43 protein-coding genes and 1 tRNA gene (1 of these 44 running past the window's edge) are annotated in these 57,671 nt (G+C 54.2%); 16 read left to right on the top strand and 28 right to left on the bottom strand.

Annotation, left to right across the window (positions count from 1 at the left end; genetic code table 11):
- Positions 1-204: 204 nt before the first annotated feature.
- Complete coding sequence (locus tag FOA19_RS02330; protein WP_149089188.1) at positions 205-909, bottom strand: endonuclease III domain-containing protein; 705 nt, start codon at positions 907-909, stop codon at positions 205-207.
- Between the two features lie 102 nt (positions 910-1,011).
- Between FOA19_RS02330 and FOA19_RS02335 the strand changes: the two genes are divergently transcribed.
- Entirely contained in the window at positions 1,012-1,731 is a 720-nt protein-coding gene (locus tag FOA19_RS02335) for an MBL fold metallo-hydrolase (protein WP_149089189.1), read from the top strand.
- Between the two features lie 101 nt (positions 1,732-1,832).
- Positions 1,833-2,471: a DUF2238 domain-containing protein gene (locus tag FOA19_RS02340; protein ID WP_149089190.1), complete on the top strand. Its 639-nt coding sequence runs from the start codon at positions 1,833-1,835 to the stop codon at positions 2,469-2,471.
- Positions 2,472-2,549: 78 nt separating this feature from the next.
- Here FOA19_RS02340 and FOA19_RS02345 read toward each other — a convergent pair whose 3' ends face one another.
- From FOA19_RS02345 to accD, 3 genes are all read right to left on the bottom strand, one after another.
- Positions 2,550-3,182 carry a hypothetical protein gene (locus FOA19_RS02345; protein ID WP_149089191.1) on the bottom strand — a complete coding sequence of 211 codons (633 nt, stop codon included), beginning with the start codon at positions 3,180-3,182 and terminating at the stop codon, positions 2,550-2,552.
- Positions 3,183-3,490: 308 nt separating this feature from the next.
- Positions 3,491-4,210: an OmpA family protein gene (locus tag FOA19_RS02350; protein ID WP_223808691.1), complete on the bottom strand. Its 720-nt coding sequence runs from the start codon at positions 4,208-4,210 to the stop codon at positions 3,491-3,493.
- 193 nt (positions 4,211-4,403) lie between these two features.
- Positions 4,404-5,300 (bottom strand): acetyl-CoA carboxylase, carboxyltransferase subunit beta, encoded by an 897-nt coding sequence (gene accD, locus FOA19_RS02355; protein ID WP_149089192.1) that lies wholly within the window; start codon positions 5,298-5,300, stop codon positions 4,404-4,406.
- Positions 5,301-5,891: 591 nt separating this feature from the next.
- Here accD and FOA19_RS02360 point away from each other — a divergent pair.
- The 7 genes from FOA19_RS02360 to namA all read left to right on the top strand — a co-directional run bounded on the left by FOA19_RS02360 (position 5,892) and on the right by namA (position 13,290).
- Entirely contained in the window at positions 5,892-6,602 is a 711-nt protein-coding gene (locus FOA19_RS02360) for an OmpA/MotB family protein (RefSeq protein WP_149089193.1), read from the top strand.
- Positions 6,603-6,888: 286 nt separating this feature from the next.
- Complete coding sequence (locus FOA19_RS02365; protein WP_149089194.1) at positions 6,889-7,884, top strand: OmpA family protein; 996 nt, start codon at positions 6,889-6,891, stop codon at positions 7,882-7,884.
- Between the two features lie 258 nt (positions 7,885-8,142).
- Positions 8,143-8,607 carry a MaoC family dehydratase gene (locus tag FOA19_RS02370; RefSeq protein WP_149089195.1) on the top strand — a complete coding sequence of 155 codons (465 nt, stop codon included), beginning with the start codon at positions 8,143-8,145 and terminating at the stop codon, positions 8,605-8,607.
- 804 nt (positions 8,608-9,411) lie between these two features.
- The gene (locus tag FOA19_RS02375) at positions 9,412-10,818 is read left to right on the top strand and encodes an RtcB family protein (protein WP_149089196.1); all 1,407 of its coding nucleotides are present in this window, start codon (positions 9,412-9,414) and stop codon (positions 10,816-10,818) included.
- A 3-nt stretch (positions 10,819-10,821) separates the two neighbouring features.
- Entirely contained in the window at positions 10,822-11,442 is a 621-nt protein-coding gene (gene prfH / locus FOA19_RS02380) for a peptide chain release factor H (protein WP_223808692.1), read from the top strand.
- Between the two features lie 114 nt (positions 11,443-11,556).
- Complete coding sequence (locus tag FOA19_RS02385; RefSeq protein WP_149089197.1) at positions 11,557-12,051, top strand: hypothetical protein; 495 nt, start codon at positions 11,557-11,559, stop codon at positions 12,049-12,051.
- A 171-nt stretch (positions 12,052-12,222) separates the two neighbouring features.
- Positions 12,223-13,290, top strand: a complete 1,068-nt coding sequence (gene namA / locus FOA19_RS02390; RefSeq protein WP_149089198.1) for an NADPH dehydrogenase NamA — start codon at positions 12,223-12,225, stop codon at positions 13,288-13,290.
- A 122-nt stretch (positions 13,291-13,412) separates the two neighbouring features.
- Here the strand turns inward: namA and FOA19_RS02395 are convergent, their stop codons facing one another.
- Entirely contained in the window at positions 13,413-16,316 is a 2,904-nt protein-coding gene (locus tag FOA19_RS02395) for a ligand-binding sensor domain-containing protein (RefSeq protein ID WP_149089199.1), read from the bottom strand.
- A 253-nt stretch (positions 16,317-16,569) separates the two neighbouring features.
- Here FOA19_RS02395 and FOA19_RS02400 point away from each other — a divergent pair, with 253 nt between their 5' ends.
- The 4 genes from FOA19_RS02400 (at position 16,570) to FOA19_RS02415 (ending at position 23,806) form a co-directional block, all read left to right on the top strand.
- Complete coding sequence (locus tag FOA19_RS02400) at positions 16,570-19,653, top strand: SusC/RagA family TonB-linked outer membrane protein (protein WP_149089200.1); 3,084 nt, start codon at positions 16,570-16,572, stop codon at positions 19,651-19,653.
- An 11-nt stretch (positions 19,654-19,664) separates the two neighbouring features.
- On the top strand, positions 19,665-21,248 hold the full coding sequence (locus FOA19_RS02405; RefSeq protein ID WP_190300257.1) for a RagB/SusD family nutrient uptake outer membrane protein: 1,584 nt from the start codon (positions 19,665-19,667) through the stop codon (positions 21,246-21,248).
- A gap of 27 nt (positions 21,249-21,275) precedes the next feature.
- The gene (locus tag FOA19_RS02410; protein ID WP_149089202.1) at positions 21,276-22,661 is read left to right on the top strand and encodes a PKD domain-containing protein; all 1,386 of its coding nucleotides are present in this window, start codon (positions 21,276-21,278) and stop codon (positions 22,659-22,661) included.
- 65 nt (positions 22,662-22,726) lie between these two features.
- Positions 22,727-23,806: a family 16 glycosylhydrolase gene (locus FOA19_RS02415; RefSeq protein WP_149089203.1), complete on the top strand. Its 1,080-nt coding sequence runs from the start codon at positions 22,727-22,729 to the stop codon at positions 23,804-23,806.
- A gap of 129 nt (positions 23,807-23,935) precedes the next feature.
- On the opposite strand, the gene FOA19_RS02420 is transcribed toward FOA19_RS02415, so the two are convergent.
- Entirely contained in the window at positions 23,936-24,379 is a 444-nt protein-coding gene (locus FOA19_RS02420; protein ID WP_223808693.1) for a nuclear transport factor 2 family protein, read from the bottom strand.
- 173 nt (positions 24,380-24,552) lie between these two features.
- Here FOA19_RS02420 and FOA19_RS02425 point away from each other — a divergent pair, with 173 nt between their 5' ends.
- Complete coding sequence (locus FOA19_RS02425) at positions 24,553-25,296, top strand: SIMPL domain-containing protein (protein ID WP_149089204.1); 744 nt, start codon at positions 24,553-24,555, stop codon at positions 25,294-25,296.
- 117 nt (positions 25,297-25,413) lie between these two features.
- On the opposite strand, the gene FOA19_RS02430 is transcribed toward FOA19_RS02425, so the two are convergent.
- A complete protein-coding gene (locus FOA19_RS02430; protein WP_149089205.1) occupies positions 25,414-26,100 on the bottom strand; it encodes a hypothetical protein in 687 nt (228 codons plus the stop codon).
- A 727-nt stretch (positions 26,101-26,827) separates the two neighbouring features.
- On the bottom strand, positions 26,828-27,967 hold the full coding sequence (locus FOA19_RS02435) for a cystathionine gamma-synthase (protein ID WP_149089206.1): 1,140 nt from the start codon (positions 27,965-27,967) through the stop codon (positions 26,828-26,830).
- A 123-nt stretch (positions 27,968-28,090) separates the two neighbouring features.
- Here FOA19_RS02435 and FOA19_RS02440 point away from each other — a divergent pair, with 123 nt between their 5' ends.
- Together FOA19_RS02440 and FOA19_RS02445 are read left to right on the top strand one after the other, a co-directional pair.
- Positions 28,091-28,786 (top strand): TVP38/TMEM64 family protein, encoded by a 696-nt coding sequence (locus FOA19_RS02440; protein ID WP_149089207.1) that lies wholly within the window; start codon positions 28,091-28,093, stop codon positions 28,784-28,786.
- A gap of 81 nt (positions 28,787-28,867) precedes the next feature.
- Positions 28,868-28,941: transfer RNA gene (locus tag FOA19_RS02445), tRNA-Arg, on the top strand.
- Between the two features lie 107 nt (positions 28,942-29,048).
- Here FOA19_RS02445 and FOA19_RS02450 read toward each other — a convergent pair.
- From FOA19_RS02450 to FOA19_RS02545, 20 genes are all read right to left on the bottom strand, one after another.
- On the bottom strand, positions 29,049-32,006 hold the full coding sequence (locus tag FOA19_RS02450; RefSeq protein WP_149089208.1) for a phage tail tape measure protein: 2,958 nt from the start codon (positions 32,004-32,006) through the stop codon (positions 29,049-29,051).
- Position 32,007: 1 nt separating this feature from the next.
- Entirely contained in the window at positions 32,008-32,451 is a 444-nt protein-coding gene (locus FOA19_RS02455; protein WP_149089209.1) for a hypothetical protein, read from the bottom strand.
- Positions 32,452-33,921 carry a hypothetical protein gene (locus tag FOA19_RS02460; RefSeq protein ID WP_149089210.1) on the bottom strand — a complete coding sequence of 490 codons (1,470 nt, stop codon included), beginning with the start codon at positions 33,919-33,921 and terminating at the stop codon, positions 32,452-32,454.
- Positions 33,918-35,978, bottom strand: coding sequence for a SprB repeat-containing protein (locus FOA19_RS02465; protein ID WP_149089211.1), 2,061 nt, complete (start codon positions 35,976-35,978; stop codon positions 33,918-33,920). Before FOA19_RS02465 ends, FOA19_RS02460 begins: the two co-directional genes overlap by 4 nt.
- Entirely contained in the window at positions 35,971-36,501 is a 531-nt protein-coding gene (locus FOA19_RS02470; RefSeq protein WP_149089212.1) for a hypothetical protein, read from the bottom strand. Before FOA19_RS02470 ends, FOA19_RS02465 begins: the two co-directional genes overlap by 8 nt.
- On the bottom strand, positions 36,491-37,333 hold the full coding sequence (locus tag FOA19_RS02475; RefSeq protein ID WP_149089213.1) for a hypothetical protein: 843 nt from the start codon (positions 37,331-37,333) through the stop codon (positions 36,491-36,493). The genes FOA19_RS02470 and FOA19_RS02475 overlap by 11 nt, the downstream gene beginning before the upstream one ends.
- A gap of 235 nt (positions 37,334-37,568) precedes the next feature.
- A complete protein-coding gene (locus FOA19_RS02480) occupies positions 37,569-38,021 on the bottom strand; it encodes a hypothetical protein (RefSeq protein WP_149089214.1) in 453 nt (150 codons plus the stop codon).
- 8 nt (positions 38,022-38,029) lie between these two features.
- Positions 38,030-38,860 carry a GTPase domain-containing protein gene (locus FOA19_RS02485; RefSeq protein ID WP_149089215.1) on the bottom strand — a complete coding sequence of 277 codons (831 nt, stop codon included), beginning with the start codon at positions 38,858-38,860 and terminating at the stop codon, positions 38,030-38,032.
- 187 nt (positions 38,861-39,047) lie between these two features.
- Entirely contained in the window at positions 39,048-39,308 is a 261-nt protein-coding gene (locus FOA19_RS02490) for a hypothetical protein (protein ID WP_149089216.1), read from the bottom strand.
- A 308-nt stretch (positions 39,309-39,616) separates the two neighbouring features.
- On the bottom strand, positions 39,617-40,978 hold the full coding sequence (locus FOA19_RS02495; RefSeq protein ID WP_149089217.1) for an alpha-amylase family glycosyl hydrolase: 1,362 nt from the start codon (positions 40,976-40,978) through the stop codon (positions 39,617-39,619).
- A 464-nt stretch (positions 40,979-41,442) separates the two neighbouring features.
- Positions 41,443-43,659 (bottom strand): family 43 glycosylhydrolase, encoded by a 2,217-nt coding sequence (locus FOA19_RS02500; protein ID WP_223808694.1) that lies wholly within the window; start codon positions 43,657-43,659, stop codon positions 41,443-41,445.
- Positions 43,660-43,815: 156 nt separating this feature from the next.
- The gene (locus FOA19_RS02505) at positions 43,816-46,140 is read right to left on the bottom strand and encodes a beta-galactosidase (RefSeq protein ID WP_223808695.1); all 2,325 of its coding nucleotides are present in this window, start codon (positions 46,138-46,140) and stop codon (positions 43,816-43,818) included.
- A 265-nt stretch (positions 46,141-46,405) separates the two neighbouring features.
- Complete coding sequence (locus tag FOA19_RS02510; RefSeq protein ID WP_223808696.1) at positions 46,406-47,227, bottom strand: 3-keto-disaccharide hydrolase; 822 nt, start codon at positions 47,225-47,227, stop codon at positions 46,406-46,408.
- A gap of 63 nt (positions 47,228-47,290) precedes the next feature.
- Positions 47,291-48,163: a glycoside hydrolase family 16 protein gene (locus FOA19_RS02515; RefSeq protein ID WP_149089219.1), complete on the bottom strand. Its 873-nt coding sequence runs from the start codon at positions 48,161-48,163 to the stop codon at positions 47,291-47,293.
- Between the two features lie 22 nt (positions 48,164-48,185).
- Positions 48,186-49,226 (bottom strand): UDP-glucose--hexose-1-phosphate uridylyltransferase, encoded by a 1,041-nt coding sequence (locus FOA19_RS02520; RefSeq protein WP_149089220.1) that lies wholly within the window; start codon positions 49,224-49,226, stop codon positions 48,186-48,188.
- A 48-nt stretch (positions 49,227-49,274) separates the two neighbouring features.
- The gene (gene galK / locus FOA19_RS02525; RefSeq protein WP_149089221.1) at positions 49,275-50,468 is read right to left on the bottom strand and encodes a galactokinase; all 1,194 of its coding nucleotides are present in this window, start codon (positions 50,466-50,468) and stop codon (positions 49,275-49,277) included.
- A gap of 59 nt (positions 50,469-50,527) precedes the next feature.
- Positions 50,528-52,594, bottom strand: a complete 2,067-nt coding sequence (locus FOA19_RS02530) for a DUF2264 domain-containing protein (RefSeq protein ID WP_223808697.1) — start codon at positions 52,592-52,594, stop codon at positions 50,528-50,530.
- Between the two features lie 93 nt (positions 52,595-52,687).
- Positions 52,688-53,836, bottom strand: a complete 1,149-nt coding sequence (locus FOA19_RS02535; protein WP_149089222.1) for a glycoside hydrolase family 88/105 protein — start codon at positions 53,834-53,836, stop codon at positions 52,688-52,690.
- A gap of 67 nt (positions 53,837-53,903) precedes the next feature.
- Positions 53,904-55,265 carry a BNR repeat-containing protein gene (locus FOA19_RS02540; RefSeq protein WP_149089223.1) on the bottom strand — a complete coding sequence of 454 codons (1,362 nt, stop codon included), beginning with the start codon at positions 55,263-55,265 and terminating at the stop codon, positions 53,904-53,906.
- 142 nt (positions 55,266-55,407) lie between these two features.
- Positions 55,408-57,671, bottom strand: the 3' portion of a protein-coding gene (locus FOA19_RS02545; protein ID WP_149089224.1) for a glycoside hydrolase family 2 TIM barrel-domain containing protein. 892 nt of this gene lie beyond the right edge of the window; 2,264 of the gene's 3,156 nt are visible here — the last part of the coding sequence; the start codon falls outside the window, past its right edge; the stop codon is at positions 55,408-55,410.

The raw sequence follows: 57,671 nt of genomic DNA on the forward strand, positions 1-57,671 counted from the left end.
GTGGAGGGAGAGTGGTTTTAGAAGGCAAACCAAAACGCTGGGTAAATGTTTGCACCGGGTTTACAGGCTAAAAATAGCAGAGCACACTTCTGCAATCCTTTTTACCTTCTTTTCAAAAATCAGCCTTTAAATCCATTAGACCCCAAAGAAGCAGATTCAGCCACCTCCGTCTTTTCCTGCCCTGAAGACAGACACAAGACCTCCTCACCCAAGCCCTTTCAGGCGCACCTCATGATAGTAGTTGCAGAAGTCTCGTAGCACGCATACCTCGCATTTGGGCGCGCGCCAGGTACAGATTTTCTGCCCGTGCTTGAGCATGTGCCGATGCAGGTTGTAGAGCACCAGCGCATCTTTGGGCAGCAGGTCCAGCAAAATCTGGTGAGCTTTGTCATGGGTGACCTTGGCGCCAATGAGCCCTACCCGCTGGCTGATGCGGTGCACGTGCGTGTCTACCGGAAACACCGGCTTATGGAAATTAAACAAAAGCACCAGGGTGGCGGTTTTAAGCCCGACCCCAGGTAAGGACATCAGCCAGGCCATGGCCTCGGGCACGTCCAGGTCATGGAGAAAGTCAAGGGAAAAATCTGGGTGGTCCTGTTGGATGAGGCGCAGGGCTTTCTGGATGTTCACCGCTTTGGCCCCCGGGAACTCAGAAGGGGCCAGGGCCTGGGTGAGTTCCTCTACCGGCGCGTCTATCACCTGCTGCCAGGAAGGGAATTTCTCCAGCATCTGAGCATAGGCCTTCTCTTCGTTAGCATGGGTAGTGCGGTGCGAAAGCATGGTGGAAATGAGCTCCCGCATGGGATCGCGGCGCGGATGCCCGGAAAGATGACCGAAAACTTCATTCAGCCGTATATGAACTTGCCATATCTTTTCAGCAGGAGAAAGTTGCTGATATGCTTCAGCCATAGTCTTTTATTTTCTCCTCTAAACGGTCCCCCGGTGGTAAGGTTTGCGTGCATTACTCCTACCAATCTGAGTACAAATGCGTTTTTTTGAAGACAAACGACTATGAAATTCACCTTCTTAGGGACAGGCGGAGCTTTTGACGTGGCCTACGGCAACTCTGCGGCAATTGTGGAATTCAAGGGGCACTCCATTCTGCTGGACTGCGGCTTTACCGTTTACCCCACCCTGCGGCAGCACCAGCTCACCCGCAGCATGGAATACATTCTGCTCACGCACCTGCACAATGACCATACGGGTAGCCTGGCCAACATTCTGCTGCACTGCCACTACTTCAACGCCAACTGCCGGCCCTCTATCCTCTACCCCGATGATGATTTCCGGGATGAGATCTATGAGTTCTTGCGCCTCCAGGTGCAGAAGCCAGAGCTGTACGTAGACTTTATCCCAGTCTCTGAGCTGCCAGGAATCACTGCCCTGGACACCTATGGCCTGCACGCCGAGAAGCTGCAATCGTACGCCTACATTTTTGAGGAAAACGGGGAACGGATGGTGTATTCCGGAGACCTAGGCCAACCCGAGTCACTGTTTGCTTTTCTGCGGGGCTTGGTACCCAAGGCCACCACGGTTTTCCATGACGTTACTTTCTCAGAGGAGAACACCGCCCATACCCATTACAAAAAACTGATTCAGTATACCCAGGATTACCACATCTACGGCTACCACTGTGACCCCACCCAGAACCCGGAAGACAACCCGCTGCCCCTGGTGTACAACCGGCCGGAGCTGCTGCTGTCTTCCCGCCTGGAGGAAGCGGTGAATTAACCCTTTGACCACAAACCCATCACCCAGCAGAATCTCCGGAGGCGCGCCCTTGGTATTTCGCCGCTTCTGAAACTTTGTACTGAAATAAGACCTCCTTCGGCATGGCCTTCACCTTCGCGACAGATCAGCAACATACTTCTTTCCTTAAAAACCCGCTCCTTATACTATATGCCGTGCTCTTCACGGTTTTCTGGACCTATACCGGCTTCAATACCCCAGACCTGAAGAATTGGTGGCTGGAGAACACGCTCACGCTGAGTGCGGTCATCTTTCTGGTGGCGTACTACAAATACTTCCAGTTCTCAGATTTCAGCTACACCTGCATGTTCCTGTTCATGATGCTGCACGTCTACGGAAGCCAGTACACCTACGCCGAGAACCCCTTCGGATACTGGGTCAAAGACCAGTTGCACCTGGACCGCAACCACTATGACCGCCTGGTGCACTTCGGGTTCGGGTTCTTCCTGTCTTATCCCATGCACGAGATCTTCAAGAACAGGACCAAGGTGAATGCTTTCTACAGCTACCTCCTGCCCATTGAACTCACCATTAGCCTGGGCGCCATTTACGAACTGATTGAGTGGGCCGTGGCCGATATCTTTTTCCCTACCCGCGGTATGGCCTACCTGGGCACGCAAGGCGATGTCTGGGATGCTCAGAAAGACATTGCCATTGCGTTATTAGGTGCCGCCATTACCATGTCTGCCGTGCGGTTCTCCCGCAAAAAAGAAAGCCGCTGAATTGTTCTGCGCCTGTTTTCATAAAAACAGCCCCAAAATAACTCAGCAGCGCAGAAAGCCTGCTGCCTTCAACGTGGCTTAATCGTACTTGACCTTGATATCGTTGCCCTCGATCTTCACTTTCCCACGTGGGGTTTCAATCTTGGTTTCCTCGGTAGAAATCTTGATTTTGGTATCGCCGGCCACGTACTTCACGTCTTTGGAGGCGCGCCGGTAATAGTGCTGTCGGCGGAGCCAGTAGTTTTTGAGTTGGGGCAGGTCCATCTGGTTTGACCGACGGGCATCTGCCGCTAGGGCCTGCTGCAATTGCCGACGGGTGGGTCTTACGTATTTTCTTTTGGTGGTGCTTGGTTTGCTGGTGGTGGCCTTCGGGGTAGACGCCGCGGTTACGGTGGAACTTCTCCCTTCACTTCCTGCCGATGCCGGGGAAGAACTTGCCCCGTCAGCAGTAGCATTCCCATTGTTAACCGCAGCCCCAGAAGCCGTTTCCTCCGCCTCATACTCCTCGTAATCGCCTGCGGCGGCATATTCATCTGTTTCCGTTTGGGTTAAAACGGTGTCCATCTCCAGTGTATCTGGGGTGAGGACCAGCGTGTCATCGGTGGAGGTTTTGGGCAGTTCGGCTACCGTTTCCTTGTCTTTGACCCGGTCGCAGGCCCCTGCTACAGAAAGAAAAAGCACCAGAAAAAGCCCGCTTGTTAGTTTTCCCATTCTCTTCGCTTCGTTGGTTTCCTCCCCTAAACGCGGAAAAAAGAGGGAGGTTAGCTCCGCCATTCTTGGCTACCAAACCGTTTCAGGGTTGTTTTAGGGAAAATCGGCTTAAAATGGGTTAGGGATGATGGATACGGCTTAGCCCGATAATCTTGGAATGGATAGACCCACCCCTACCCCTCCAAGGAGGGGAATTGACCTGTTCGAGTTATTGATGCTTAATCCGCCTGAGAGGCTTGTTTAAACGAGGCAAAAAGAAAAAGGCTAGCCGTTTGGCTAGCCTTTTTTATAAAGAGAGATCTGTTTCCTTATTTGATCTCGCCACGCTCAGCGGCTTTCTTCAGTTCTTCGCTGGCGAAGATGGCAACTTCCACACGACGGTTCTGCTGACGGCCAGCGGCAGTTGTGTTATCGGCAACTGGTTGGGTTGAACCGTATCCGCGGGTCTGCAGGCGGTTAGACTCTACCCCCAAAGAAGTGGCGTAGTTGGCAACGGCCTGGGCTCTGCGCTCAGACAATGGCTGGTTGATGGCATCGGTACCGGTGTTATCGGCGTGACCTTCAATAAGCACGTTGGTACCTGGGTATTTTTTCAGGGTCTCGGCCAGTTTCTGGATGTCTAATTTAGAAGAAGACTGCAGCTCTGCAGAGTTGGTGGCGAAAAGAAGGCCAGCATCGAAGGTCACTTTAATACCTTCCCCTACGCGCTCTACCTGGGCATTCTTCATCTCGCGCTCAAGTTCCTCGGCTTGCTTGTCCATGCGGCGTCCGATCACGGCACCAGTGGCACCTCCTACGGCAGCCCCAATGATGGCTCCACGGGCAGTGTTGCCGGTGGCTTTCCCAATGATACCTCCTAAGATGGCACCGCCACCAGCTCCAATGATACCGCCCTTGGCTGTTTTGTTCATGCCTCTTTTCTGGGTAGTGGTGGTGGTATCGGTGCTGGCCCTCTGGCTAGATTTGCAGGAAGAGAAAAGCAAGCTTCCTACTAACATGGCGGTGAATGTTCCTTTCAAAAGTTTCATAGTCTTTGTTTTTTGGTTGTAAACGTACGCTTAAAGTTGGTTAGTATCGCAGATACATACTCATTTCTTAATAAAATGTTCAATGTACCTTCCTTGTAATTGGGAGTGCAATAATAATCGTGCCAGAGCTAAAATAAAAAGACCCGCCTCTTCTGGAGACAGGTCTTTTCTGATTTTTTAGGCTTAAAAAGGCTTATTTCACGGTTACCGCTTTCTTTTCTTTCTCTACCGGCACCGGGATTTCCTCGGGTCTGAGCAGGGTTAAAAGGCTGGAGATACGGTCTTTAAGTTCTTTGCGGTGCACAATGAAGTCCAGGAACCCATGCTCCAGCACAAACTCGGCGCTCTGGAAGCCTTTGGGCAAATCTTTTCCTATGGTTTCTTTGATCACGCGCGGCCCGGCGAACCCAATAAGGGCACCTGGCTCAGAGATGTTGAAGTCTCCCAGCATGGCGAAAGAGGCAGTCACCCCTCCGGTGGTGGGGTCAGTGAGCAGGGAAATGTAGGGTACCTTCTCCTCAGAAAGCAGGGCCAGTTTGGCCGAGGTCTTAGCCATCTGCATGAGCGAGTAACCGGCTTCCATCATCCGGGCACCGCCCGATTTGGAGATCATCAGGAACGGGATCTTGTTCTCGCGGCTGTAGTCAATGGCGCGGGCGATCTTCTCGCCTACCACCGAGCCCATAGACCCACCGATGAAGTTGAAGTCCATACAGGCTACCACCAAGTCAAGGCCGTTGATGGTACCGTGGGCGGTACGAACGGCGTCTTTGAGGTTGGTTTTGCGCTGGGTGGCCTTGATACGGTCTGGGTAAGGTTTGGTGTCCACGAAGTGCAGCGGGTCTGAAGAACTCAGGTTCTCATCCAGCTCCTGGAACTCGTTCTCGTCAAACAGCACCTCAAAGTACTCATGGGAGTTGATGCGGTCATGGTAATCGCACTTGGCACACGTATACAGCTGTTGCCGGTGCTCGGCGGTGCTGATGACGGTCTTACACTCGGGGCATTTGTGCCACAGACCGTCTGGGGTTTCTTTTTTCTGCTCCGTTGGGGTGACGATCCCTTTTTCTACTCTTTTAAACCAAGCCATATGATGCTCTAAAGGTTTTTATCAACAATGAAGCCTCCAGTGGGGAAACCGCAAGCAGTTACAATACGCGTGCAAAGATAAAAAAGAAAAGATAGCTCCCTAGTTTACCATCCAAAACCAACTCTTTCTCTGCGCAGAGAAGTTGTACCCGATTTCCTTCCTAATTGTTTTCCGATGCGCCAGAAGAAATAAGCTTTTCGCAGCCAAAGTTTTCCCCGGTCACCGCCAAGCCTCGCTCTCCCCCGCTCCGGCGCTGTTTTGAGGCTGCTTTCTGGAAATCGACCTCAAAACAGATTGGGTATTTTCTCGGTTTGGTCAAGCCGTTTAGCTTAGATACTTGCCCATCAAGGAAAGCTTCCCTTTGAGTCAGGTTTTGCCAATCACCTTAAGGCCTCCACGGCAGCTCAAATCGGCGCATTTCATAAACCACACTTGCTTAGTACTTTACAACGTACATAAAGTAAATTAGAATACTTAAGGCAATTATTATTTATTTGCGTCCGTTTCAAAGCCGGGTCTCTGGGAGAAGCAAACTTGCCGCCGCCGGGCACCTACCATCGTCACCAAACCATCAGTATAAAATAAGCACCTATGAAGAAAACACGTTTCGCCTCATCCGCCGCCGCCTTGGTTTTAGGAGTAGCTGTCCTGGGTTCCTGTATCTCTACAAAGAAATACAAGGAGCTGGAAGCAAGTAAAAATGCGCTGGAAAACGAGAAAACCGCTGCTCAGCGCAGCCTGGAACAAGCCAACGCCGATCTGCGTGACCGTGACGCCAAACTGGCGCAGTACCAACAGCAAATTGCCCAGAAGGAGAGAATCCTCAACGAGCTGCGCGAATCTGTGAACGAGGCGCTAGCTGGGTTCAAAGAACAAGGCTTGACAGTAGCCATCCGCGAGGGGAAAGTGTACGTGACCATGCCAGAGAAACTGCTCTTCGCCTCGGGCAGCACCAAAGTGAACCCCAACGGACAGAGTGCGCTGGGGAAACTGGCCAACGCCATCCGGTCGCAGCGCGATACCGAGATCCTGATTGAGGGCCACACCGATGACGTGGCCGTGGCCGCCGACAACGTGACCTACAAAGACAACTGGGACCTGAGCGTGCTGCGCGCCACTGAGATCACCCGCCTGCTCATCAACAACGGGGTGCCGCCCCAGATGGTAGTGCCCGCCGGCCGTGGCCAGTACACCCCGGTAGCCATGACCCGCACCCCGGAGGCCCGCCAAAGCAACCGCCGCACCGAGATCATCCTGGCGCCTAACTTTGACAAAATCCTGAAACTGATCCAGAACAACTAAGTTTCCAGCCATAGTCCTATCCTTCTGCTGGAAGGCGGGCGCTGACCTATAAAACAGCATTAATCAAAGAAGCCGGGCTCCATGTCCGGCTTCTTGCGTTTTAGGGCTGATTTCAGGAAAATAGGTTAAAAACGGCGCCCTGGTTTTTGGCTAACGTCCCAACCTGCTTATCTTTGGGCATCTGCCGGCCCTGGCCCGCCCGTGCACCTTTTCATGGCGCCAGCCTGCCCGGCACAAACCTACCACAACCCTTGAATTTGCATTTTTAACTTTACAAAGCCCAGTCATGTTTCACCAACCCTTGCTCCGCTACGCCGGGGTAGCCCTCCTGAGCACGTTCCTTTTAGGCTCGTGTACCACCACCAAGAAATACAACGCCGTGCTGGCCCAGAAAGTAAAGCTGGAGCGCGAAAAAGCCGATTGCCAGAGTGCCCTCTCCAAATCAAAGAAGGAAAGCGCTGACCTCTCCAAGCAGGTAGCCGACCTTACCGAGTACCGCTCCCAACTGGCCGCCGACACCACCCTATTGGGCAGCACCCTCAGAAAAACCCAAAGCCTCTACGCCGACCTGAGCAGCACCTATGACAAGCTCATCAAAAACCATGACCGCCTCATGGCCAACAGCGCACTGGAGTCTAGTAAACTCTCTAAAGACTTGTCGCGCCGCGATGAGGAACTGAACAAACTGAACGAGACCCTCAGCAAGAACCGCTCGCAGCTGGACCAGCTGAGCAAAGACCTCAAAACCCGCGAAGACCGCCTCAATGAACTGGAGCGCATCCTGGCAGAGAAAGACAAAGCGGTGAACGCCCTGCGCACCAAGGTAAGCAACGCCCTCCTGGGCTTTAACAGCAAAGACTTGTCGGTGAACGTGCGCAACGGCAAAGTGTACGTGTCGCTTTCTGAGCAACTGCTGTTCAAATCTGGGAGTACCAAAGTAGACGTGAAAGGACAAGATGCCCTGCGTAAACTGGCCACCGCCCTCAAAGACCAGCAAGACGTGAACGTGGTGGTAGAAGGCCACACCGATGACGTGCCTGTGTCACGAGGCACCGCCGGCATGCAGGACAACTGGGACCTGAGCGTGCTGCGCGCCACCGAGATCACCCGCATCCTGACCAACGCCGGTCTGGCCGGAACCAAGATCACGCCCTCGGGCCGCGCCGAGAACGTGCCTCTGGATGTAGCCAAAACCGCCGATGCCCGCCAGAAAAACCGCCGTACCGAGATCATCCTCACGCCTAAGTTAGACGAGCTCTTCCAGATATTGGAGGCGAACTAGTTTCATCCTACCGTAAAGGACTCATCTTCTGCTAAGTTCCTTTTTAGGGGTATTTTCATGAAAACAGAGCAAAAACGCCGGCTACTTAAGCCGGCGTTTTTGCTCTGCACAGGATGGGAAGACTAGTAGTAAATGACACTTTCATGTCCTTCTAAAGCGCGTTTCTTAGGGCCTTTCCTGCAGGCGCTTTTACAAATACATAAAAGAGGTTACCTTTAGCCCTTCATCCCCGCAAATTCCAGTAAGAAAAGAGATTCCATGAGCAAGATTACCATCCGCAGTTTCCAGGACTTGCAACAGTACGAAGGAACGGAAATAGGTGTGTCTGATTACCACACCATTACCCAGGAGCAGATCAATCTCTTCGCCGACGCCACGTTAGACCACCAATGGATTCACCTGGATGCTGAGCGGGCGAAGACCGAATCGCCGTTCAAAAGCACCATTGCGCACGGCTACCTGACGGTGTCGCTGCTGCCTTACCTGTGGGGCCAGATCATCTCCATTGAGAACCTCAAGATGCAGGTGAACTATGAGATTGAAAGCCTGCGCTTTAACCAAGCCGTGGCCGTAGACAGCGCCCTGCGCCTGCGCGTGAAACTGCTCTCCACCAAAGACCTCAGGGGCGTCATCAAAGCCCGCCTGGAAGTAACCATGGAGATTGAAGGCAGCAAAAAACCGGCTTTCAACGGGATCATCACCTTCCTGTACCATTTCAATTAAGCAATCCCCTTTTACAGGCAAGCTCAAATAGCACATAGTGCGTAGCGGTGGTTACGCACTATTTTTTTGCGCATTACTGTTTCATTAGAAGGCAACCTTGCCCGTTTCGTCGTCCTTTGTGCTGGCAGCTGGTTAAATAAAATCGGCAATTACTTGCCAGTATTAATTTGTAAGTATAGATTTGCGCTCCTATTCATCCTCTTTTAAGTACAACCCTTAAAGCTACAGGAGGAAAAACCATGCTAGAAGCACGCCACATATCGCCCCTCCAGCTCACTGCTTAGTAAGAGCAAAGCAGCCCTTTTATACCTATAAACTTCCAGATCTTCTCTGTTAGGTTCATAGCCTTAGGCCCTTTGCTGTCTGCTTTCCCGGCTACAAACTGTTATTGACTTAGATTTCTTGAAAGACGGGATTACTGTGTCCTTTCCTTGAGAAAAAGATTAATTCGTCAAGCGTTCTGCCCGGGTTGCGATTTCTACTTTACGCATCCTTAGAGCTGTTATTTCTCCTGATCTCTGCTACTGGCAAAGTTCTGGCTATCGCACTTTTATGCTTTGGCTACACACGTCTTTGAGGTGCCTGCCGGTGCTGTCATCAGGAGTTTGGTCTTGTACATGCTCCTTACCAAGGATCTGTATTTACTTACTATTTCATCCTATAACCTACTACCGCTATGTTGGTCATTTCTCAAATATCGACAGACCTGATTTCAGAAATCGGTCTGTTTTCTCTAAAACAGCCGCGAAACGCAAGGGCTGTACTTTCAATAGATACAGATAAAAGAAGAATCAAACATCGCCTATGGGCAAATATTCCATCAAGTCGAAGGACTTAAGTAAAATCGGGTACCGCGATGATGTGGCAAGAGGACTGGCTATGAACCTGGCCACTCGTCATTTCAAGCATACCCCCAAAGAAGAAGTACTACAGGTGCTGCAGGAGATGCTGCTGCAGCCCGAGGCCTACCTGGAGCATTCGTTCTTGGCCCCGCTGGCCTTGAAACTGGCTCCGCGGCAGAAAGAGAAAGCCTTTACAGCACACACGCTACTGCCCACCGCCGGACCTGTGAAAATCTACGGGAGCCAGGGCATTGAAAACTCGGCCAGAAAGCAAATGGAACTGGCCATGCGCTTACCCGTGGCGGTACAGGGCGCCCTCATGCCCGATGCGCACGCCGGGTTCGGGCTGCCTATTGGCGGGGTACTGGCCGTGGAGAATGCGGTGCTGCCGTATGCGGTGGGGCTCGACATTGGCTGCCGCATGGCACTTTCTATCTTCGAACTGCCAGAGAAGTACCTTCAGACCAACACCTATCAGTTGAAACAAGCCCTGAAGGAATTCACCCACTTCGGGATCACCGGCGGGCTGGAGTTCGCCCAGGAACATGAGGTGCTGGACCGAAAGGAATTCCAGCAAACCGAGCTGCTCCGGAAACTGCACGGCAAAGCAGTGAAACAGTTGGGCTCCTCCGGTGGGGGCAATCACTTTGTGGAGTTCGGGCTTATGGAGATGGCTCCCCACAACAGCCTGGACTTACCGGCGCAGACCTACGTGGCGCTACTGTCGCATTCCGGTTCCCGGGGCTTTGGCGCCGCCGTGGCCAAGCATTACACCAACCTGGCCATGGAGACCTGCAAACTTCCCCGCGAGGCGCAGCAACTGGCCTGGCTCTCGCTGGACAGCGAGGCCGGCCAGGAGTACTGGCTCAGCATGAACCTGGCCGGCGATTACGCCCGCGCCTGCCATGACCGCATCCACCTGAACCTGGCCAAAGCGCTGGGCGAGAAACCGCTGGTACGGGTAGAGAACCACCACAACTTCGCTTGGGAAGACACGCTCCCCGACGGCCGCAAGGTAATCATCCACCGCAAGGGAGCCACGCCGGCCCATGCGGGCGAGTTGGGCATCATCCCCGGCAGCATGACCACGGCGGGCTACTTGGTAAGCGGCAAGGGCTGCGCCGAGGCGCTGTATTCCTCATCGCACGGCGCGGGCCGCAGATTATCCAGGGGCCGCGCCAAGGAGAGCTTTACCGTGTCGGCCATGAAGAAGGAAGTGACGAATGCGGGGGTCACGCGCATCGGCGGCAGCCCCGAGGAATTCCCGCTGGCTTACAAAGACATTGAGGCTGTGATGCAGGCGCAGACGCAGTTGGTAGACATTCAGGGCAGGTTTTTGCCCAAGGTGGTACGCATGAACAAAGAATAGCCCATGAAAAAGATGGAAACGATCATGCAAATCACCGCGGGCCGAGGGCCTGAAGAATGCTGGCGGGTGGTGGCCCGAGTGCAGGAGATCCTGTTCAAGGAGGCCCGCGCGCGAGGGCTGCAGGTGCAGGTGCTGGAATCGGTGGCGGGCCACCTGCCCAATACGCTGCTGTCTTCCCTTATACTGGTGAAAGGCCAAGGCACAGCCGAGTTTCTGGAGCAGTGGCAGGGAACGGTACAGTGGATAGCACCCAGCCCATTTAGGAAGTACCACAAGCGCAAGAACTGGTTTGTTGGCCTTCAGGCCATTGACAACACCCAAGCAATCACCTGGCAAGAGCAGGATGTGGTGTATGAAAGCATGCGCGCCTCCGGTCCGGGTGGTCAGCACGTGAACAAGACCGAGTCTGCGGTGCGGGCCAGACACCTGCCGTCGAGCCTTACGGTGGTGGCTTCTGAAAGGCGTTCGCAGCACCAGAACAAATCCGAGGCCCGCGAGCGCCTGCAGGAAAAGCTCCGGGTCTGGCATCTGCAGCAAGCGGCTCAGCTAGTGCGCGACCAATGGGAACAACACCATTCCCTGGAAAGAGGAAACGCCGTCAGGACCTTTACCGATAGGCTGTAACAACATTGCCGGCAGAGCGAGCCTGTGGTCTCCTTTGCCGGCAATTTTTCTTCAAAAGGCAGTCATCTGTCTCTTCTATTTTGTATTTTCCCACCTCTACTAAACCTAACCCAAATGAAAAAACTTCTTCTCCTGTTGGTGCTAAGCTTTAGCACTCTGTCTGTGTTTGCCCAGGAAGTGCCCAACTATTCCGCTGTCTCGCTGGCAGCCAAAGAGGATTACGCCAAAGCCGAAGGCACCGTCCTGAAAGCAGCCGACTACCTCATTTCTACGCCTTTTGACAAAAAGAACCCAGACCGGCTCCGGGCCATGCAGTTTATCTTGAAGTGGATGGAAGGCACCCCAGATTTCACCTTCCAAATTGACGAAACGCCGGTCAAAATCTCTGACGGCAACTCTGATTTGCTGGGATTATACCTGGCCTGTGCCACCAAGTACTGCATTGAGAACCGCAGCATGGCCAAAGACGCCAAAGCCGTAAAGTTGAATACGCTCAAAACTCTGGTGACCTACAGCACTAACCCCACCTATAAGGTAAAGCAAACCGGTGAGCTGAAGAAAGTCATCAAGGCTTCTGAAAAAGGCGAACTGGAGCAATACGTAGGCTAATCCTGCCCAGACATTTAAGTGCCAAATCCGTTTTAGGGTCGTTTTCCAGGAAATGACCCTAAAACGGATTTCCTTTTTCAGGCCCCAACAAACCGTTTTATATGCACATGCTGCCCTCAAACTCGTAAGCACTGGGAAAAGAAACAAACCTTGCCAATTGTAAAGAAACCTATGAGCACCCTCTTCACGCCCCTGCAGATAAAAAGCGTTCAACTCAAAAACCGCATTGTGGTCTCGCCCATGTGCCAGTACTCCAGCCAGGACGGCTTTGCCAATGACTGGCATTTGGTGCACCTGGGCAGCCGCGCCGTGGGCGGCGCCGGCCTGATCATTCTGGAAGCCACGGGCGTCTCGCCGGAAGCCCGCATCACCCCAGACGACCTGGGTATCTGGAAAGACGAGCACGTGCCGGGGCTCCAGCGGATTGTCTCTTTCCTGGAGGCAAACGGCTCGGTGGCCGGCATCCAGTTGGCGCACGCCGGCAGAAAAGCCAGCCACCGCTCGCCCTGGAAAGGCGGCTCTGCGCTGCACCCCGGCGAGGAAGGTGCCTGGACCACCGTGGCGCCCAGTGCCATCCCGTTCCAGGAAGGCGGCATCACCCCCGAGGCAATGGACCAACAAGGCATCCAGAAAGTGATAACAGACTTCAGAAACGCAGCGGCGCGGGCGCTGGAAGCGGGTTTCAAGGTGGTGGAGATCCACGGGGCGCATGGGTACCTTTTGCACCAGTTCTTCTCCCCGTTGAGCAACCACCGCACCGATGACTACGGCGGGTCTTTTGAGAACCGCATCCGGCTGTTGCTGGAAGTGGTAGCCAGCGTGCAGGAAGTCTGGCCGGCAGACTATCCCCTGTTTGTCCGCATTTCCGCCACCGATTGGGTAGAGGATGGCTGGAACGAAGAAGATTCTGTAAAACTGGCCCAAATTCTCAAAGACAAAGGAGTAGACCTGATTGACACCTCCACCGGTGGCAACGTGCCTAAAGTGCGCATCCCGGTAGGGCCAGGTTACCAGGTGAAGTTCTCGGAGAAAATCAGGAAGGAGGCCGGCATCATGACGGGCGCGGTGGGCATGATCACCACCCCGCAGGAAGCGGAAGACATTGTGGCCAGCGGTCAGGCCGATGTGGTGCTGCTGGCGCGCCAGTTGCTCAGAGATCCCTATTTCCCGCTCAGGGCCGCTAAGCAATTGGGCGTGGACCTGGAATGGCCAGTGCAATACCAAAGAGCCAGAGACTAATCATCGGCACAAAGGCTTCGCCTTTTATTCCAAAAAGAATCGCCCCTTCGTTTCAGGCCTGTTTTATAGAAAACAGGCCTGAAACGAAGGGGCGATTGCCTAAGGGGAAATCTGAGATCAGTTTAGAACTTCAACATGAAATCGGTGAGGTTCTCGCTGCGGTCCAGGCAAAGGCGTTTCCTTAGCCGGTAACGGCTTATTTCCACGCCCCGCACCGAGATGTTGAGCAGCTGCGCGATGTCTTTGGTGGTGAGATTCAGGCGCAGGTACGTGCTGAGCTTGATTTCCATGGGCGTGAGGCTGGGGAACTGATCCTGCAGGCGGTGGATGAAATCGCCGTGCACGTGGTTGAAGTGCAGCTCAAACTGTTTCCAGTCTACCTCGCTGGTGATGTTCTGGTCAATGCTCCGGATGATCTTCTTCAGTTCTTCCTGCGGAGCGGTGGATCCGCCGTTGGTCAGGATTTCCTGTAGTTCCAGCTTCACATTGCTGAGCAACTCGTTTTTGTTGATGAGGTGGATGGTGGAATACGTCAGCTCGCGGTTTTTGTGGTCCAGCTCGGCCTGGAACTTCTCGTTGCGCAAGCGGTCAATCTCCTGCTCGCTCTGGTTGGTGATGTGCCTGATCTCAATTTCCTTCTGGCCCAGCTTCCGCTCCTTGTCCAGCAGAATGCGGCGCTTCTCATTTTTGAACCGCTTGTCTAACTGGTAGAAAGCCGCCCCCAGCAGCAGCAGCCCCACAATGGTGTACACCAGGTAGGCCCAGGTGGTGCGGTAGAAAGGCGGGTTCACCACAAACGTGAAGCTTTTGGCCTGGCTCACAGTGCCGTAGATGTTGCGGGCCCGCACCTGGAACACGTACGTCCCCTCGGGCAGGTTGGTGTACTCTTTCTCGGTCTTGGTGGTCCACTCAGACCAGCCGGTGTCAAAGTTCTGCAGGAAATACTGGAACTGCGTTTGCTGGGGCTTTTCGTAAAAAGAGGCCGCATACACAAACCGCAAAGAATTAAGGGCGTAGGGCAGTTCCGGGTCAGCGGCATTGTCCAGAAGTCGGCCCGAGAGCAGCAAGGAATCTGCCTCGTTTGAAATGGTGTACACCCGCGCCAACCGCGTATGGAACGGCACCAGGTGCTTGCTTTTGGCCGCGTTGTAGTGGATGAATCCTTCCTTCGCCCCGAACAGTACATTGTTGATATCCAGTACCTGAATGGAGCTCAGGTCGTCATTGAGTTGCTCGCGCAGGTTTTTGAACAGTTGGTCCTGCAGGGTGGGTTTCCCGAACTTGTCAAACGTGATTTTCCCTACGCGCTGGTTAGAGATGAAATAGATGTTGCCCTGCACGTCCTGCTCCATCTCAATCACGTGCTCGTTGGGGGCAAACAGGCTGGAGTACTGCTTGTCTATCACAAACCGGTCTTTGGCCTTGTCGAACCGGTACACGCCGTAAAGTGCGGGAAAGATGAGCTCATTACCGATCTTCTCCATGTTGACCAACTGGTCTGAGGGCAAGCCGTTTCTGGAATTATAGAACCTGACGGAGGTGATTCGCTCCTGTTTCTGGTCCAGCCTGATTCTGAAGATGCCTTTGTAGCCGTGGGCCATCCAGAGCTCGCCGTCCTTGTCAAACGCCAGTACGCGGGAAGACTCATCCAACCCCGGCAGGTTCTTCAGGAAACTGACACCCTGTTCGGTGGCTGAAAGCAATCCTATGCCATTATAGCCGCCCATTACCACTTTGTCTGGTTCATTGGGCATAGGTAGAAACTCCCACGCGCCAGTACCGGCACCCGAATTCAAGAGCGTCGCCTGGCCCTCTTTGATAAGGTAAGGACCGTTGTGGTGACCCATGAGCACCTGGCTTCCTACCTGGTCCAGGTGGTACACCTGCCCGGTGCTGTTGGGCACCAAAGAGAACCTCCTTTTATTGGGCAACACCTCTGAGACGTACAAGCCGCTGTTGGTGCCTACATACAGCGCATTGCCTTTCTGCAGGGCCGCATACCCCGTGCCAGACAAGCCCGTGGTTCCGTCCAACCGACTGAAGGGCGAACTCAGCTCTACCATGGCTATGCCGTTGTTCATGCCCAGCCACAGGTTTTCCTGGGTGTCTTGGTACACGGTGTGGATGGTATTGTCCAGTAGTCCTTCCTGCATCGTGGTGTTCAGCAGCATCTGGCCCTGGTTGTTCATCAGCACCAATCCCTTGTTCTGGGTTGCCAAGGCAAAATTCCCGTCCTTCAGCAACAAGGCTTGGTTGATAATCAGCCCGGCCTGGGCCAGATCCGGCGCCATCTGAAACGGGGTCACAGAACGGCCATCGTAGAGGAAAACCCCATCCCTGATGGTAAAGATGATAAGCTGATTTTTGGCGAAGGGCAGAATGGACGCAACAGGCTTGTCCGCGAAAAAGCCCGTGCCAGGCAGCAGACGCAATCTGTTGTTCTCCAAAACGGAAAGGCCCTTCCCCAGCTCCAGGGAATAGATTTCTTTGTTTACTTGGTAAGAGAAACTCAAAGGATTGCCTGGGGCAATTACCTGCAGCTTTTTGCCGGGCGTATAGACATAAATGTTTTTAAAGGTGAAAAAGTAAATACGCCCATCCTGCTCATAGATGCGCCAGACCTCATCAAAGTTGCGGTACTTCTGGGGCAGGCTATCGGCGAGGGAATGATACTGGAGAACGCCTTGTTTGTTTGGTTTGTAGAACCCAAAATTGGCCTGGCTGCCTACGTAGATGCGGTCGTCCTTCCCCACATACACAGAGCGCATTTTGCTTCCGCTAATAGAGGAGTACAGGTGCCAGGTGGCCCCGTCAAACTCCAGTAAACCAAAGTTATTGGCGATGTAGAGCAGCTCTCTGTCGTCCTGCACGATACCCCAGCTCTGGATACCTCCTTTGAACTCCTCGGGCTTGTAATTGCGGATGACCGGGTTACCAAAGAAGTAATGCTGGGCCTGGGCTGTAGGGATAACAGCCAGTAACAGAAAGACCAAAACCCACCATAATAGACCTCTCTTGCTTAGCATTACAAATGCGACTTTAGTATATTAGCTTATAAATGTAATGATGTATTTGCGAAAAGTTAATTGCAAAGATAATATTTTTGAAAAAAGCGCACAAAAACGCTAAAAATGCCTTTTCACCCTGCTTGATGTAGTTCTGAAGTAGTGGTATAACTACCATTGATGTAGTAATGATGTACCTTCTTTTTAGGACAGGACTACTACACTCACCTACATTTATGCCAGCTTAATTGCTATACTTTTAACCCCAATACACATGAAGAAAAAGCTACTAGTAATCTTGCTGTTCCACCTGTGTGGAATAGCATTTGCTCAGACCTCTATTACCGGACGCGTCACTTCGGCCAGGACCGGGGAAGCGCTGCCAGGCGTAAGCGTGGTGGTAAAGGGCACAACCGCCGGCTCCTCTACTGATATAGATGGACGGTTCCAGGTACAGACACCTGCGGCTGGTACTACCCTTGTTTTCTCCTATATAGGTTTCCTTTCTAAAGAAGAGCCCATCAATGGCAGAGCTACCGTAAATGTTACCCTGCAAGAAGACCAGAGAGCCCTGGAAGAAGTAGTGGTGGTAGGGTATGGTACCCAGCTCCGGAGAGAAGTATCCACAGCCATTTCTTCAGTGACTTCTGAAGAAATCACCCAAACCCCGGTCACCCGTATTGAGCAGGCCCTGCAAGGACGGGTAGCAGGTGTGCAGGTGACCAACGTTTCTGGCCAACCCGGCGACGCGCCTACGGTACGCATCCGCGGTATTGGCTCAACCGGTAACTCCAACCCTATTTACATTGTGGATGGTTTTCCGGTGGGTGGGATCGATTACCTGAACCCCGGCGACATTGAATCCATTGACGTGTTGAAAGACGCGGCCTCAGCGGCTATCTATGGAGCCAGAGGTGGTAACGGGGTGGTGATCATCACCACTAAGCAAGGTAGAAGAGACGGCACTATGAATGTCTCTTATGACGGATACATGGGCGTGCAGAACCCTTGGCGCCAACTGAAACTGCTTAACGCCCGGGAGTACGCCACCCTGATGAACGAAGGTGCCGCCAACGCGGGCATGACCCCTCCTTTTGCAGATCCAACCCAATTTACCGGCGGCACTGACTGGCAGGATGCCATTTTTGAGAAAAACGCCCCCATCCAAAACCATCAGGTAACGGTAACCGGCGGCACAGAGAAATCTGCGTACTCCGCAGCCCTCTCCTACTTTGACCAAGACGGTATTGTGGGTGGAGACAAATCCAACTTCCAGCGCTACACCGCCCGGGTAAACGCCGATAACCAGGTGAAAAGCTGGTTGAAGTTTGGCACCAACCTGGCGTACACGCACATCAAAAGAAGAGCCTTTGACCCGAACCAGGAATTTGGCGGCATTCTGAACAACGCCTTGAACATAGACCCATTAACTCCGGTTTATGAGACAGATCCTGCAAAATTGGGCCAATCTACCTACACCCTTAACCCGGTGGTGAAAGACAACGAAGGCCGCACATTTGCTATTTCTCCTTACGTGTCACAGGAGGTGGTAAACCCATTGGCCCGTTTGCAGGTGATGAACGGCCTCACCAACGTAGACAAGTTTGTAGGCAATATCTATGGCGAAGTAAAACTTTTGGAAGGGCTTACGTTCCGGTCAACCCTGGGCATTGACCTGGCCTATGTGGTGGGCACCAACTACAATCCGGTGTACTTCCTCAACGCTGCCCAGCAAAATGGTACTGCCTTGGTGTCAAGAGGCACAGACCGTTATTACACTTGGCAGACTGAGAACTACTTCAACTACAACAAAACCTTCGGAGACCATACTTTGGGCTTAACGGCTGGTACTTCGGCCATCAAATCCAGAAGCGAGGGCCTGTATGGTTCTAACACTGGCTTAGTGACCTCTGACCCTAACATGGCTTATCTGAATCTGGCCGTTGGGGCTGGAACAGCCATTGCCACGGGTGGCGCAAGTGAAGGAGCCATCCTTTCTCTGTTTGGTAGAGCCAACTACAGTTACCAAGGCAAATACCTGTTAACCGCCACGGTCAGAAGAGACGGTTCCTCCAGATTTGGCCGCAACAACCAGTTCGCTACGTTTCCTTCCTTCTCCGCGGGGTGGGTGCTTTCAGAAGAATCTTTCTTCCCGCAAAGCAACCCCATCAGCTTGGCTAAAATCAGGGCTTCCTGGGGACAGAACGGTAACGAACAGATTGGTGGCGCTTATCCATGGGCTGCCCAGATTGGGGTAGGCAGAGGCTATACCTTCTTCCGCGCGGACGGTTCTAAAGGATACACCAGTGGCGCCGCCGCTATTGATGCACCTAACCCTGAGTTGAAATGGGAAACCTCTGAGCAGACAGATATTGGGGTAGATCTGGCCTTCTTCAACAACGCACTTTCCGTTACCGCAGATTACTACATCAAAACCACCAAAGGTTTACTGGTAAGACCACCCATCTTGGCCAGCACCGGTTACAACGCCCCGTTTGTGAACGGCGGTTCGGTAAGAAACTCCGGTTTTGAATTCGCAGTGACTTACCAGGGCGAGGTTAGCAGATTAGGCTACAACATCGGCCTGAACGGAAGCTTTAACAAAAACGAGGTAACCGAAATCAACAACGCTGAAGGTATTTTAACCGGAGCCAACTTCATTACTTACGGTCTGGCTTCCCAAAGCAAAGTAGGTTTCCCGATTGGCTATTTCTATGGTTACAAAACGGCCGGCATCTTCCAGAACCAAGCCGAGGTGGAAGCCCAAACCTTGCAGCCTAATGCCGTTCCCGGCGATGTTCGGTTTGTAGACGTGAACAATGATGGCGCCCTGAATAGCACTGACCGAACCATGATCGGGAACCCGACGCCTAAAACCGTGCTTGGCTTAAACCTGGGCTTTGATTTTAAAGGCTTTGACGTGAGCGCCTTCTTCAACAGCGCTTTCGGGCACCAAATCTTCAATGCTACCCGCCGTTATGACATCGTGCGCGCGAACCAGCAGTCCAGATTCCTGAACCGCTGGACCGGCGAAGGCAGCACAAATGAATTCCCAAGATTCACCTTCAACGACACCAACGGAAACTACACCCGGGTATCTGACCTGTTCATTGAAGACGGGGACTATGTACGCCTCAAGACGCTTCAATTAGGCTATAGCCTTCCGGCCGGAGTGCTTTCTAAACTCCACGTGCAGAAGTTACGCCTCTATGTGTCTGCCGACAACCTGCTCACCCTCACCGATTACTCAGGATTTGATCCGGAGATTGGCGCCAGAGGCAGTTTAGACATAGGATTTGACCGCGGCGTGTACCCGCAATCCAAAACCTTCAGACTTGGAGTTAACGCCACTTTCTAATGACCTTACAAATGAAAAATATAGTTAAAAAGACTTCCACCCTTTTGCTGGCCGGGTTCCTGATGGGTGCGGCCACGGGCTGCGATGATTTCCTGGACCTCAACCCCAAAGACACCAGAACCGAGGACAACTTCTATAAAACCCAGGCCGATGCCACCGAGGCTCTCATTGGGGTGTATGACGTGTTGCAGTGGAACACTGTGAACGGTTTCCACCCCACCCCCATGGTGCTGGATATCCTTTCAGACGATGCCTATTCGGCCGGTCAGCCCAGCTCTGAGCCCAACCTGCTGCAGATGGACCGTCACCAGATCCTGACCACCAACGGGGAGGTAGCCGGTCTTTGGCGCAAGCACTTCATCGGGATTTCCAGGGCCAATACCCTCTTGAGCCGCATCCAAGGCATTGACGCCCCGGATGATTTCAAAAAGAGAGCCATTGCCGAGGCGAAGTTCCTGCGGGCCCACTTCTACCTGGACCTGGTACGCTTGTTTGAGAACGTTCCTTTGATCCTTGCGCCGCAATCGCCAAGTGAATACAACCAGCCGCAGGCTACGCCAAAGGCCGTGTATGACCAGATCGCCCTGGATTTGATGGAAGCCATGCCAGACCTGCCCGCCTCTGACCTGCGCGCCAGCATGGGCCGGGCCACCAGATGGGCGGCCAAAGGCTTATTGGCCAAAACCTACCTGTTCTACAAAGGCGTATATGGCCAGGATCTGCAGGCGGGAACCACTGCCATCACCGCGCCTGTGGCCCTGCAACACCTCAATGACATCATAACCTCCAGTGGCCATACGCTTCTGCCCAATTACGCAGATAACTTCAAAAGAGCGAATGAGTTCAGCGTGGAGGCCGTGTGGGAAATCTCTTACTCAGATGAGAACCCTTGGTGGGACTGGGGCTATGTACAAGGCGGGGAAGGCAACATGCAACCCCAGCAGCAAGGCCCTAGGATCAAAAACACTGCTATTGAGAATTATCTGGCCGGCTGGAGCACCGGCATTCCTACCCAGGAGCTGTACGATGCCTTTGAAGCCAATGACCCGCGCCGCGATGCCACCATTCTGGCTGAGACAGAACTGGTGGGCGGCAAAGACAACCTGAACATAGGCTACCAGCACACCGGATATTTCAGCCAGAAATACACTACTGCCAAAGAATACGCGCCTTCGGCCGGGCAATTGGAACTGAACTGGGGAAACAACTACCGTGCTATCCGTTTTTCTGATGTGCTCCTCATGGCTTCTGAACTGATGGTGATGACCGGTACCGGCGATGCCAAGGCTCCTTTGACCCGGGTGAGAGCCAGGGTTGGTCTGGCTCCGGTAGACGCCACGCTGGACAATATCTACAGAGAGCGCCGCGTAGAACTTGCCCTGGAAGGCCACCGTTACTGGGATCTGCTGCGCCGCGGAACTGCCGCTGCCGCTGCTGCCATCACCGTGAACCGCACGACGCTTCCGGCTAACTATGAAGGCAACCTAGGTGACTTCAACCTGCAGTTCAACTCCGCCAGAAGAGGGTTTCTGCCTATTCCGCAAAGCGAGCTAGACCTTTCGGCGGGCGTGCTCAAACCAAATCCTGGGTATTAATTTTCAACTTTTTTCAGCATCATGACCATGAAGAAATATATCTCTTATATCACGCTTCTGTTTCTGGCCGCTTTTGTCTGGACCGGCTGCGAAGTGGAAGACCCAGAGTTGGCCTCACCGCCTACCGCTGAGCAAGTCACCTTTACCCACACCTATGACGCTGCCAACCCCAACATCGTGCATTTCAAAAGCACGGCACCCGGGTTCAAAGCCCTGTGGGATTTCGGCAACGGAACCACAGCCGAGGGCATGGAAGTAGACGGCGCTTTCCCGCTGCAGGGAGACTACACCGTGAAACTGACCATCTACACCGCTGGCGGCTCTGCCACCAACAGCAAGAGCATCAACATCGCGCAAACCAACCCCGTGATGCTCAACCGCGAGGACTACAACTTCCTGACGGGCGGTGCAAGCCAACTGGAAGGTAAGACCTGGGTATTCAGCCCGGTTGGTCCTATGAACTTCGGGGGGGAGCCCGCAGCGGGCGGCAACAACTGGTGGAGCCAGACCCTCAATGAGCAGAATGACTGTATGAAGGATGATGAGTACACTTTCTCCCTGGCCGGTTTCAAGTTTGAGAACAAGAGCAAAGGCGCCATGTGGGGCATTGACAACGGGGCAGAGAACCAATGCGTTCCGCAACCCGCCACCCCGGTAGCCAGCACCTGGAACCTGTACGAGGAAGACGGCAAAACCATGCTTTCTTTGAGCAACGGCGAGACCATTGCCTGGGATGACAACGAAGGCGTGTACCAGGTGATGGAACTGTCTGAGAACCGCCTGGTGATCAGAAAGGTATGCTGCGGCGGAGCCGGGGTGCGGAACTACGCCCTTGTGCCCAAAGGTTATAACCCGCCAATAGTGCAGAAACCTTACAAAGTGCTAGACCTCAACGACAACTTTGACGAGGCCGGTAACTTCACTTGGTCTAAAGACAGAGCCCTCTTCAACGAAAACTTTGACAACCCGGCGCAGTTGGGCATCAACACCTCAGACAAGGTGGCCCGCTACATCAAACCAGCCGGTCAGGCCGATGAGTTTGCCAACATCTTCATTGACCTGGGGTACCGTATAGACCTGTCTACCCGCAACATCATCAAGCTGAAGGTGTTCATGCCTTCCTTCAACGACTACACCACCATGGGTGGGGCCGAGGACTGGTCGCCGGTGAAAACCCTGCAGAAACAGGTGTCTGTGAAACTCCAGAACTCCCTGCTGGCCGGAAACGCCTGGACCACCCAGGCCGAAGTTATCCAGAAGGTAACGCAGACCGACCAGTGGGTGGAGCTCACCTTTGACTTCAGCGCCCAGGCTGCCAGAACAGACTTTGACAAGATTGTGGTGCAGATTGGCGGCGAGGCCCACTTCAACCCGGGCATCTTCTACCTGGACGATTTCCGCCTTATGCCTTAATGTTTCACAAGGAGATAGCCCCAGAACCCTGCGTTTTGGGGCTATTTTTCTGAATCTACCTAAAAATGCAGAAAACATACTATCTGGCACTTCTCCTCTGCCTCACCCTAGGGTTTAAGGCAGTGGCCCAGACCCCTACGTTCAATGAATTGATCTGGAGCGATGAATTTGAGGGCGAAGGAGCCCCTAATTCCACTTGGTGGGGATATGACCTGGGCAACGGCCACGACGGCTGGGGCAACCGCGAGTTACAGCATTACACAAACCAACTGGCCAATGTGCGGCAATCTGGTGGCAACCTGGTGATAGAGGCCGTCAAAAAGGACGGCACCTGGACCTCGGCGCGGGTGAAATCTCAGGGCAAGCTCAAGTTCACCCACGGCCGGGTGGAATTCAGAGCCAAGCTGGCGCCAGGCGTGGGCACCTGGCCCGCGCTGTGGATGCTGGGCGAAAGCGTGACTACCAAAGGCTGGCCGGCCTGCGGCGAGATTGACGTGATGGAGTACATTGACAAAAGACCGGGCATTGTGCAGACCGCCTTGCACTCTCCTTCCAGTTTCGGGAACACCCAGAACCTGGCCTTTACGCAAGTACCAGACGCCACCACCGCGTTCCACGTGTACGCCCTGGAATGGACCGAGAACGACCTCAAGGTTTTTGTGGACAGCACCCTCTACTACACCTACGCCCCCGCCGTGAAGGACGCCAAAACCTGGCCCTTCAACGAAGACTTCTTCCTGATCATGAACATCGCCGTAGGCGGAAACCTGGGCAGCGAGCCCACCCTGGAAACCAACGGCCTGAAGAACGGGATTGACCCTACCCTAACCAGCACGCGCATGGAGGTGGATTACGTGCGGGTGTATCAGCAGTTCAAAGACCTGGCCCTCACCGGCCCGGCCGAAGTGGCACCCGCCGCCCAGAGTGTCACGTTCAAAGCCAGCCGCCTGGCCAACGCCACCTACAACTGGAAACTGCCCTCAGGCGCTACCCTCGTGAGCGGACAAAACTCTCCGGAAGTGGTCATCAACTGGGGTAAAAAACCAGGTAAGGTGCGGGTGAAAGTCCAGCACAAAGGCGAGACCTACTCCAAAGCCATGACGGTGAAAACCAAATCAGCTTCTGGCAACGTCTCCTCCCTGTAAGCAAACCTGACTCCACGTTTAAGGGCCAATTACCAGCAGTTCGGTTTTAGGCTATTTTCAAGTCATAAAAGCAAAAACGCCAGCTATTGGAGCTGGCGTTTTTGCTTTTATGACTTGATCAAATTCAGTTTACAACTTGTAGGATTGCCGGGCCAGCAGTTTCCAGGCGCTGCCTTGCTTTTGCCACACCAGCATTACGCCCAACTTCACACTTCCGGGAGTGCCGCTGTCGTTCGTCTGGCCTGCGAGTTTGTGCCGCACGATGGCGGTTTTGCCAGTCACCTGAATGGTTTGCTCCGTGAGGTCCATGGTCACGAAATCAGACTTACCGCTCACGATGGCTTCCACGAAGGCCGCTTTGTCTTCTACTTTTCCGCTGGAGTGCCCGTAGCTCAGGGCATCCGCCACCATCGCTTCCAGGGCCGGGCGTTCGCCCGCAATCATGGCCTTTTTCAGCTGCTCCACGGCAGCCGCCACTCCCTTTTCAGCTTTAGACTGGGCGTGGGCGGTGGCCAAAAAGCCCATCAGGAAAATACTCAGCAGGGGCAGCCATTTGCTTATGCGACCGTTCATTGACTCGGGGTTTTGTTGTACCTAAATGTAGCCATTCTTCTGGTTGCCCCATTCCCCTGGCTTGAAATTTACTTTGGCGCGTGGCGCCTCCAAACATTTTTTGCTCATTTTTATGGAAAACCATCCAAACCATCATCGTGCTATCTGACGCAAACCCTCTACTTTTCAGCTATATGAAAAAAGCCCTTCTCTGTCCACTTGCCTCGCTCCCGCTGTGGTCTCTTCTTCTTTTCGCTCTCCTGACCGCTTGCAATCCGCAGGCGGCGGCTCCGCCCCGGCACGTAAAAGTACTGGGCTTCGGGAGCCTGACCTCTTACCCAGATCTGGCCGAAATCACCGTGGAATCTTCCTTTACCAGACCCCGCATGCGGGACGCCGTGCAGGAGATGAAGGTAGTGACCGAGGAGGTGCTGACACTATCCAGGCAATTCACTTCCCAGCCGGAGGACATCAGAATCAGCAGCGTCTCGGCGAACAAAGAGTACCAATACCTGCAGAATAGCCAGAAATTCATCGGTTACAACACCTCGCAGTCCATCACCATCAAACTCACCAACCTCAAGCAACTGGAGTCTTTTATGGAAGGCCTGCTGAAAACCCGAATCAACCGCATCCAACACATCCGATACTCCCACACCCAAGCCGACAGTCTGCAGCGCGAGGCTGATTTGCTGGCGCTCAAAGAAGCCTCCAAAACCGCCGATCAACTATGCCGCACCTCAAACGTGAGCAAGGGCAAACTGCTGGAAATGGCCAATTACAACTCAAGGGGCAGCTCTATTCTAGCTGATGCAGTCATGACCCAGGAAACCAATATGCGCCTGGAGGCCAAAGGCATTGGGACGGCAGGCCTGCGCATGACCCCAGACCTGATCACTTTTGGCAGCACGTGCCACGCCACCTACCAGATAGACTAGCGAACTTGACTGCCCTTCTAAGTGATGGTTTGCGGCAATCCTGCCAACCTGTTTTAGGCCAGTTTTGCCTAAAAGGGCCCTAAAACGGGTTCGGTAAGAGGTTGCGGTGATTCTTTCCTACAAAGTAAAAGGTGGTTTGTCTTTGCTTTTCCAGATGGTTTGCGCCAGCTCATTGAGGGCCAGGCGGGTGTCTCTGAACCCTTCGGCTAAGAGGGCGTAGACCTGCGCCAGTTCCAGTTGGTAGGCGAGTTTATGGCTGGCGGCCGTCTTGAAACTGGACCTTCCCACCGATTCATAGAAGGATGGATCTGGGGCGCCGCGCTGCTGCCGTTTCTCAATCCAGGCGTGGAACATACCCGAAAGAAACAAAGCGTAATTCCCGATGTGGACCCTGATGAGGAAGGCCTCGGCGGCCGATGCCTTGGACAGCGCCTCCAGCATCTCCGCGATGTAGTGGAACTGCTGGGGCATTTTCTCATGGGGCGAGTGCATGCGCTGCACCGAGGAAAATTGCCAGAGCAGCGCGCCAATGTAGTCGGCGAGTTCGCGGTCCTCTATGCCCTGCCGCCGCAGCACCGTGCGGGCCAGCACATAGAAATACAGTTGCTGCGAGACCGCTACCTGTCCTTCCCTGGAAAGCAAGGCTTTGGGCAAGGCCTCATGGTCCAGCATCTCGTCGCGGCACTCAGGGTCGCTGAGCAGCTCTACCAGGCTGATGCGCTGATTGCTCTGACGGGACAACACGCTGGCCACGAAATCAAAGTCATTGGCGGTGAATTGAGCTCGGCAATTGGCTAATACCATCGGTCACGCTCCTTTCCATTGGGTAAGTGAAATAACTGAGATTGAATTCTGAAAAGCCGCAACGGCCTTCTATAATTCCCTTATAAAAACGGGATTGAATTTTGGAAGGTTATCCACCGACGGCCAGAATCTTACTGCTTAGCTGTTTTAGCCCCCTTTTCAGAAAATCGGCCCTAAAACTATTTCATAGTCTAATGAGAATATGTAGGGGCAATCCCTTGTGGTTGCCCTGTTCGGAGTTGAGCGTAGTTCCAGTTGTTGGTGATAACACCAACAACTGCTAACATACCACTAACGGCCACTTTCCGAATAATTATTCTTTAGATACGATACCTGATTGTCCCCCTTTGAAGGGGGTAGGGGGATGATTGCTTGTGTTGGTTTTGGCATTCTCGAGACACATTATGAATCGTTTCATGGCTGTAACAGATTGTTCTTTTTTCGGTTTTGTCATCCCCTACCCCCTTCAAAGGGGGACGAAATGCGTGAGAATCGGATGCCGTTGTTAGTGTTATCACCAAGGACCAAAAAACTGGTAGAAGGCGCAAGGGCAACCACAAGGGATTGCCCCTACAATCCACAAAACGGCTGTTGTTTTAAGCCTGTTTTTCAGAAAATGGGTCCAAAACAAAAAGCCTGCCCGGCACTAACACCAGACAGGCTTAATCTCTATTGACAGGAATTCAGCAACCCGAATTCACTCAATCACTCAAGCAATCAATCAAAATTACCCAATGGCTTGCTCCAGATCAGCGATGAGGTCTTCTACGTCTTCAATGCCCACGCTCAGGCGGATGAGCGAGTCTGACAGGCCGCCTTTGAGGCGCTCTACCTGCGGGATGCTGGCGTGCGTCATGGTAGCCGGGTGTCCGCAAAGTGACTCTACCCCCCCTAATGACTCGGCTAAGGCAAAATAGTGCAGTTTCTCCAAGACCTGGATAGCGGCCTGGATCTGGTCATCCTTCAACTCGAAGGAGATCATTCCCCCGAAATCACGCATCTGATCCTGCGCGATCTGATGGTTAGGGTGATCCTGTAAACCCGGCCAGAACACTTTGCCCACTTTGGGGTGCTGGCGCAGGTACTCGGCAATTTTGCGGCCGTTCTCGCAGTGGCGCTGCATGCGGATGTGCAGGGTCTTGATACCGCGCAGCACCAGGAAGCAGTCCTGCGGTCCGGGCGTGCCGCCGCAAGCATTCTGCAGGAACGCCAGGCGCTCGGCCAGTTCATCGTCCTTTACCACAATGGCCCCCATCACCACGTCTGAGTGACCGGCCATGTACTTGGTGAGCGAGTGCATCACAATATCGGCACCCAGATCCAGCGGGGTCTGCAGGTACGGCGTGGAGAAGGTGTTGTCCACCACCAGCAGCAGGTTGCGTCTCTGGCAGATCTCGGCAGCGCCTTTGATGTCAATGATGTTAAGCAAGGGGTTGGTAGGCGTCTCCACCCACACCATCTTGGTTTTCTCGGTTACGTACTGGTCAATGGTGCTGATATCGGCCATGGACACGAACTGAAACTTGATGCCGTACTCCTGGAACACCTTGGTGAAGATGCGGTAGGTGCCGCCGTACAGGTCATTGGTGGCAATGACCTCGTCGCCGGGCTTCAGCATCTTGATGATACAATCCGTAGCGGCCATACCTGAGGCAAAGCACAGGCCATGTTTCCCGTTCTCCAGCGCCGCGATAGAGCTTTGCAGGGCGCTGCGGGTGGGGTTGTGGGTACGCGAATATTCATAGCCCTGGTGGTCGCCGGGAGAGCGCTGCACGTAGGTAGAGGTCTGGTAGATGGGCGTCATGATGGCGCCGGTGGTAGGGTCTGGCGACACGCCAGCGTGTATGGTCTTGGTTCCGAATTTCATAGAGTCTTATACGGTAGTCTCGGCGCAAGTTAGAGAATTGAAGGCAAGATTCCAGTTTGTGTTTGTTCGGCGGCGGAGGCGGTTTTCCCGTACTTTCCATAAAATACCCGATATTCGGCGCTTATGTGGCAGAAACTCCTGAAACAAAATACTGGTACGCTTCTTTATTCGCTGTTACTGGTGGTGATTCCGGTTTTGGCCAGTTCCGGCCTGGCCCTCTGGCTTTACCACAACCAGGAACTGCTCCAATCCCTGACCCCGCTGCAGCTGGTTCTTTACTTCTTGGTTGTCTCCCTCACCATGGCTTTTGCCATTACCCCTACCACGTTTGTGGCGCTGGCCACCGGCTTCTTCTTCGGCTGGGGCTCCTTCCCGGGCGTGGTGATCTCTTATGGCGTGGCGGCCTTGATTGGCTACACAGTGGCAAGGCTCATTGACCATGGCAAGATGACGGCTTTCCTGCACCAATTCCCCAAGGCCGAGGGGGTGATGAATGAACTGCGGGCGCACAGCCTCAGCTTAATTATTCTCACGCGCATCTCGCCGGTGCTGCCCTTTGCTTTCATGACCTTTGTGTTGTCGCTAGTGCAGGTGCCGCGGGGCCGGTTCCTGCTGGCCAGTATGTTGGGGATGTTGCCGCGCACCGTCTTCTTTTTCTGGATGGGCACCCAGGCCCAAGACCTATTAACCCTCCTGAAAGACCCCAATGCCGGCACCTCGGGTAAGCTTTTACTGGGCGGTTTGGTGGTGATTTCCCTGGCAGGCCTATATTTCCTTTTGAACAACGCCATTAAAAAAGCCTTAAACAGAAGCAGATAGCATTTTTTTGAAGTTTTTTTCACGCCAAGACTTGCGCAAACCAAAAGAAGGGTATACCTTTGCAACACTAAATCAAACAATGGTCACGTAGCTCAACTGGATAGAGCATCTGACTACGAATCAGAAGGTTTGGGGTTCGACTCCCTACGCGACCACAGAAAAGGCCCTTAGCACACAGCTAAGGGCCTTTTTTATTTTCTGGGAGCGTTTTTGGGAGCGTTATGGCAAAAACAGCCGTTCCCAAAAACGGGAGGATCCTATTCTAAGCCTCCGACATCTCCACCAGATCATTCAGGGTTATAATTTTTTCCTGGATATCGGCCACGTTATTGTGCACCTGCAGGCGGGTTGGCCAGGCAGAGAGATCCTCCCGCATCTCTCGGAACTCAAGCAGCATCTGCTGCAGCAGGAACTTCATTTCCTGGTCAGGCTCCGGCACGCCAGGCAAGGTGGTGGGTGCGGTGCTCCCGCCATCGGCAAAAGCGGCCACTCCCCTTTGTCTCTCAGACTCCAGCCAAGACACGGTGTTGGCGTACTTGGGCGAGGAGATCATCCAGTTGGGGATAACCAGCTCTGCGCCCCGCTCCCCGATCAGGCCCAGCTTCGCGCTGTTCACCCAGCCCCCCTCAGCGAAGGTACCGATGGAGCCGCCGGAATAACCCGAGGCCATTTCCCACATGCCGCCCCGTTCCACCATGTTGATGAGCGCTTTGCTTCCCGAGCTGCGGGTCATCCCCCCATCAGCAAATGCCTGGGTACGCACTTGCTCCAAGGCCATGCCGGCTCGGGCCGTGGCAATTACCGATTTTGCAGTACCACTCAGACCGAAGGTGCCGATGGAGGCCGGGTGCGCCATGTAGCCGGAGATCTCCTGCATCAGGTCGGCGATGATCTTGCCGGCGGTGAAAGCCTTGATCACGTTGGCGTTCTTTTTCCGGGAGGCCTCATCGGCGGCGAAGAACTCCAGCCCCACGTCCATGATGTACTTGAAATTATCGGTCTCCAGCCGCATCATCTTGGCCTTGAACTCCGCGGTGGCCTGGGCATTCGCTTTCTTGCCGTCAGCGATTTCCTTATCGGTTTTGAGGATTTCGTTCTTCAGCTTGACCGCAGCCAAAGACTCTGCCTGCCCGGCAGCCTCCAGATCAGCCAACTTGGCGGCGGCCGTCGCTTTCTTCAGTTCCAGCAGGGCCATGTCCAGAGCCTGCTCTGCCTCCAGGGCACGCAGGCTCTGGTCCTCCAGGCGCGTCTGGTCGTTGAGAAACTCGTTCTCCAGCAGCTCAGCCTTCAGCTGCTGGTCTTCGTCGTATTTGGCGAGTTTCTCCTCCAGGGTTCTAGCAGCCTCTTCCTGCAGGCGCTTTTTCTCATCTTCCTGGGCCTTGAGCTCAGCGGCTTTCAGCTCCTCATCTTTCAGGCGCTGCTGCTCCTGGAGGTTATCCAGCAAAGCCTGCTTCTCGGTGTAGGTGGCGGCGGCGTTGGCCTTCACCACTTCCTTTTGTTTCTCCAGCTCGGCTTTCTCCAGCTGGTGCTGCAGACGGAGTTTGGCCAGCACTTTGTCAACGCCGTCCTGCATCACATCCACCTTCAGCTTGGCCAGCTCAATCTCCGCAGCTGCCTCAGCCCTATCAAACTCCTCCCTGGCTTTCCTCAAGGCGGCAGCTGCTTCCTTACGGCGTCTTTCCTCCTCCTTGGCGGCAGCCTTGGCGGCTTTTTCCTTCTCGGCGCGGGTGGCCCCTCCCTCTTTCCTGGCCTGATCGGCAGCGGCGGCGGCGGCTTTGTCGGCTTCCTGCTTTTTACGGATCTCTTCCTCTTTCTTGGCTTCCATCTCATATTTGACGTAGCCTTGCCAGTAGGCCTTGCTGCTTTTGTCACCGATTTTCCCGAACTCCTCGGCGGCCCCTGAGAAGTCCCCGGAGGTGAGTTTTTTGAAAACATCCGCAATCCCGCTGCCGAAGGCCTTCACCGCCTCAAAGGATCCCACCATCTCATTCCGAAGCTCCTTTATGCTCAAGACAAAAGCGTTGAGCACCAAAAGGCCAAAGGTTTTTATGTTGGTCCAGATCACATCCAGGGTGGCACCGGTGCCTGCAAAGGTCTCCCCCAGTTCAGCCTCGGCGGCGGCCAGCGCTTTGTTGGCCTCCAGTTGCTCAATCTGGGACTCGGTGAGCCCATTGGTTTTATCCACCATGCTGTCCAGCTCGCCGCCCAGATCCTGCAGGCTGCGCAGGTACTCAATACCGGCGTCCTCCCCTGGACCACCGAAAACATCCGCGATCACGGTCTGGAGTTTGCTGGCCGGAATGGTGGTGTCGTTCATCTGCTTGCTTACCTGGCGAAGCGCCTCGGCGGTGGTCATGGTGCCCTCATTCAAACCTTTGAAGATCTTGTCAGTGAATCCCTGGCCAAAGGCGGCATCCAATGCCTCACCGGTTGCCTTGGTCTGCTCCCGGATCCGCAGGCCGAACTCTTTCACCACGTCAGGGGCCTTATCCGAGAAAATACCCCTGTTCTCGCTTTTGGCCAGCTCGGCAACGAAGTCTTCGGCGCTCACCTTGGCCCCGGCGAACTGGGTGGAGTACTCCTTGATGTTGTCCAGAAACTGCCCAGAAGCATCGGCCCCCGCGAGCGTACCTTTCTCCATCAATTCAAACGCCTCCTCAAACGAGATTCCGAATTCCTTCGCCAGTACTTTGGCCGAGTTGATCACCTCATTGTTTTCTTTCCCGAACGTCTGGGCATAGGCTGAGGTACGGGCATACAGGCTGTTGAGCTCCTGGTCCTGGGTCACACCCAAGCTTTGCCAGGCTCCCTTGACTTTGTCCACGTCATTGACCAGCCCCAGAAATGCCCGGCCCAAATCCACGATGGTCTGGAAAGCCAGCAAAGGAAGGAAAGCAGCCACGGCCGCTTTGAAGCCGACCTTCAGAAGCCCGGTGGCGGAAGTCACCCCCTCAATGCCCAACCGGGAGGCAAGTGTGCCTTTCTGCATGGTCTGCTGCGCCTGGGTGACCCCGTGGATCTCCTGCCGGGCCTCCGCAGTCCTCTTCTTCATTTCCTGGAAGTCCCGGATCAGGTCTTTGCGCCGGGGATCGTCCGTCGCCATTTTGTTGATCTGCGCGTTCAGCAAGGCTTGGGCTCCGGTCATCTCCTTGACCGAAGCGTTGAATTTCTGCCCGTTGGCGATAATCTCTATCTCCCGGGTCGTTCTATCTGTTGCCATCTTAGAGGTTGATTACAATTTGTTCGTTTTTACTTCCCGGCACCAACCGTTCCGCGGCCTGCAGGGATGCGTTCACCCCGATCAGGTAGCTCAGCTGGTTTACCTGGTGCCCGATGCTGTCGCGGCCTTCGCTGTACCACCGCTTGGGTTTCCGTTGGTTGCCCAGTACCCGGCCGATCAGACGCCGGCTGGTGGCGTTGCTTTTCTGTTCACCCAGTTTGGTACCGCGCCCCACCCCCATATCCACCATGGCCCCATACCAGGCATAGGCGATCTTCACTTTCAGCAAGTCTCCGTTGGCGGCGGCAATCACCGCACCCTCAAAGCTTCGTTCCAGCTCACCGCTGGAATGGATCTTGAGTTTCTTCAACTGCTTTCCCCAGCCTTGCAAGACAAAGCCCAGCCATTCCTTGGCCAGCTCCCGCTGTGTTTTCTCGGCTTCCATCTAGTAGATTCTTTTAAGCGGTACTTTGGCTGGCTGCAGGCCTTTCTTCCGGGAGACGGTGATGCTCACCTTTTCCCAGATGCCGGCGAAGGTGCCCGACTCGTGCCGGATGAAACTCCTGCGCCGGCAGTCCAGCGCCAGGAAATCCTTGATGTGGAAACTCTGCTCGGTCTCGATGGACTCGGCGTGAAGCAGGAAATCCAACCAGGCCTTGTGCCGGCGCTCGTAAAGGCCCTTCGGCCCGGCCCACTGCAGGGAGTCGGTCCCGATCTCGGCTCCTTTTGAGTCAGTGGTACCACTAGTGCCCAGCGGATAAATCCGGTCAAACTGATCCTGCTGAAGCCCCCGGTAAGAGAGCAGGCGCAGGGTGTATTTGCCGGAGCCGTCCTCCTTTTGCGAGGCTTCTGGCAGGAGCCGGCCAAAGTAATCGGTCATGGGCAGCGTGCCGGCCTGGCAGCTGATCGGCTCCTTTCCCGAGCCGACGGTATAGGTAAGGTCAACCGTCCCCAGCAACGCATCACCGGAGTCGGCGGTCATTTCCAGGGTGAAGCCGGTGGCCAGCGCCGGTTCCCAATCATAGAGGCGGCCGGTGCTCTCGGTCCATTCCATGTAGGTGCGGTCTCTGGCCACCGCATCCAGGCTCAGGATCTCCACCTCTTTCCGGAGCGGGTTGAAGACCATGCCCAGGCAGAAAAGCGAACGGATGGCTTTGAGGAACTCATTCACCTTCATGTCAGGCAGATGGTCACTGATCACCAATGGAGCAAGTCCATCCAGATCGGAAGCCGGGTAAAGCGCATGCGTGTTGTAGATCACCAGCCGCCGGGTTTCCTCTTCCTGGATCCAGGAGCCGGTGACGGTATAGCCGAAGGTGGCCAGCACCGCCTGCAGCACGTGCGCCAGGTACGGGAACGGGGTCACCGGGTACTGCCGGTAAAAAGCGTTGGCCGGCGCGGACTTGAACCCGCCGTCATAGTCGTTGATGATATCGCTGAAAAGCTCCGGGCGCTCCTCAAAAAAGTCAGTGTTGCGCACCGGGAACAGGGCATACTTGGCCTCCGGAAAAACGGGCAAGGCCTGCAGGCTCAGCGGCTCGGCACCCAGGTCCAACTCGCGCAGGTTCTGCTCTTTCAGCAAAGCGGAGATATCGCCCACATCGGTTTGGAAATTCACCTCATAGCCTTTGGAGCTGCGCTTGACCAGGTTCAGCTTCCCGACTTTCCAGAGTTGCCCCATCAGAAAGAGTTGGCAGGCCTGCTGGGGCTGTCTGTACCTGGCCACAGAAAGATGACCGGGAAAACCCAGCACCTTATTGTTCCCGGAGCTGAAGGGCAGCGTGAACGGAAAGGTGAGCGTGCCGGGGATTCTATCGGTTTCAAACAGCGGGTTCCAGGCCTCAATCTGGATACTCAGCTCCTCGGGCAAGTCCAGCCAGGTATCCCCCAGTTTGATCATGATGGTGTCGTTCATAGCTCCAGCGGTTTGAGTTCAGAGGTTTGGTCATAGTAGCCGGCCAGCCGGAGCTGCGGCGTGTAGCGGTGGCGGCGCGGCAGCTGTACCTCAAAGTCCAGGTAGCCCACGTCCTCGGCCTCATCCAGCGGCACCTGGTTTTTGTCCAGCACGAGCACCGGCGTGAAGCGGTCATTCTCCAGCAGCCATACCCGCTCGGCCAGCAGGAAGTCCTGCAAGGCCAGGATCTCCCTCGGCTCCCGGTAGCCGGTGGTCAGCTCCAGGGTGGCCTTGGCCGATTTGGAGCGCACCTCCACCTCATGCCGGGTGGCCGGCGTGCCGGGCAGCAGGTTCCGCTCCAGCGTGGTGGTATCCGGATCCAGCTTGAGTTTGGCCTTGCCGGTGGTCACCAGGGTGTTGATGCCGCCGAGGCTGTTGGTGTACAGCAGGTACCTCCTTCTCTCGTCCAGATCTGGGAGCAAAAAGAAGCGGCGCGTCTCGCTGATCACTGCGCCATCCTGGTCCACCAGGTACACGTCCCAGCTTTTCACGCTCACGTTTTCCTTGAGCACCCCCACCCCGATCTGGTCATGGCCCACCGGGATGCAGTACATTTCATAGCGCCTCACTTCGGTTTGCATGTAAGCGTCGGTAATGAGGCTGGTTCCGTCGGAGAAGCGCACTTTGGTTTTCACGGTGAAGCTTTCCAACAGGAAAGAATTGGGCATGAAGTAGAGGAACTCGGGCTGATTGGTGTAAACCCCTTTCTCCGGCTGGTCCCAGGTGAAGAAGGGCTTCCGGTTGGGCAGGTAGCTGGAAAAGAAGGTGCCGGCCAGCGTTTCCTGGGTATCCAGGCCTCCGCAGAGCACGTACTGGGTGTCGATCTGGGTATAGGGCGCGACGGCTGCCGGCGAACCGTACTTTTCGGTGTACTTTAGGAAAAAGCGCCGGAAAACCGCGTCTGCCCTGACCACCGATTTGGCGCTCAGCTCAGGTAGGTGCGGCTCCACATAAGCGTCCAGCAACTCCCTTAAATCAAAAAGGGTGGTGCCCAATACGTCTGCCGGGTGCTCCAGCGGCTCAGAAGTCACTTTCTCAAACTCGCCTGACAGATACGCCTTCTCTACCCAAAGCTCGCACAGGAACGAGAGGTTTGGTTTGTTGGCCACATCCTCCGCGGCAAGTTCCAAGGTCACCGGGTTGCGGGAAAAATAGAAGCGGAAATTACTGACGACCACGTTTACCGAGCTGGAGCAGCCGTTGGCATCGGTCACAGTGAGCCGGTAAGTGCCTGGTGCCAGTCCAGAACGGTCCTTCTCGGTGGATCCGTCACTCCAGGTGTAGGTGTAACCGGGCGTGCCGCCGGAAACTTCCACGGTCACGCTCTGGCCCTGGACCGAGGCCACCACCTCCACCCGGGTCGGCTCTCCCAGGGTGATCTCGAGAGAGACCACGCCGGGATGATCATCCCCCAGAGCATCAGGCACGGTGCTGTCGGCGATGGTGACGCGGTAAACGCCTTTGATCACCATCTCGCGGTCCTTGGTGGTGGGGCCATCCTCCCACTGGTAGGCGTAAGGGGCCACGCCTCCGGCAACGTTCAGGAAGATATCCCCGCTGGTGCTCCCGTAGCAGGAAACATCCGTTTTCAGGAAAGAGGCCGTCTGCGGTGGGTTGTTGGTGCAGCCGCTGGCCGTGACATAGTTGTCCCCCGAATCTGGCAGGGCATAAGGAAGGTTCAGCTCATCCCGGTACTCTTTGGCCCGGAGGGTGACGCTGCCGCCCTGCTCAAAGCCTACGCCACCTGTTACTACGGCACCGATGACGCTGAACCTAGTCTCGCCGATGGACTGCAGGTAGGCCTTCACCGCCGTCTCCAGGGCCGCCACGTTCCGGCCGACATCCCCGGCAAGCACGTCCGGGGTTTGGTTCTGGGCAAAGTAGACGGTAGTCCCACCCACGCCGGTGAAACTTTCTGACACAAATCTCACCGGAACCCCCAGGATAGTGAGCTGGATGGATTTGTTATGGGCCACGTAAGGGCCCATGCTCATGGTAACTCTCGCTAACCTAGCCATTGAATTTTTCTTTATTGTATTTCAGGGCCTTGGAAGCCATGGTGAAGGAGAAATCGAAACGGGTGCCGAAATACTGCAGGGCGACTTTGGCCACCTGGTCACTGGAGACATTGCTGGGCGAGATGCGCGTGAGCGGCACCCCGCCGTAGTTGTTGATCCGCTCGATGGCGGCGGCCATGATCTCCTCGCCGATGCGCTCAGTCTCATCGTAGGCTTGCTCCTGGGCATCCACGTTGTTGGGGTCCACATTGCGCAGGATCAGGAAGGCCCCGTAGAAAACCTTGCTGGTCCGGTCCCCGCCGTTGTCGCTGAAGCCGGCCTCGTAGTTCTGCAGCACCATGAAAAAGCCGTCTTTGATTTTGTGCTTAATGCTGTTGTTAAACTCGGTCAAGTCCAGCACCCGCTGCATTGGATCGCTGGAGAGCGTCATCCGCACAAAGCGCATGTTCTTTTCCGAGTGCAGCAGGTCCACGTGCTGCTCGGCCAACTCCCGGAAGAGCGCGTTGTATTCCTTAGTTCTCATCTCTCTGCTTTTTTGCCTCCTCCACTTCCTCAAAGCGCTGCTGCATCATCCCCAGGATGCTGCGGATGTTGGCCTTCCCGGTTGATTCGATGTTCATCACGTGTCCGCTCATCCCGAGCAGCACGCCGTCCCAGCCTTTGCGGCCGGCCGTCTTCTGGTTGGATCCGGAAAAAACCAAGGGAAACTCCCTCTCCAGCTCCTCCCGGCAGTCGCGGTACCAACAGAGGATCGCCAGCTTCTGCTCCAGGGAGAACCTGGCCACCAAACGTGCCCGGCCGTCCACGAAGTAGGGGTTGAACTCCTGCCGGCAGTCACCGCCGTAGCTGGCCAGGCGTTTCAGCAGGAAGTGGAACCACCGCTTCTTCCGGTAGAGGCAGGAGACCAACTTGTCCAGCATGGCCGGGTTCTGCTTCTGGGTATAGGCGGTGAAGAAGGTGTCGGCGTAGATGAACTCCAGGAAACTCATGTTCCGGATCCGCTCCCTGGGGCCGAAGAGTCGTGGCCTGAACCAGCCCAGGAAACCGGGCACCCTGAGTTTGGGGAAGAGCTGGGCCGTCAGCCCGGAGAAGCCGCCTTTTTCCAGAAAAGGCATAAGCCAGTAAAACTGCAGAAGCTGCAGCGGGGTGAAGAGCATCAGCAACGCTCTGGGGACGTTGAGCAGGATGAAAAGAGTCTCCAGCCGAAGCAGCTCCTGGATCTGGTGGGGCTTCAAGCCAGGGATAGATGGGATTCTGGTGGAGACGGCGATAATCCCCAGCAGCTGCTTACCTGTGAGCTCGTTCCATTTGCCCGGCAATTGCCGCTGCAGTTTTCCAATTTTGATGTCGTGCATGGTCTTCAATGAGGTTTGCACGAAATTCGGCAGCAAGCCAACGGCCAGAAAGGACACAAAAAAAGCCCTGACAATTGCCAAGGCTTTCATTTACATGGGATCAATGTTCAATAACTTTGTGAAGGCAGGAAGTTCACGTTCTGTCCCCTCATTCACTTGCTTTAATCTAGTAAAGGGAATAAGTCCATTTATTGTTCATCAGTTCTGCTTTCAAAAGCTGATGTTGGGCGTGGTCTCATGTATTAAAATCTATTCTGCTTAATCTCATTTCAATTAACGCTTTCTCAATAGTTGAAAAACTATTTTTAGAGTATTCGTATTTCTTTATTTGGTGTGTCATTTCCAAAAGTCGTAATAGTATATCCTGCTCAATACGATAATCCCGTATGTATCTTAAATACTGACGATACACAATCATACCATAGAAAATCAAACTGGAAATAAAGAAAATGATAAATACAAACTTTATACTCAAGTACTGGTCTTGTACTTCAATTAAATATGGAGCTAAAAAAAATATTAGTGATATAATAAAAACTAACATTACAAGAGCCGCTGCTTTTACCTGAATTGCATAAAGATTTTTTTGAATGTTTTTAACCTTTTCTGACACATTCTCTGCCAAATCTAACAGTTCTCCTACCTCTTTATACTTTGATACTTCGTTATTCTCAGAATGATTACTCACTTTTCTTATTACCCTTTTGATATTACAGAAATTTCAGAAATAAAGTTTAATGCAAGTCCATGTTCTACAGACTTGCCTCCAAGCTTTGCATCAATCATTTCATTATTCCATTCGAAATCTTCAGGCCATGAGGAAATAGGAAGAGTGAAAACCTTCAAATTCAATGTTCCGATTTGATGCAAATACTCATTAACGACTTTCGCAAAATCACTTCCATAATCAATACTATAGTATTTCTGAGCCTCATCAACTTCATTCATATATAAATCTACCTTATTTACAGCAATTATTAACCATTTTGGACGCCCATCTTTAGCTTGCAGATCCCTAATTTTCATCATCATAAGGTCCAAATCTTCTAATTCATTCCTTAAGGTATATTCTCTAAGCTTAGCAATTGTATCTATTCCTCTATCTTCAATCAATGCTTTTTTTAGGGTTTCATCTCTGATTTTTGCATATCCCCAATCTACAACATATATAACACCTTCTAAACTTTCGCTGGTGTTAAATGCCTCATCCAACCCCTTTAATCGTTCTTTGCTACTTTGTCCAGGTATCACTCTTACTAATTTAGTCCAATCACCAAATATCACAGCTTCTGTTTCAACATTGGGTGATGTTCCTGGAGTTTTATAGCTAAATTTAGGAGCTTGACCATGTAGACATTTACTTAAAAGTGTTTTTCCCACTCCTCCTTGGCCAAGAAGAACTATATCAGTATCTCCGGTATCAACTTGAGCGAGTAGCCTAATCCACCAATGCTGAATTGTTTTCCTATTCTGATAAATAGTTATAGGTGTTCTGATTAAGCTTGGTATCAATTCACTCCAATCCATGATTTTATATTAGATAAATACATATTGTGTCTGCCTACTGTATAAACGGAATAACTCAAGATATTGACACTTTTACAGAGTTTATTTTTATTGTCTAGCTTATGTGAGTCGGATAAACAGAAATTGACTAACGAATATACTATATAGGAATTAGTTAGTAACTATACGAAATCTATATATTCTCTGGTCAGTCCTCTGATTCCTGTTGTCGGGTGAGTGCCGTGAGAAAAAGCTGTAGGGCATTCATGGCGGCATAGTCCGCTCCCCAATCATTCACGTGTTCTGGATCACGGGTGACGGCATGAAAAGCTAGGTTGTTCACCAATAGATGGAGACTGGCCATATCCGGGACCAGGTCCAGAAACTGGATCAGGGCACCCATGGTGTTATTGGTAAGTTGGGGCTGTTCGCGGATGACGTAGGTGTCACCGTCTTTGAAGATGGCCATCGCAGTTTGGCTTAGGGCACCCGTGTGCCCGTGAGAAGGAGCTGCGAAACATTTACATGCCTTGGGGCCCTTGCGGGTAACCCACTCCTCCCCACGGGCACACGGCTCTATAGAAAACTATTAGGTGGGGTGTTTAAGTTAGATTGGAACGCTTTAAGTATGACTGGTGGGTCTGTTTAGCCAGTTAGCTTTTCTAGTAAGTCTTCATTAGTGCAAGATGTGCAACCCTTCATAAAAGTGCTTTAGCGTTGACTTGGATTGTAGCCATCTCTACTTCCCAGCTGCTCAAATAGATTCACCTTCCCGGATTATTGGGAAGTGTATTCATACATCGCATACCCCCATGGCTGAATATTCCACTTTTTGCTGCTTACAGGCTCCTTTGCACCCTTGAAAACGTTGTAGGCGCTCCCGATCAAAGATTTCTCTTTTATGGTGATCGGCTGCGAGGTACCCGAAAAGTTAAGGATCACCAACACCTTTCTCTTTCCTTTTTCCCGCACGAAGGCATACACTGCTTTCTCATCCCCTGCGCTCACTTTCCGGAAAGACGCGTCGGCGGACAGGGCGGCGTTCCTTTTCCGGAGGTTCAGCAGGGTTTTATAGAACGAGGCTCTTTGGAGCTTATCGAAAGCCATGGGATCCTTGTCGAAGAACTTCAATGCCCTCAGGACCGGTTCTTCCTGTCCGCTGTAGATCAGGGGGACACTGCTGGCCATGGTTTGGGTGAATACCGCGAAGGGCGCATGCACCGGGCCGGGGAAGGTCCCGTAGTCCGCCATGTTCCAGCTGTTCTCGTCGTGGTTGCTGGTGAAGTACATCTGAATGGTATGGGCAGGGTACATTCGGTCATTCTCCTGCTTCACGCTATCCAGGCTGAAGGCCGGCCTTTCGCCCTTGGCCACCTTCTCCATCATCTTGAACATGTGCCACGGGTAGACCGCGTCAAAACCGGTCTTGGGTAGATAAGCGCTATCGCCCTCGGCCAGCAGGAAAAGGCTCTTCATCTCTTTCAACTGGGGGATGCACCGGCGCCAAAAGGAAGCGGGGACGTTCCAGGCCACATCGCACCTGAAGCCATCTATGCCTGTAGTAGAGACCCAGTATTTCATGGCAGCGATCATGCTGTCCTGCATCACCGGGTTCTTATAATCCAGTTGCCTTGTGTCTGCCCAGTCCACCGCCATGGCCGCCTTCCCGGTGCTGTCCCGCACGAAGAAATCCGGGTGCTGGGTGAGCCACCGGTGGTCTCCGCCGGTATGGTTGGGTACCCAGTCAATGATGACCTTCATGCCCCGGTCATGGATAGCCTTTACCACCTGTTTGAAGTCTGCCATGGTGCCGAACTCCGGGTTGACGGCGGTGTAGTCCGAGACGGCATAGTAGCTCCCCAGCGAGCCTTTCCGGTCCACCTTGCTGATGGGGTTGAGCGGCATGAACCACACCGTTTGCACGCCCATTCCTTTCAAACGGTCAAGGTGTTTGGCAAAAGCGTTCAGGGTGCCTTCCGGTGTGTACTGCCTCACATTCACCTCATAGATGTTGCCCTGCATGATCCAGGCCGGAGGACCGCTGGTAGTTCCGCTTGTGGCGCCGGTGGCGGCTTTCTCCTGGCAAAAGCCGGAAAGCACAAGCAATTGAAGGATAAGGGTGCCTAGTACTTTCTTCATCTTCACAGGTTTTAGATAATCAGGATATGTTCGCCCTGGACTTTGTGTATATACGGCGCCCTCGGGCAAGAGGCGAAAGCTGATTTGCCTCCTGTCCGAGGGCGCCCTTTTTCTGTTAAAGAAGTGTTTTTGGAGAAGCAGCCTGAAAACGGTCTCTTAAAGGTTTCGTCCATACTCTGCCTGTCCAGTCTGCTCTGATTTAGAGAATCAGGCTGGAAACAGCTTATACCATCCTGCTTACATTACCAATAAGTCCACAGGCACAAAAAATGAAAGAACAGGTATTCGTTTGAAACCATAAATTAAAAAAGGAGCTTTGGACCTGTTTTCTGCAAAACAGGCCCAAAGCTCCTTTAACTTTCTTCACCTTAGGTGAAACAGAAACGAGAGGATTCTCTTCTGTTTTAAGGCTGTTGCCTCAAAAACCTATTCTAAACAGAAGGTACTTTCAAGGAAGTTGCCGTTTATTGTTTGGCTTTAAGATTAGTTACCCCTCCATGTGTGGGCGTTACCTGCTTGATAGTTCCGTCTGCGTTGAACTCCATCCTGTCAATGGCCACCTCGCGGTTGAAGCCGGCGGCATCGCCCATGGTGATGCCTTTGGGGTAATTGAACCGATGGTAGACAATGTACCACTCGTCTTTACCGGGCACCTGAATCACGGAATTATGGCCGGTGCCGTAAATTCTCGAGGCCGGGTCTTTGGCGATGACCAGGTTATTGGCGGGAACCTTGATCTTGCCCAGCGGCGAGGTGGAAGTGCCGTAGCGTACCCGGTAGTTCTCGCTGCGGGTATCGTCCTCCGACCAAAGGAAATAGTAGATACCTTTGCGACAGAGCACGTGCGTCCCTTCCCGGAAGGTATTGTCTGGGGTGAGAACCTTGATGGTGTTGGGTTTGATCGAAATCATATCCGGGTTCAGTTCGGCCCCGGCCATGTAGCCGTTTCCCCAGTACAGGTAGCTTTTGCCGGTCTTCGGATCGGTGAACACATCGGGGTCAATCTGCTGGCCGCCTTTCACACCCGGAGGCAATTGGTCTACCAAGGGCTCCCCGGAATCCATAAAAGGCCCGGTGGGGCTATCCGATACGGCTACGCCTACCTTCTGGGCCGCTGTGAAATAATAGAAGTACTTGTACTGCCCGTTCACTTTCTTCTCGATGATGGCCGGCGCCCAAGCGTTTCGTTTTCCCCAGCTCACGTCTTTGGGCAAATCCAGGATCACGCCTTCGTCTTTCCAGTTCACCAGATCCGGGGAGGAAAAGGTTTTGAAGTAGGTTCCAGACCAACCATCAAACCCGTCGCTAGTGGGATAGATATAGTACTTGCCGGTCTTCTCGGCGTAGATAATGTCTGGGTCGGCGAAGAAGCCATCCAACACGGGATTATGGTCTTCGCGGGCAGTGGCGGCAAACGTCTGGGGTTGTTTCCCTTTGATTTCCACGGTGTAGTTTACGCCTCCTTTTGAAAAATCGGCCGCAGAAGAAGAAACGGTCACGCCCGGGAAAGACTCAAACTGCGGTTTAAAGGCGCTCAGGTCTATACCGGGTTTTACGGGCAGATGCAGGGTTCTTCTAGCGGAGTCCAGGGCCACGTTGAACCGCTTCAACCCGGGTGCCTTGGCGGTAAGCAGCACTTCTTCTGCCGTCAGCCATTTAGAAACCAACACCTCGTATTCTCTGGTGGTGATGGGAATGACGGTGCCGTGGCGCGGATGAAAGTTCATGGACACCTCATTATCCACTACGGTGAAATTCTGCAGATCGGTGGTTTTGGTGAACTGGTAGCGGCCTTTGGTGTACACATCGTACATCAGGATGTAGCCGGGTTCATTAATCAGCTTGAACACGCCCGCTCCTTCCACGGGGTCCTTGGTCTGCTGCACGTAGCGGTCCTGCAAGACGTAGCCGCCGGTCAGTTTATCAGACACCGCGATTTTGATGCCCGATCCCTCGCCTTCGGTTTTGAAGAACAGGTGGTACTTGCCGTCTTTCAGCACGATGTCGCCGTCAATGGCCGCGCCGTTGGTGGGGCTGAAAAATAGTTGCTTGGGCTCGCTTTCCAGATCGGTGAAATCCTGGTTGGCGTAGGCGTAGTAGATCTTATCGGGGTCATCGCCGTGCTTCATGGAAAAGTAGACCATGTACTTTTTGGCCTCGGGGTCATAGATGGTCTGCGGCGCCCATACGCGCAGCAGCTTTTCGTTTCCGGCAAATCGTTTCTGGATGTTCACCACGCTGGAAGTCCAGTTGACCAGATCCGTGGATTTGAGCAACACCATGGCCCGGTTAGAGCTCCAGCCGTTCGCCGATACCATATCCGTCACCACCATGTAAAAGGTTTTGCCATCGGCACCCCGCAGGATATGCGGATCACGCACACCGCCGGTAGAGCTGATCTGGGCCGAAGAGACAATGGGTTTATTGCCGTTAAGCGCCCGGTAATTATAGCCATCTTGACTGACCGCAAACCGGATGGCCTCTTCGCTTTTGTCATTGCCGGTAAAGTACGTAAAGAGGTATCCGCTGTACTTTTCCTCTGGGGCTTTCATTTCGGCGCCTGTTTGCTCAGACCCGGAATTCTTAGCCACTTGCGGGGAGCAGGCCGAGCCCAATACCCCGATGGCCAGGCAAAAGGCCGCACAGTTTTTCGCCAGGTTTTTGGAAAATTGTTTGTTCATGTGGTGGTGGAGTTCTTAAGTAATGCTTTATCCAGAAAAGAGACATTCAGTCCAGACGAAGCGGTTTATGGCTTATTTTTAAAAAACTGCTCTAAAACAGGAAAGCCCGAAGAGAAGGCAAGCGAGCCTTCCCCTCGGGGCATTTGCCTTAGTGTCTTACATCTTGAACGGGCTGTTCTTGAGGTAAATGCGGTATTCCTTCACCATGCCGCCGGTGTTCTTGTCGGAACGGGGCAGGTAACGCAGGCCTTTCACAGTCACGTTCTCGCCCAGGTCAAGCACGAGGTGGTGCGGGTGCTTGGGCTTGTCGCCGGAGTATTGGGTGTGCCAGAACGTGGATTCCTGCTGGTCATACACCTTGTCGGCGGAGTTGTTGCCTCCGGTCACTTCTTCGCTGTCGGCGTAAACGGCTTTCCACTTCAGGCGGGAAACAGGGTTTCCTTTCTCATCCACCAGTTCCAGCTCCGCGATGGAGGAATAAGGATCATCTGCTTTCTGCGAGCTCAGGGCCTCGAAGCAAAGGTAGCGTCCCTGCACGGCCTTGTCGAATTTCACTTCCTGCCAGGCGCTGCCCGCCGGGAATGCACCCGTGGCGACCGCCTTCTCCCCGGCCAGGTTCAGCGTCTGGCCTTTGGCGCGGTGCGTTAAAGACTCCTCGGCCCGAAGCTGATCCAGAATCGGCTCTTTCAAGCCCGCGATGGTGGTACCCTCGGGTTTGTCCACGTCCAACACAATCACTTCATTGCGGCCTTTCTTGAGCCACACGCCGGGCACGAACAGCGTCTGTTGCGGGCCAATTTTCCAAAACCGGCCCAGATTCTGCCCGTTCACCCATACCATGCCTTTACCCCATTTGCTCACATCCAGAAACGAGTCGCCGGTTTCCTTTAGGTCAAAGGAGCCCCGGTACCAAGCCGGACCAGTGGCGGTGCCCTTCGTGAACTTCGCTTTTTTCTGGAACTCGAACTCCACGGGGAAGTTGTAGACAAGCCAGTTCCTGAGCTCGGTGTTTTTCCGGCCGTCGTTCAGTTCCACTTTCTCGGTGATGCCTTTGCGGTCAATGATGGCCTTGCCGTAGTTCACGCGGCCGGTGGCCTCTATGAGGATGTCCAACTGCGCGTTTCCTTTGAAGGCAGGCAGCGTCACGGTGTTCTCGCCCCGGCGCCGGTCCAGCTTGCCGATCGATTTGCCGTTCAGGAACACGTTGGCCCAGTCATGCACCTCGGTGATCACCAGCTTTTGCCCCGAAGCCGTTGCCGGTAAGGTGGTGCGGTACAGAATGCGTCCCCAACCCTGGTCAAAGTTCTCCATAGGCTGAATCTTCTCCGTTTTCTTTGCCGCTGGTAAGTTGGCGAACAGCGCTGCACTTTCAGTTAAGTTGAAAGCAGGAATAGCAATGATGGGTTTCGCCGAAGGGATCTCGCCCAGCGTCTCGCCTTCCTGCAGGTAGTTCTTGAGCAGGTCGCGCACGGCGAAGAACTTCTCGGTGGTGTTGCCCTGTTCGCCTACCGGCGCGTTGTAGTCATAGGAAGTGGCCATGGCCGAGTAGGGTGGCGCGTTGGCCCCGCCCCACTGCCCGAAGGTGGTGCCGCCGTGGGCCATGTAGAGACTGAAGGAAATCCGGCGGTCCATCATGTCTTTCAGACTCCCAATAAAGCTGCTCACTGAGCGGGTCTCGTGCGGACGGCCCCAGTGGTCAAACCAACCCGACCAATACTCGCTGCACATCAGCGGCGCGGTGGGGTTCAGTTCCTTGAAGTTCTTGAAAGCCTCGTCCACGTTGGTGCCCGCCCCGAAGTTGAGGGTGGTGGCCACGCCATCCAGTTTGTATTTGTTGAAGTTAGAGGGCCAGTCGCAGCGGAAAAGCTGTGCTTTGTCAAAACCGGCCTCACGCACCGCGTCGCGGGTTGCTTCCATGTAGGCCTGTTCATCGCCGAAGGTGGCATACTCATTCTCCACCTGCACCATCAGAATGTTGCCGCCGTTCTGAATCTGCAGCGGGGCTAACTGCTTGGCCGCCTCTTTCAGGAACAGCTTGGTGCGGTCCATGAAGTACGGGTCTTGGAGGGTGCGCACCTGTGCGTCCTGCTTCTTGAGGAGCCACCAGGGCAGGCCGCCCATATCCCACTCGGCGCACACGTACGGGCCGGGCCGCACAATGCAGTACATGCCGTTTTTCTGGGCCAATTTCACAAACTCGGCCACATCGTTCTGGCCTTTGAAATCATACTGGCCCGGGGTCTGCTCATGCAGGTTCCAGAACAGGTAGATACAGATGGTATTCATGCCCATGGCCTTGCTGAGCTGGATGCGGTGCTCCCAGTACTCCCGTGGAATACGGGGATAGTGCAGCTCGGCCGCTCTCACCACGAAGGGCTTTCCGTTGAGCAGGAACTCCTTGTTCCCAACGGTGAAGGTGCCAGGCTTTCCGCTGAGCTGCTGGGCCTGCCCTGTGAGGGCGAACAGTAGAAAGAGAAGCAAAAAGAAAAGTTTGGGCCTGGGTTGATTCATTGTCACTTAAAATTAATAGTAAAAGGTAAGGGTAAACTTCTGATGCCGGTTGTCAACTTTTTTATTAAAGAGCGCCTGACGCATCTGGCTAGATATTTCTGGGGGTAAATAGTGATGCCGCTACATGGGTTAACTTTTTTAGGGTACATTAAATAGCCTCTAGACAGGTTTCTGGCCTTCTTTGGAGAAAACCTCCCCAAAACGGATAGCCTTCTTTTCCCGGGAAAGTACCTGCCTAGTCTATCCTCTTGATCATGATTTCTTTAAACTCAATTCCCTGACCTTCACTCTGCAGGCCGATGTAGCCCTGCGTCAGGCGCTTTCCATCCTGCTTTATTTTGGGGTCATAGTTGCTGGCCACTCCGCCCCCAATCTGCGGACGGGTATACTGGAGGACTGTGTCACCGTTGATGAGGTGGGTTACCAGGGAATCTCCCAGCACGATCAATTCGGCTTTCACCCACTGGTTCCACGCATAGGTAGCCGAGGAAGAGTTGATGCAGTGCCGGTCATCTACTTTGCCTTCAAACACCACATCGGTACCCGGGGAGCACATGTTGCCGGTGGGGCGAGGTTTCCCGTCTCCCTCCCCTGCCAACAATTGAAACTCCACGGAGATAGGCCAATCCTGCTCTTTTAAGATAGACTGTGGGCTTTGGGAATGGAACATGATGCCGCTGTTCCGGTAGGTATAGGAAGGCGCGTCCTTCAACCACTGGTCGGTGAAGCGGTATTCCCATTTTAAATGGAAAGAAGAGAAAGGGGTTTTGTAAAACAGGTGTCCGTAACGTTCATTAAAGGTCTTGTAGTCATCATAGTTCACCTGCAATACATCGTCCTTCACTCTAAAGGTCTGCGCGTAATTGTCTCCCACCTCATGGTGGTGGATCTTCACAACCCAATCCTTCAGGTCCTTGCCGTTGAAAAGCTTTTGCCAGCCACCGCCCTGCTTCCCTGTTTTTTGCAAGGAAGCAGGTGAACAGGCCACCACTGCCAGCAGCATGACCGCCAAGAACATCGCCTTGCCTTTCACTTGTCCCTTCTTTGTTTGCTTCATCCTGATTTTCTCTAAAACACGCTTAAAACCTTATTCCACTTGCTTCCAAAGCTTGGAGCCTACCTACTTCTTTTGATACACCCGCACGTAATCCACCTCATACTTTTTAGGGAAAGCAGTGCCAGCCGGATTTCCCCCATTTCCTCCGATGGCCAGGTTCAACAGGAGGTAATGCGGTTGGTGGAAGGGATTGAACCCATCTGCGTTGAGGGTTTTGGTTAGGTCAATCTCGTTCAGCAACTCGCCGTCCAGGTAAAGCTTGATGGATTCTGCGGTCCAGTCCATTTTCCAGAGGTGGAACTTGCGGGGCCACTCGGCATCCTTTTCCAGGAAATGCGAAAACGGGATTCTGGCGTCATCCCAAACCGCTTTCATCTTTTCATCGGCCCAGGCCGCATTGGCCAGAATGGTAGGCTGTTTTCCCATGCGGTAAAATTCCATCAGGTCTATTTCTCCGCCGGCTGGCCACTCCCTGAAAACACCCAGCGTCCAGATGGCGGGCCACATGCCCATCGCGGTGTCTATTCGTGCCCTCACCTCAAAAACCCCGTACTGAAACGACTTCTTGCCTTGGGTTTGAAGGCTGGCCGAGGTGTACTCCGCAAACTCCCGGTGGTGCCGCCAGTCTTGGTGACCTGCTTCAAACCTAGGGTTTTCCAACTGCTCGCGTTTGCCTTCTATCACCAGAACCCCATTAGTACAGATGGCATTCTGTGGTTGGTACCACTGGAGTTCCCGGTTGCGCACAAACCCGAATTCATAGCCCCAGTTGGTGCTATCAGGCTTTCCATTGGTGTTGAATTCATCATGCCAGACCAACTGGTAGCCTTTCAGTTTAGAAGGCCGAAGGGTAGATGGCTCAAAAGCATACTGCTTCTTACCACACGACCAAAGGCCCGCGACCACCACTACCAGAAACCACCAACTCGTTTTCATCTTTGGTAAAGTTAGGTCTGTCTTAAAGTAAACTTCTCAGGCGCTCGGCGGCGCTCTCTGGGGTGATGTCGCGCTGCGGGTCGGCCATGAGCTCGTAGCCCACCATGAACTTCTTCACCGTGGCCGAACGCAGCAGCGGCGGGTAGAAGTGCATGTGCAGGTGCCAGCCGGGGTACTCCCTGCCGTCGGTGGGTGCCTGGTGGATGCCGGCCGAGTACGGGAAGGAGGTCTGGAACAGTTTGTCGTACACACTGGAGAGCCTCTTCATGATCTCGGCGTAACCGGATTTCTCCTCTTCGGTGATCTGGCCCAGGTGGCCGAAGTGGCGGCGCGGGATCACGATGGTCTCGAAGGGCCACACGGCCCAGAACGGCACCAGCGCCACGAAGTGCTCGTTCTCCACCACAATCCTGGTGTTCTCCTCCAGCTCCTGGGCCAGGTAGTCGGACAGAAGGCTGCGGCCGTTCTCAGCGAAGTAAGCTTCCTGCTGTTCGGTCTCTTTGGCTGGCTCGCCAGGCACCGAGCTCTGGGCCCAGATCTGCCCGTGCGGGTGCGGGTTGCTGCTGCCCATCACCGAGCCCTTGTTCTCGAAGATCTGCACGTAACTGATCTCAGGCATAGCGCCCAATTCAAGGTACTGTTCTTGCCACAGGTCCACCACCTTCTTGATCTCCGTGGTCTCCATGTCAGACAGGGTGAGGTCATGGCGGGGCGAGAAGCAGATCACCTTGCAGATGCCGCGCTCACCCTCGGCCCTGAGCATCCCCTTGCCGAAGGAGCCCGAGGGGCTCTCGGCCTGCAGGGCGGCGAAATCGTTGGTGAACACGAAGGTGGAGGGGTAGTCGGGGTTCGTCTCGCCGTTGGCGCGCACGTTGCCCGGGCACAGGTAGCAAGTGGAATCGTACTTTGGACGGGTCTCCTGCTCAGTGGTCTCCTGCTGTCCCTGCCACGGGCGCTTGGAGCGGTGCGGCGAGACCATCACCCATTCGCCCAACAGGGGGTTGAAGCGGCGGTGCGAGTGCTCCGTGATATCGAAGGGTGTATCTAAATTGGGTTGGTTCATAAAAGAGAATTTCGGTTTCGGGCTCTTTTCAGGAAAAAAGGCTCTAAACTAGCGGGTCCACTCAGAGTCATTGTAGGAGGGCTCGGGTTTGGCGGTTGGCAGCAGGCCGGTTCCGTCCACGATGCGGGCGATGTAAACCGGCAGCTCCTGCCCGAACCTTTTCTGGTAAGCCACTTCCATGGCTCTGGTGAACTCCTCCAGCTTTTCCAGCCGCACCAGGTTGATGGTGCAGCCCCCGAAACCGCCGCCCATCATGCGGGCACCCAGCGCGAGCCCTGATTCTTTTGCTTTCTCGGCCAGGAAATCCAGCTCAGGGCAGCTTACCTCGTAGTCGTGCTGCAGGCCCTGGTGCGAGGCGAACATCTTCTGCCCGAACGCCTCCAGGTCGCCGCGCTCCAGGTCAAGGCAGCCTTCCTCCACCCGCAGGTTCTCCTGTACCACGTAGGTACAGCGGCGGTACACCACGGGGCCAAACTCGTCCTGGTGCTGCGCCAGCATCTCAAGAGTTACGTCGCGGAGGCTGTTCACCTGCGGGTAGTGTTTCTGTAGAATCGCCACGCCGGTCTCGCACTCCTGGCGGCGGGTGTTGTACTCACTGGAGGCCAACGAGTGCTTCACCCGCGTGTCGCAGAGCACGAGGCGGTACTCGCGCATATCGAAAGGGAAATATTGGTACCCCAGGGAGCGGCAGTCCAGCCGCACCACGTGGTTGCGCTTGCCGAACATGCTGGCGAACTGGTCCATGATGCCGCATAGCACGCCAGCGTACTCGTGCTCGGCCTTCTGCGCCATCTTCACCAAGTCCATCTTCTCCACCTTGAACTGGAAGATATGGTTGAGCGCATACGCCAAGCCGCACTCCACCGCCGCCGAAGAGGACAGGCCCGCCCCCATAGGAATGTTGCCCCCGAACACCAGGTCAAAGCCCGGCACTGTATGTCCCGCTTTCTGGAACTGCGCCACCACGCCCAGCAGGTAGTTGGCCCAAACCATCTCTGAGGGTTCCACCTGTTCCAGGTTGAAGGAGGCTTTCTCGTGAAGGTCGAAGGAGTAGGCCCGCATTGATGCCGTCCCGTTCGGAGCGATGGCGAAGTAGATCTCCTTGTCGATGGCGGCGGGCAATACGAACCCTTCGTTGTAGTCGGTGTGCTCGCCAATGAGGTTCACCCGGCCCGCCGAGCGGATCACGGTGGGCTCCTGGTTGTAGCGTTTCTGAAAGGTGGTGATGATGTCTTGAACCATGGTGGTACTTCTGTAAACGTGTGATGGTAGGTTTTGCCTGCGTTCTTTTCTGTTAAAGCTTATTCAAACCGAACCGTTTTTGCCTCTCCTTTTCTAAAAGATACCGTAAACGATTTCCCTTTGGCAGCCTGGCTGATTTTCTTCACCGGCACCAACTCCTCCTCGGTCCATTTCTCGCCCGATTTCTTCCAAAGCATCAGGGTGGCATAAACGTTGGATTTTTGCCCGGGCCGGAACTGACCAGAAGCGTTAAGGACGGTGCTTTCCTTGCTCTCAGGATGGAGGTTGGTGGCGTTAATCGGTTCCAGATGGTCCCATCCGCTGAGGGAAACCATGGCCAATTGGTACTCGCCGTTGTCAATGATCTGCACGGCATGGCCTTTTACTTTTCTTGCCTCCCTCTTGATGGGCCCGTTTTTCTGAGGCAAGGCGTAATGCCCCAGACGCAGTTGGCAAGCCTCCGTGCTGGTGTTCACGTCCATTCGTAAGATGCCGTTGGGCAGAGGAATATCCGCCAGTCGCAGATTGATTTTGTCGTTGGTTTCCAGCACCGCATCTCGGTAGTAGATGCCGTGCTCAAATTTCTTGAAGGTGAAGAGACGCAGCGCCTCCCATTGGTTTTTCTGGTTTTTGATCACGTAGTTCATGGCCACCTCGCCGTTGGGGCCATCGGCTTGCCAGGGGAAAGCGCTGTGGTAGGAGAGCCGGTTGTAGTTCTCGGTGGACCGGAATAACTGCCAGTCTTTGGCCACGGTTTCATGGCACCAGGCCCGCACCTCGGCAGCGCCGATGTTGGGGTAATCGGTGATGAGGATCTTGGAACCCTCCTGAAACTTGTTGTACACTTTGCCTTTGGTCAGCTCTTTTTCCCAGGCGCCCTCGTTCTCTACGGCGGTCCAGAACGGGTTCCCCTCGGGCACCAGCAACCCCAGGAAAGCCTTGCCCATCCAGAACGCGCTGGCGCGGGCACTGTAGATCTGCACCGCCGGTTCAAAGGCGCCGTAAAAGCCCAGCGTGGGAAGGTGATCGGCGGCCAGGAACTCTGGGTGTTGCAGAAACTGAAGCATGGTTCCGGAGGCGATCCTACGCATCCAACCGTAATTGGTGCCGGGCTCCTGAGCTAGTCCCATGAGCGGGAATGGCACCACGGCGGCAAAGCGGTAGGCGATGCTGCGGCCCCACATGATCATCTGTCCATCGCGGCTGAAAAGGTACGGGTAGTTGTCGGGGAGGTCGTTGAAGTTGGCCTGGAACCTGGCGGCATACGCAGGATAGTGCTTCTTCCCGAAGAACTCTGACCATAGCGGACCATACATCTGGAAAGCCCACATGCTATAGTAGTCATAGGCAGGACTGTCATTGTACCAGCCTTGGCCGCGGTACTGCTCCAGCGATTCATCTAGGTACTCCAATAGCAGCTTCTCGTTTACGGGATAGCCCTGCTCTTTGAAGAAACTCAGCACGAAGATGTTGAAAAATCGCCAGTTAGAAGGTACCGTTGGTCCGTCGCCGTAGCTGAGCATGGTCATGGACAGGGCTTCTTTCTGAGCGGCGGTCAGCGGTCTCCAGAGGACATCCGGGGCATAGAAAAGCGACACGGCCAATCCGCCGAACTCCACCAGAATCTGATTGGGGCCACCATCGGCGGCCCGGGGCTTCACGTAGGTGGGGCTGGAGGGCTCCGTCAGTTTCACCAGTTGCCGGCGGTAATAGTCGGCGACTTTGATGCCGTTGATCTCAAGGTTACGGTTTTCTTTGAGCAAGGGCACCGCCACAAAAAGGGTACGGCACAGGCCTTCCAGCATCTCGGTGGGGGTGTGCACGCCGTCGCGCGGGTAGCTTTTGCCCGGCTGCTTGGGGAACACCATGGGGTCCTCCACGGTCTTCACGTACTGGAAAGCACCTTCCAACAGGTAATGGGCCGCCTCAAGCCAGTGCTTCCGGGTCATGCCCGTGTGCGGACTGGTTTTGAAGTCAGGGTTGCGGACCTGGAAAGTCTTCTGGCCGGCTTCTCCCACAATAGGAGTTGTCCCTGTCTGCGCGCGCAAGGGAGCACTGAAAAACAGGGAGAGCAACAGCAGAAGAACACGTACGCGGTACCGCATGGGACTCATTATCGTTATCAAATTTTAAAGCACTTGGTTTATGAGGAGCTTCCAGAAAAGCTGTTTCAAGGCTGTTTCCCGGAAACAGGGGCCAAAATCCGAACTAGTATTTCATCAATCCAGGAGCCGGTACATCTCAGAGGCCGCCAGCAGGAACGCCCCTACCCCGAACCCGGTGGTGGAGTTCACGTCTACCACCTGCCCGGGGATGGCTCTTTCCCCGATGGGCTGCACGTACCCTATCTTTCCGTTGGGTTGTAGCGCCGTATTGGTCAGGTAGTGGTAGCCTTTGGCCGCTATGGGAAGGTATTCTTTTTTATCCAGGAGGCCGTTGTTGATGCCCCACAGGAAACCGTAGGTGAAGAAGGCGGTGCCGCTGGTCTCGGGTCCGGGCGCGTGGGCTGGGTCCAGGATGCTTCTAGTCCAGTAACCTTCGGCCTGTTGTGAGCGGGCGATGGCGCTAGCCATGTCTTTGAAGCGCTGCTCGTACTCTTTCCGGTGTGGGGCGTTTTTGGGCAGATCTTGTAAAATCTTGGCTAAACCGGCAAATACCCAGCCATCGCCACGGGCCCAGAAATCCTTTTTACCGTTAGCGCTTTTGTGTTTGGGGTAGACGTACTTGGCATCGCGGTAATAGAGTTTTTCCTCCGCGTCATACATGATGGAATTGGCATAGCTCAGGTACTCGTGCAGTTTCTCCAGGTACTGTTTGTTCCCAGTGACCCGGTACAGCTTGGTCATGACGGGCATCACCATGTAAAGGCCATCGGCCCACCACCAGTAATCGTTTTTGGGCGTGCTCATCTGGTACTCCATGACCTCGCGGGCCCGGGCGATTTTACGGTCGTCCTTCTTGCCGTCTAATTGGTAAAGGTCAATATAGGTCTGAAAGCAGATTTGCCAGTCCCCGAAGAGCACGTAGTCGTCTTTTTCGCCGTAAGAGTATTTCCAATCGGCTTTGTTTGTGGACTTGGCGCCCATCCACTGGTTTTTCTCGGCCCAAGCCTCTGAGTACTGGCGGTACGTTTCGTCTTTGGTGATTTTGTAGGCTTCCATGTTGCCGGTGTGGTAGGCGGCTACATCCCAGAAAGCCCAACCAGGCGTGGGGTTGGTGCTTTGCCAGTAGGTGTTGGCTTTGTGCAACTGGCCCAGCACTTCTTTTTTGGAGGCCGGCAGCAAAGGATGTTTGGGCTTGGCTCCTGCTGATGCAGTCCAGGCACCCAAGAGCAACAGCAGTGTAAAAATGGTGTTCTTTTGAATCATGCTTATCTGATGCGGGTACGAGCCCCGGTTTATCTATTCTTTGCGGAAAACAGGCCTAAAACAAGGGTTAAAACTTCGGTTTCCATTCCACCACCTGGATGGACTGCGGTGGGATGGCAGTCTGGCCCTCCCCGTCTATCTGCTCCACTTTCTGCACAAACAGGTTTAGGACTTGTTTCTCCTTCCAAAGCTCGGTGTCATAGGTGGGCTCCCAGGAACCCAGCGACTCCCGTGTCAGATCCAGAAGGGCCCATTTGGGGTCTGATAGTTTGTTTATAATCAGGGCCGATGCCTTGCTGCCCCGCTCCTCGTCCCGGAAGATCATCAGCACCGAGGCATTGTCTCCGGCATTCTTCACCATAATCTGCGGACGGGCGATGGGAATGCGTTTGGTCCCCACACCGCTCAGGCTAAAAGGCGTTTTCCGGAAACCCAAGGCAAGGGATTTCCAGCTTTTGCCATCATGGTACACCAAATGGTACTGCGGAATGGTAGAGCCCGCCTCGCGCCAGTACGTGGCGATGAAAGGATTTCCCTGCTCATCAGCGGCCATGGAGGTCTGGTTGATGAGCTCGCTGTTCTGCGGAATAATTAAGGCTTTCTCGGCCGTGGCTTCGGTGATGGGCAGGGTGTACTTCTCGCCGGTAGATTTCTCCCAGGTTTTGCCTCCGTCCAGAGATCGGGCGTAGCCCAGGTCATGGTTACTGGCGACATCGGGGCTCTCGCGCCACACCCAGGACACGTGCAAGGTGCCTTTCTTGTCCAGGTAAGCTTGCCAATACGCGTTGCGTTTTCCCTCGCCGTTGATGAGGTTGCTGTGCAGTTGCGTCCATTGCTGGGTTTTGAGGTCATAGCTGTTGATGACCAAATTGCCCTGGCCCGAGCCGCCGTCGCGGTAAAAGAACATGAGGTTGCCTTTGGGCAGACGGTAGAACTCGGGGTAAGAAACCACTTTTTCCCGCTGGCCGGTCATGGGCATCTTGTCAGTCATCTGCAGGGAGCCGGGGCGCACGCTGCGGGCGTAGTTCAAGGGGTTATTATGGTGATCCCAGGAAAGGTGCAGGAAACCGTTGCCATCTACCATGATACTGATGGTGTTGTGGGCATCAGAGGCGTTGCCCGTGAAATTGGTTTTCTGGATTTCCCAGGCAGTTGCCCCGCTTTTGCGTTTGGCCAGCATCACGGATTGGTCAGCCCCGTACCAGGCGGTGTACTGAATCCCTTTATAGGTTACCAGCGAATTCTTCCGGAAGGCCACCACGTTCACCGAGTTGTTCGCCCAGCCTTCGGCTACGGGCGTAATCTTTATACCACTGGCCTTTGTTTCAGCGGCGTTTTTAGAAAATCGGCAGGAAAAGGCACCAAGCACCACCGCCAACGCGAGGAGATGGGAAGAAGCTTTTCTGAATGAATGTAATTGACAAACCATGTGTCGCTGCTGAACAAATGAACCCACACTTGAGCTGGCCCAAGCCGCTTTGTTTATGCTGATAAAGCCTCTTTCTTCTGCGCCAGCGGGGAAGTACTCCCCGCCGGCCGCAGTAAAACGAAAAGGAACCCTATCAACCTTCTCAGTTTTTAGTCAGTTTGGATGTTTCTTTGGTGATGGGCCGGATGACGTAGCTGTACGAGTACTTTTTCTCCGTTAACCGGTACGGATTATGCGGCAGACGTCCCCAACTGTCATCGCCACCCAAACCGCGTTGGCCCAGATCAATGTGCAGGCTCACGAAATCCTGCTTCTTCAGGTCTACCGGGTGCCGGTTGATCTTCTTGGGACCTTCGTCAATGTCCTCGGCGAGGTAGTTCAGGGCCGTGAAGTTGATGGGCTGCAGGCCTTCCACCACAATTCCGTTGCCGGCGTTGTTGGTGAGCTCCACCCAGCGCACATCGGTTTTGTTGCCGCTTTCCTGCGGCCGGATGTAGAACTGGTAGTATTGGTTTTCCACCTTGTCTTTGTACAGACCCACCAGCGAGGAGAACTTCCGGTCACTGTAATTCTCCCAGGGGCCGCGGCCGTAGTACTGCAGGTTCTCGTATTTGTCGTCTAACTGCAGGCGCATCCCAAACCTGGGCAGCTCCGGCATCTCTTTGCCAGTCATATCAATGGAAGCGGTCACCTGCACGGCACCATCGTTCTGGATGAGGTAGTCCACCGTGTATGGGATCTGCTTGTCGGTGAGCGCGTAGGTTACCTTGATCGGCTGCCCTTGCGTCATCCGTTTGCCTACTTCCACGCTGACCACTTTCATCTCCTGGTGGGCGTTGCGCCAGGCCGCCAGTTTCTCCGGCATGTTGTTCCCGAAGTCATTGTCGGTGGCGGCGCGCCAGAAGTAAGGCTCTGGAAACTTCTCAATCGTTTTAAGACCGTTTTTCTGAAAAGAGGTTAATTTCCCGGTTTTCAGGTCAAATTCGCCAGAGACGCTACCCGAGGTGAAGGTGAGTTTATCGCCTTTGGTCTTGGTTTTCAGTTTTCCCTCGGCCGTGGATTTAGTGAAATAGGTGTTCTCGGTGATGGCAAACTGGTCACGGGTTACTTCATGGCCGACCGGCACAAATGCGCTGGCGTTCTTGGTGTAGGCGAACACGTTCACGAAATACTCCTCGCCCGGCTGCGGATTGAAAGCGGGCAGCGGCAAGGTCACCTCTTTGGTTTGCAGCGGAGCAGCCGTCACCGCAAAATCGCCTTCCTTCTGCACCACGCCGTTTTTGATCAGTTGATACTTAAAGGCGATCTGGTTCAGGTCGGTGAAGCCGTACTGGTTGGTGACGGTAATCACACCTTTGCGGGCGTCTTTGGCGTTAAACTGAACCCCTGCGTACACTTTCTTCACCTCGTTCAAACCTGGCTTAGGCGTTCTGTTCGCCGATACCACGCCATTGGCGCAGAAGTTTTCATCGTTGTACAAGTGCGCGCTGCCCAGGTCTCCGCCGTAGGCCCAGAAGGTTTCGCCTTTGTCGTTTTTGGTCTTGATGCCCTGGTCTACCCAATCCCAGATGAAGCCGCCCTGCATGTGCTTGCTGCCGTTGATGATGTCCCAGTACTCCTGGAAGTTACCGTTGCTGTTGCCCATGGCGTGCGAGTACTCGCACATGATGTAAGGACGCTCTTTTTTAGCCGCGGCGTAGGATTTCATGTCCTTGATGTTGGGGTACATGGGTCCTACGATGTCGGTGTTCCAGTCTTCGCCGGCTTGCTCAAACATGACCAGGCGGGAGTTGTCGCGGCTCTTGATCCACTTGTAAGCGTCATGGAAAACCGGTCCGTTGCCGCACTCGTTGCCCATGCTCCACATAACCACCGAGGCGTGATTCTTATCTCTTTCCAGCAGGCGCTCTATGCGGTCAATGTGGGCGGGAGCCCACTCCGGCAGGTACGCCGGGTGCTTACTTTTATCGAATTTTCCTTGCCACTCGGCGCCCATGCCGTGGCTTTCAATGTTGGCTTCGTCTACCAGGTACAAGCCGTACTCGTCGCAGAGTTTGTACCAGAGCGGGTCATTGGGGTAGTGGCTGGTGCGCACGGCGTTGACGTTGTAGAGCTTCATCAGCTCGATGTCTTTCACCATGGACTCCCGGCTCAGAGTACGGCCGTTCACCTCGTCGTGTTCGTGGCGGTTCACGCCTTTGAACAGCACAGGCACGCCGTTCACCAGCATCTGGGCGTTTTTCAGCTCCACTTTCCGGAAACCTACTTTGCTGCCGGTTACGCCAATGGTTTTTCCATTGGCATCCTTGAGGGTGATCACGGCATCATACAGGTTGGGCTGCTCGGCATTCCAGGTGAGTACGTTGTTGAGGGTACCGTTGAATTTGAGCTGCAGTTTTCCGGTTC

This window comes from Rufibacter hautae (assembly GCF_008271695.1).
Taxonomy (GTDB): domain Bacteria; phylum Bacteroidota; class Bacteroidia; order Cytophagales; family Hymenobacteraceae; genus Nibribacter; species Nibribacter hautae.

Bases quoted from the DNA above. Each gene is read 5' to 3' on its own strand.
- FOA19_RS02330 (WP_149089188.1), bottom strand. From the start codon at position 909: ATGGCTGAAGCATATCAGCAACTTTCTCCTGCTGAAAAGATATGGCAA.
- FOA19_RS02335 (WP_149089189.1), top strand. From the start codon at position 1,012: ATGAAATTCACCTTCTTAGGGACAGGCGGAGCTTTTGACGTGGCCTAC.
- FOA19_RS02340 (WP_149089190.1), top strand. From the start codon at position 1,833: ATGGCCTTCACCTTCGCGACAGATCAGCAACATACTTCTTTCCTTAAA.
- FOA19_RS02345 (WP_149089191.1), bottom strand. From the start codon at position 3,182: ATGGGAAAACTAACAAGCGGGCTTTTTCTGGTGCTTTTTCTTTCTGTA.
- FOA19_RS02350 (WP_223808691.1), bottom strand. From the start codon at position 4,210: ATGAAACTTTTGAAAGGAACATTCACCGCCATGTTAGTAGGAAGCTTG.
- accD (WP_149089192.1), bottom strand. From the start codon at position 5,300: ATGGCTTGGTTTAAAAGAGTAGAAAAAGGGATCGTCACCCCAACGGAG.
- FOA19_RS02360 (WP_149089193.1), top strand. From the start codon at position 5,892: ATGAAGAAAACACGTTTCGCCTCATCCGCCGCCGCCTTGGTTTTAGGA.
- FOA19_RS02365 (WP_149089194.1), top strand. From the start codon at position 6,889: ATGTTTCACCAACCCTTGCTCCGCTACGCCGGGGTAGCCCTCCTGAGC.
- FOA19_RS02370 (WP_149089195.1), top strand. From the start codon at position 8,143: ATGAGCAAGATTACCATCCGCAGTTTCCAGGACTTGCAACAGTACGAA.
- FOA19_RS02375 (WP_149089196.1), top strand. From the start codon at position 9,412: ATGGGCAAATATTCCATCAAGTCGAAGGACTTAAGTAAAATCGGGTAC.
- prfH (WP_223808692.1), top strand. From the start codon at position 10,822: ATGAAAAAGATGGAAACGATCATGCAAATCACCGCGGGCCGAGGGCCT.
- FOA19_RS02385 (WP_149089197.1), top strand. From the start codon at position 11,557: ATGAAAAAACTTCTTCTCCTGTTGGTGCTAAGCTTTAGCACTCTGTCT.
- namA (WP_149089198.1), top strand. From the start codon at position 12,223: ATGAGCACCCTCTTCACGCCCCTGCAGATAAAAAGCGTTCAACTCAAA.
- FOA19_RS02395 (WP_149089199.1), bottom strand. From the start codon at position 16,316: ATGCTAAGCAAGAGAGGTCTATTATGGTGGGTTTTGGTCTTTCTGTTA.
- FOA19_RS02400 (WP_149089200.1), top strand. From the start codon at position 16,570: ATGAAGAAAAAGCTACTAGTAATCTTGCTGTTCCACCTGTGTGGAATA.
- FOA19_RS02405 (WP_190300257.1), top strand. From the start codon at position 19,665: ATGAAAAATATAGTTAAAAAGACTTCCACCCTTTTGCTGGCCGGGTTC.
- FOA19_RS02410 (WP_149089202.1), top strand. From the start codon at position 21,276: ATGAAGAAATATATCTCTTATATCACGCTTCTGTTTCTGGCCGCTTTT.
- FOA19_RS02415 (WP_149089203.1), top strand. From the start codon at position 22,727: ATGCAGAAAACATACTATCTGGCACTTCTCCTCTGCCTCACCCTAGGG.
- FOA19_RS02420 (WP_223808693.1), bottom strand. From the start codon at position 24,379: ATGAACGGTCGCATAAGCAAATGGCTGCCCCTGCTGAGTATTTTCCTG.
- FOA19_RS02425 (WP_149089204.1), top strand. From the start codon at position 24,553: ATGAAAAAAGCCCTTCTCTGTCCACTTGCCTCGCTCCCGCTGTGGTCT.
- FOA19_RS02430 (WP_149089205.1), bottom strand. From the start codon at position 26,100: ATGGTATTAGCCAATTGCCGAGCTCAATTCACCGCCAATGACTTTGAT.
- FOA19_RS02435 (WP_149089206.1), bottom strand. From the start codon at position 27,967: ATGAAATTCGGAACCAAGACCATACACGCTGGCGTGTCGCCAGACCCT.
- FOA19_RS02440 (WP_149089207.1), top strand. From the start codon at position 28,091: ATGTGGCAGAAACTCCTGAAACAAAATACTGGTACGCTTCTTTATTCG.
- FOA19_RS02450 (WP_149089208.1), bottom strand. From the start codon at position 32,006: ATGGCAACAGATAGAACGACCCGGGAGATAGAGATTATCGCCAACGGG.
- FOA19_RS02455 (WP_149089209.1), bottom strand. From the start codon at position 32,451: ATGGAAGCCGAGAAAACACAGCGGGAGCTGGCCAAGGAATGGCTGGGC.
- FOA19_RS02460 (WP_149089210.1), bottom strand. From the start codon at position 33,921: ATGAACGACACCATCATGATCAAACTGGGGGATACCTGGCTGGACTTG.
- FOA19_RS02465 (WP_149089211.1), bottom strand. From the start codon at position 35,978: ATGGCTAGGTTAGCGAGAGTTACCATGAGCATGGGCCCTTACGTGGCC.
- FOA19_RS02470 (WP_149089212.1), bottom strand. From the start codon at position 36,501: ATGAGAACTAAGGAATACAACGCGCTCTTCCGGGAGTTGGCCGAGCAG.
- FOA19_RS02475 (WP_149089213.1), bottom strand. From the start codon at position 37,333: ATGCACGACATCAAAATTGGAAAACTGCAGCGGCAATTGCCGGGCAAA.
- FOA19_RS02485 (WP_149089215.1), bottom strand. From the start codon at position 38,860: ATGGATTGGAGTGAATTGATACCAAGCTTAATCAGAACACCTATAACT.
- FOA19_RS02490 (WP_149089216.1), bottom strand. From the start codon at position 39,308: ATGGCCATCTTCAAAGACGGTGACACCTACGTCATCCGCGAACAGCCC.
- FOA19_RS02495 (WP_149089217.1), bottom strand. From the start codon at position 40,978: ATGAAGAAAGTACTAGGCACCCTTATCCTTCAATTGCTTGTGCTTTCC.
- FOA19_RS02500 (WP_223808694.1), bottom strand. From the start codon at position 43,659: ATGAACAAACAATTTTCCAAAAACCTGGCGAAAAACTGTGCGGCCTTT.
- FOA19_RS02510 (WP_223808696.1), bottom strand. From the start codon at position 47,227: ATGAAGCAAACAAAGAAGGGACAAGTGAAAGGCAAGGCGATGTTCTTG.
- FOA19_RS02515 (WP_149089219.1), bottom strand. From the start codon at position 48,163: ATGAAAACGAGTTGGTGGTTTCTGGTAGTGGTGGTCGCGGGCCTTTGG.
- FOA19_RS02520 (WP_149089220.1), bottom strand. From the start codon at position 49,226: ATGAACCAACCCAATTTAGATACACCCTTCGATATCACGGAGCACTCG.
- galK (WP_149089221.1), bottom strand. From the start codon at position 50,468: ATGGTTCAAGACATCATCACCACCTTTCAGAAACGCTACAACCAGGAG.
- FOA19_RS02535 (WP_149089222.1), bottom strand. From the start codon at position 53,836: ATGATTCAAAAGAACACCATTTTTACACTGCTGTTGCTCTTGGGTGCC.
- FOA19_RS02540 (WP_149089223.1), bottom strand. From the start codon at position 55,265: ATGGTTTGTCAATTACATTCATTCAGAAAAGCTTCTTCCCATCTCCTC.